Genomic DNA, 57,671 nt, shown 5'->3' with positions numbered 1-57,671 from the left:
AAAATCGGCTTCCATCTGTTGGCCAATTCTTTAAATGCTGTTTCTATCAATCCCGATGGTCTTTGCGGCCAAGGGTATAAAAATGGCCAAGCCAAAGCACCCGAAAATCCTACGTGAGAAGTTAAACCTAAGTTTTTCGAAGCTACCGCTGCATATTTCAGCTGTTGCTCTGCCCAAGCTCTACGGGCGGGTTCGTCTCCATGAACAGCCGCAGGAGCAAAAGCATCATACATCGTATTGTATGCAGGATGCGATGCAATCAACTGCCCTTGAAGGTGGGTCGAAAGTTCTGTTATTTCTAAACCTTTATCCGCCAATTTTCCTTTCAATTCATCACAATACGTTTTTGATTCAGCAGCTTTTTGCAAATCAATCACTCTTGGATCCCATGTTGGCAACTGAATACCTTTGTACTCCAAATCAGCCATGTAATCGGCTATGGTATCCAATGAATTAAATGGTGCTTCATCACCCATAAACTGGGCTAAAAATATCCCTGGTCCTTTTATTGTTTTCATTATTTTTTTGCTTTTGGCTCCTAGCTGATAGCCTTTTAAGTATTATAAATATCTAAAATCGAATTAATCGTAAATCAAATTAATCATTAATCGAATCAATCGTAAATCGAATCAATCGTAAATCAAACGGTAACCCACTTATCACTTCGGCTACTTTCTAGAATTCTCTCACAAATCAATAATTCTCTGTAACCATCCGCAAACGTTGGGAACTTCGGACTTTCAGGTTGTTTACCCTCAGCCACAGCTTGATAAACTTCCTTAAACAATTGCTTAGAAGTATCTCCAAAGCCTTCATTATGTCCTCCTGGATAGGTTATCAATGATCGAACTTCCTCATGAACCAATGACGGATCTCTCATCAAAACTGAATTGGCTCCATCGCGGCTACCAATCCAAACTTCATTTGGCGACTCTGAATTCCAAGCCAAAGTTTTTAATGAACCCGAAATTTCAACTTTCAATTGGTTTTTTCTACCAGCCGAAACTTGTGAAACTGTAACTGAACCCGTATTTCCATTGTCAAACCTCAAAAGTACATTGGCAGTATCTTCAGTATTAATTAGCACATCAGCATAATCTTCGGCTTGAAGCATCTTGCCTGAATAGGTCTCTATAGGCTTCAATGGCTTTTTACGATTTTTGTGAACAGTATTAAAATCTGCCATAACTTGAACAGTTTTCAAGCCAGTTACATATTCTATTAAATCTAAAAGGTGCGAACCTATATCAGCAATAGCTCTTGAATCTCCAGATTTGTCAGGCTCTAAACGCCAGTTATAATCCGTTGCATAAAAAAGCCAGTCTTGCAAATATGAACCTATGATTGAATAAATTTCGCCTAATTCACCTTTCTCTTTCATCATTTTCATTTGACGAACCAAAGGATAATATCTTAAATTGAAATGAACAGCATTTACCAAACCAGATTTTGCTGCTAATTCAACTAATTCCGCTGCTTCTTCAAGATTAGTAGCCAAAGGTTTTTCACAAACACAATGTTTTCCTGCTTCTAGAACAGCTTTTGACTGGTAATAATGCAAGAAATTTGGTGTACAAATGTGCACACATTCAATGTCTTCCATAGCCAAAAGTTGATCAAATGTACATGGTCTTTCTATGCCCAGTTGAGCAGCTTTTGCCGTTGCCAACTCTATATTCACCTCACACAATGCCACTACTTCTATGTTAGGAAGTCGTCTTAAAGCCTCAATATGAGCAGGTCCGATAAAACCAGTACCCACAACTCCAACTTTGATTTTACTCATTTTTAGTATTTATTATTTCAACAATTAAATTAGATTTCAAACTTGGTCCATTTCTCTTCTGAGGCATTTGACTTAACCACGGTATTTATGAAAGCCATACCTCTCAATCCATCATCAATTCCTGGAAAATCATGAATTTCAGGAATATATGCAGCGGCATCGTCTTGTGTGCCACCTAAATTCCCAGCTGCCACTGCCCTACTTTCAGAGCCCAGTCTTGCTCTCAATGCAAATGCAAAGTTTCTATAAATATTTGCAAATGTTTCCACATATCCTTCTGGATGACCTGCAGGCTGACGAGTATGTGCCTGAGCATGTTTTGAAAGGTTGCCCACGCCTGTTCTGATTATTCGAGAACCATTTTCTTGGTTGGTTAATTCCAAAGTGTTTGGTTCCATTTGACGCCATTTTAGCCCGCCAAATTCTCCATAAACTCTGATATTTAAATCATTCTCTTCACCATTACAAATCTGACTATTGTGCAGAACGCCCTTAGCTCCATTGTCAAAACGTAGTAAAATATTGGCATCATCGTCTAGCTGACGACCTTCTACAAAAATAGTCAAGTCAGCACACAATTCAGTAATTTTCAATCCTGTTATATACTCAGCAAGGTTTTCGGCATGCGTACCAATGTCCCCAACTCCACCCGCAGCACCACATCTTGCAGGATCAGTACGCCAAGCGGCTTGTTTTTGGCCAGTTGCCTCCACCAATTGTGATAACCAACCCTGAGGATATTCTACAATTACTTTTCGAACCTTTCCGATTGCTCCAGATTTTACAATTGCCCGAGCTTCTTTTACCATTGGATATGCGGTATAATTGTGCGTGAGAGCAAACAACAATCCAGAATTTTCAACAATTGGCTTTAAAGCTTTCGCTTCTCCCATATTTAATGTCAGAGGCTTATCTAAAACCACATGAAATCCATTTTCAATGGCAAATTTAGCTGCTTCAAAATGCACATGATTAGGTGTAACTATAGAAACAAAGTCCATCCTAACATCTTCTGGAAGATTTTTTTCAGTTAAAATCATTTCCTCAAAAGAACCATAAACTCTTTTCGGGTCTAAATAAAGAGCTTCACCTGTAGCTTTTGATTTTTCTGGATTTGAGCTGAACGCCCCACAAACCAATTCTATTTCTCCATCCAATGCGGCTCCTCTTCTATGCACTGCCCCAATGAATGCCTCAAGGCTACCGCCTATCATCCCCATCCTTATTTTTCTAGACATTTTTATTATTTAGGTTGAAAAAAAACATCTGCAATTTTATGAAAAATATGGCATTGGAAAAAATTAAATAAGAGAAAAAATGAATAAATATCATTAAGAGCAAATCAAATTCCACTCGAAAGAAAATATAATTTTAGACTTGCTCAAAATTGAGTTGAAACCACTTTGATATTAAAAAACCATTAAGAAGTATCCTTTTAATAAAGTTAAAATTCAAATTTCTAATTAATTGGAAAATTTACCCAAAAAATCCATAAGAAATTATGACAAAAAACAACGATAAAATATTGGCTACTAATATTATAAAATGATTTTTGGTATATTTTTTGAGATAGTATTCAAAAAAAACAAAAAAACATGACAGCAATAGATGCAATAAGTAAATTCTACGAAAAAGAAGAACTCGGTAATGATGGTGGTGCTGAAAAAAAAATTATTTGGTTCAAATTTGGCTTTATTTATATTCCTATGCCAAACCTGGCCTCAAGAAGTGAAAACTTATATCTCCATGACATATCCCATGTTGTAACTGGAAATGACATTTCCTGGAAAGGCGAAAGCTCCACAGGCAGTTGGGAAATTGGTGCAGGCGGCTGGATGAACCTTTGGTTTCCCATGATTTTGACGATTTGGTCCATGGGTGTAGGCGTAATGTTTTACACCAAAGAATCATATAAATGGTTTCAAAAAGGAAAAACCATGTACAATGCAGGAACGGTAGGAAAGCCACTAAATGAGTTATTGCCACTTTCTATTGAAGAATTGACAAAAACCCTCACAAGACCTGAAGGGCAAGAAAATAAAACAAGTTTCCTTTTTTGGGCGACAATAAGTGTGTTGTTTTGGATAGTTCCTTTGTATTTTATTGGCTATGGTATTTATTCTATTTTCGCTTAAAATCCATTAAGATCTTTAATTACACCGAACAGAAAAATATGTTCGGTGTTTTTTTTTGCCTTATTTTGAACATTTTAGGAAATCCACAAAAATATTGAAGTGTTTTTTCTACAATTATTTGTTTAGGAAAATCAAAAAAAAATGTAGATTTACGAAATTATAAATATCAACCCTTAAATTTTAAAGACATGGTAAACGACAAAAGGCTGTTTCTAGGCAGTTGCTTCGCATTAATTACGACCGCTTTTTCATTTAGTATTCGAGCAGGTATTCTTCCACAATTAGGAACAGAATTTAATCTCACAGCCGAACAATTAGGCTTTATTAACTCTATGTGGTTTGTTGGCTTTCCAGTTGCCATGATTATTGGCGGATTGGTTTACCATACTTTTGGACCAAAAAAAATTATGTTGATTGCTTTCGCATGTCATGCTGCTGGTATTTTATTAACTATTTACCCTCAAGTTTTAGGCGGATATACTGGATTATTGGTTTCTACTTTTCTAATAGGAATAGGTAATGGCTGTACAGAAGCGGCTTGTAATCCAATGATTGCTGATACTTATCAAGGAGCTACAATGAGCAAAATGCTTAACAGGTTCCACATGTGGTTTCCAGGAGGTATAGTAATTGGAAGCTTGGTTTCTAAATTCATGACAGATAGTGGCATGAGCTGGCAATCACAAATCTGGGTAATTTTGATACCTACATTGATTTATGCATATTTATTCTGGGGACAAGAATTCCCTAAGCCAAAAGTAGCGGGTGTAACCTCTATTGGAGAAAACTTAAAAGCAATGTTTACTCCTTTATTTATATTTATGTTCTGTTGTATGGCGATAACTGCAATTACCGAGTTTGGCCCACAACAATGGACTGGACTTATCATGAGTAAAAGTGGTGCTAGCCCTATGTTAATTTTAGCATTGGTTACTGGACTAATGGCGGTGATTAGGTTCTTTGCTGGGCCAATTGTTGCGAAGTTCGACCAAACTGGGGTTTTATTGGGTTCTGCTGTATTTGCTACAATAGGAATTTACTTATTTAGTACACAAACCGGAAGCATGGCTTACGTTGCAGCTATCTTTTTTGCTCTTGGTGTAGCTTTATTCTGGCCAAACATGGTTGGGTTTATAGCAGAAAAAGTGCCTTTAAGTGGTGCATTTGGCATGTCTGTAATTGGTGGAATTGGAATGTTTTCAACAGCAATATTTCAGCCAATTATAGGAAAATGGATTGATAACAATAATGCAACTAAAGCTGCTGAAGGTTTAACAGGCGACGCTTTAGAATTGGCCGCTGGTCAAGCCACCTTAGGTACAATGGTAACATTTCCGTTAGTTTTAATCGTAGCCTTTACTGTATTGTTCTTCTGGCAGAAAAAAGCAAAAGCTGCTTAAAAATAAATATTTTAATTAAATTGCAAAGCCGTTCTACTAAATAGAACGGCTTTATTTTTTTATGAATGCAAGTATAGATTTTGGAAATACAAGAATTAAAATTGGGCTTTTTGAAAATGACCAATTAGTAGAACTCATTCGTGTAATTTCTACCCAAGAAGTATTGGAAATTTTAAAAGCAAATAATGTTCAAAATATAATAATATCTTCAGTCACATTACCGAAAGAAGAAATACTCATGGCATTTTCTTCTTTTAAAAACACTGTTTTTCTTGACAAAAACACGCCTTTCCCAATTATAAACGGCTACGGCACCCCCGAAACCTTGGGATACGATAGAATGGCAGCCGCTGCTGGGGCAAAATTCTATTTTCCTGAAGACAATTGCCTAATAATAGATATCGGAACAGCCATAAAATACGATTTAGTTTTGGCAGATAATACCTTCAAAGGAGGAATCATTTCTCCAGGACGAGCTATGAGATTCAAAGCACTGCATACTTTTACTAAAAATTTACCGTTATTGGATTCGACTATTATTCCTGACCTTGTAGGAAACTCCACAAATAGCTGCATGGAAAGCGGTGTGATGAACGGAATAGTGGCCGAAATAAACGGAATCATTGAAGAATATATAAAAAAGCTTAAAATTACCATCTTAATTTGTGGAGGAGATGCCCCTTACTTTGAAAGTAAGATAAAATATCCGACCTTTGCAGCTCCAAATTTGGTCTTAGAAGGCTTAAACAGAATTTTACAATATAATGTCAATAAAATTTAGATACTTTTTACTAATAGTTTGCACAAGCTTTACTCATTTGGCATGGTCACAAGGCCAAGGAAACAGTCCCTATAATGGATTTGGAATAGGTGAAATAACCGAAGAATCAGCAGCAGCACAAGATATGATGGGCGGAACTGGAGTTTCGTTTGCCAATAGCTTCTATGTTAACCACATCAACCCCGCTATGTTGGTTAAAAACCGTACCATTGGTTTGAATAAATATGTAGCCTTCAATATTGGTTTGAAAGGCGGGTACAAAACGCTCAATCAAGGCAATAAAATTCAAGATGATTTCGGTTTAAACCTTAGCAATCTAACAATGGTTTTTCCCGTAAAACCAAAATGGGCGATGGGTGTAAGTATGAGACCTTACTCTGTAGCAGACCAATTAACGACTATAGAGAAGGATTTTGTTGGGTCAAATGAATCAAATATTGTTGAAAATAGAAGTATAGGAGGAATATCCCGAGTTGCTTTTACAAACTCGTTTATTTTAGCTAAGGGACTGTTTTGGGGTGTAGAAGGCCAAGCAAATTTTGGAAATATACAAAGGGATACTACCTCTTCAATAGCAGGCTCTTCAGAATATTTTAGAAACTCTGGAAGATTCAGCATGCATGGTTTAACTGCAAAAACTGGTTTAACTTATCAGATAAAGTTAAATAAAAAATGGAATTTGAATGTTGGTGGTGTTTATCAATTAGGCGGAACCTTAAAAGGTGATGCACTTCGCGTTTTCAGTGTTTTGGGTGAAGCAGGAAATGGTCCAGTTTATATTCAAAACCCTGACACATTGGCCAATTATAGCATTAGCACGCAACTACCTAGCAGTTATAAAGTTGGTGTAAGTTTAGAAAGTAATTATCATTGGGTTTTTGCGGCTGAATATGGCAGTACAAAGTGGTCAGGCACCACAAACTTTGACCCCTTAGCTAAAAGTGTTTTGGTAGACTCTAAAGTGATGAATTTTGGAATGGAATGGTTACCAAATGCCTCATCTAGTAAATACTTCAACCAAGTGTTTTATAGAATGGGATACAAACAAATAGACACACCATACTATATTAATAATACTAAAATCAAGGACAGAAGTTTTAGTTTAGGTTTATCAGTACCTATGGGTTTTGGAAATCCAAGTTATGTTGACGTTGCATTATCTTTTGGCCGTAGAGGATTAAACACCAACAATCTTATCCAAGAAAACTACACTAAAATATCTGTAAACTTCTCATTATTAAGCAGCTGGTTTAACAAACCACGTATTGACTAATTATGAAAAAGCTAGGCATTTTTTGTTTTTTGTTGATAATAGCATCTCCAGCATTATGGAGTTGTGAAGAAGAAAAAGACAAAAAAGAATTTATAGAATACATGGGGCCGATTCTTTCAACAGACAACCTTTCTATAACTTACAGTGACTCTGGTAGAGTAAAAGTAAAAATGTCTACTGCCAAGCAAATGAAGTTCAAAAACGAAAACGAGCTTTACCCCAAGGCTGTTTATGTGAATTTTCTTGATAAAAATGGGGTAGAATATTCGATGTTAAGAGGAGATTCGGGACAATACTCAAAAGAAAAGAATCTTTATATCATTCAAGGAAACGTGTTTTTCAACAACCGACTTTTACAGCAAAGCTTATCTACAGAGGAGTTATTTTGGAATCCTGTGACTAAAAAGATATTTACTGACAAAAAGGTAACTATAAAAACACCTAGAGAATCCATCACTGCATCTGGCGGCATGGAAGCCTCTGAAGATTTCTCAAAATACTCGCTCAGAAAGCCCAAAGGAACATTTATGGTAGATTCGCTAAGAACTATTGTGGATACTACTGGGCAAGATTGAGAATCACTCACAAACCACTTTCGCCACTTCTTCGGTATCTACAAGCTTTTTTGTTTGCCCCCATTTATCATTCATAAAGGTGATGATTTGAGCAATGTCTAGATTATAAAGATTTTTATTGGCAGGCATTTTTTGATTGTACATTTTACCATTTATCTCCATTGGGCCTGATAATCCGTTCTTGATAGAACATGTAACCAAGGAAACATTTTTCAAAAAATCTATTTGACGAATAGGCGGGTAAAGATTCCTTAGGCCTTCTCCTTCTTTACTGTGGCAATTGGAGCAGTGTGTTTGGTAAAGCTCGCCTCCACTTATTACATACTGCTCATATTTGACTTGTTCAGGACTTGCACAGGAAGCCAAACAAACACCTAAAAACAATAGGCTATTTCTTAAGTAATAATTCAATGTCTTTGATAAGTTTATTTACTTCTTTCTCTTTTGTACCATCATACACTCCTCTAATATTTCGGTTTTTATCAACCAAAACAAACGCCCCACTATGCACAAAACCACCATCATCTATAGCCTCTTTGTCTTCCATAGCAGATACCATATAAGACTTTTGGGCTATTTCATAAATCTTTTCTTGCTCACCAGTTACAAACTGCCACTGCTCTGAGTCTATTCCCAATCTTTTTTTATAAGATTTCAAAACCGAAACGGAATCATGACGAGGATCAATGGTATGAGATAAAATTGCCAAACCAGGGTTGTCCTTGAATTTTTCATAAACCCTAAGCATTTGGGTTTTCATTACTGGACAAATGGTGGGACAGGAAGTAAAAAAGAAATCAGTAATATAGATTTTATTTTTGAAAAATTCCTGAGTAATAGTATCCCCATCTTGGTTAATAAACTTAAAATCTGGAATAGAATGGTAGACGGTATCTCCTTTGGCATCAACTTCTCGCTCTCCTATATATGGTAATTTACGATCAGAATCTCCACAGGAGAAGATCACGAGAGCCATGAAACCAATAATACTAAACCCTAATAGCTTTCTCATATTATTTGTGTTCTTCAATGAACTTCTTGGCTGAAGCAATGGAATTTTCGGTATCTAATGTTAATTTTTTAACTTCTGTTTCTAGTTCACTATATAACTTCAACTTTTCATTTTTGTCTTTTACATCATTCATCGCAACACCAAAGTTTTTCATCCATTCATACATATCATCTTCCGCTTTTTGCAAATTTGTAGATATCTGTAAAGCAGATTCTTTATCAGTTTCAGTTCCTTTTGCTGCTGCTTCCATCAAATCTTTTTTAATATCAGCAATCGCCATCGTTTTAGGCATAACTTCATCATGGCCTTTCATCAAAACAGCATTCAATTCTTCAATTTGACCATCAGTTTTATTATCACAAGCCATCAAAAGGCTAAAAATAAACGCAAATAACAAACTCGAGTATTTCATATTTATAATTAATTATTGTTTTCTAACATTTCTATTGCACTTCTTATTGCACTTTCTGAAGGGTTCTGTCCGCCTATCATTTTAGCCACTTCTACTATCCTTTCATCTGCATTTAGTTTCTTCATCAAACTTACGGTTTTTACGTCGGAGTTGTCTTTATAAACATAAAAATGCGTTTGGCCTTTACCAGCTATTTGGTGCAAATGCGTTATAGCTATCACTTGCAATTTAGAAGACATTTCAGTCAACATTTTACCCACTTTAATGGCTACTTCACCAGAAATCCCAGTATCTATTTCGTCAAAAATTATAGTTGGCAAAGCCTTTTTCTCAGCCAAAACATATTTCAAACTCAACATTACTCTAGAAAACTCTCCACCAGAAGCTACCTCTTTTAATGGCTTAGGCGTAGATCCTTTGTTTGCCGAAAACTCAAACACTAAATCATCCATTCCGTCTATGGCCAAGGTTTTTTCTTTTATTTTTACTGAAAGTATAGCATCTGGCATGCCTAAATCTGCCAAAAGCCCTTGAATTTTATCTGCTAAAGGTTTCAAAACAGCTTGTCTACTGCTTGAAAGTAGTTTAGCTTGCTTTTGTGTTTCAGATAAAAGTTTATCTTTAGTTGAGCTCAAAACCAACAATTCTTCATCAAGATTTACAACCTTATCTACTTTTTCTTGTAAGTCATTCCTTATCCCAATTAACTCTTCAATGGATTTTACACTATGTTTTTGCTGAAGCCTATAAATTGCATTCAATTTATCTTTCAGGAAAATCACTTTTTCGTCATCAGTTTCTACTTTCGAGTTTTCAGACTCTATTTCATGAGAAACATCTTGAAGTTCAATTAAACTACTATTTATTCTTTCTTTAATCGCTGAATATTTTTCAGAAATATTGACAATACTTCCCAAAGCCACATTGGCGTCTTTTAACAATCCCAAAACAGAAAACTCAGAATTATTCAAATATTCAAAGGCAAACCCTAATTTTCTTTTGACCTCCTCGGCATTCTCTAAAATATTCAATTCTTCTTCTAACTCTGCCTGCTCCTCTCCTACTAAAGATGCAGCAATAAGTTCGTCCAAAAGGAATTTATTATAATCAAACTCTTTCTTTAGACTTTCGGCATTTAAAAGCAAAGCCTGATATGCTTTTTCTGATTTTTTAAATTTTTGAAAACTTTCAGTATAAGTATCGATTAAACTTTGATTGGATGCAAAAGCGTCTAAAAGTGCTAATTGATAAGCATTGGTATTTAAAAGCAAAGTATCGTGCTGCGAATGAATATCCATCAAAAACACGCCTAAGTTTTTCAGGACTTCCAATGTAACTGGCGTATCATTTACAAATGCTCGAGATTTTCCAGAAGTTGCTATTTCTCTACGAATCACGCAGTTTTGTTCAAAATCTAATTCGTTTTCTTCAAAAAAGCTTTGAAGATTTAAAGCTGAAATATTAAAAACTCCTTCAACAATACACTTTTCTGTTTCGTCAAACAATGCCTTTGTGTCCGCACGATTACCCATCAGCAAGCCCATAGCCCCTAGCATAATAGACTTTCCCGCTCCAGTTTCACCCGTAATAATGTTTAAACCAGGCTCTGGCTTGATTTCCAGATGTTTGATTAGAGCGTAGTTTTTGATTAAAAGGCTTGTTAGCATTTATTGAGAAATGATTTTAACAAAATTAAAGATAGAAAAGGTAGGAAGCAAAAAGCATCACAAAAAGAAATGGAATGATTATGAAATCATTCCATTTTTAAATATCTGTGTAAATTAAAGAATCAAAGAATCTCAATCAAAACCAATCATCAATTATTTGAGCCTCCAGGTTTTTGTGCCCCGCCTTCTGGACGTGGTCTTGCTCGCTGTGGTCTAGGTCCGTCGTGCGTTGGTTCTTTCATTTCGTTGTGGCAGGAAATGCACCCCATGGTTATTGGCTGTCTAAAACCTTTCATGTTTGCCAGAAGATCTTTATTTAGTGCATCATTCATTATTACCATTTCTCTGGTACGTAAATGATTACGGCTTTTTTCGGAAGCCCAATTGTTGACTTCATGACAAAACTTACATGATACACCTAATGCATGCCCCCAATTGTTCATAATGCTAAGCACCTGTTCCGTTGATTTTCCTTTTAAAGTTTGGATATTTTTAAAAACCGAATCGGCGGGCAAAGTTTCTTTCCCTTTGAGAGAATCTTTTAAAAATGTTAAATATTTTTCTCGGTCATTCATCAATGTATCTTTGATTATTGCCTCAGATTTTTCATAAGGCGAATTATTGTAGGAAATAAAAGAAGTGATTCCGATAAAAAGGAATAAGATGGGTACAAAGATTTTCATAGATTGAATAGTTTTAGGTAAGTTAGAAAGATGCAATTTAAAAAAAAATTGGGATTTTGATTATTTCAATTTCACCTAAAATGTACTTTATTTTTTTAATGAAAATTTCAATCTTTTATTAATCGTAAGATTCGACTAAAAAAGAATTCTTAGATTCAATAAATCAAAAAAAAAGCATCGCTCAATTTGTCGATGCTTTTCTATAATAAACCTTAACCTTAAACTATGAAAAATTAAACCTTGCGGTATTTCTTTTATTTTGAGTACTTCATTTTGAGTACTTATTTTTTATCTTTTTTGAAATTCATTTTTTAAAGTTTGGAAAAAAAAGCATCGCTCAAATCGTCGATGCTTTTCTATAATAAACCTTAACCTTAAACTATGAAAAAAAACTACCTTGCGGTATATCTTTAAAATCAGTACCGAGCTTAAAAACGCTAGTACTTTTATATTTCTTTTTAAGTTTTTTTTCGGAGATTAAAAAAAAGCATCACTCAATTCGGCAATGCTTTTCGCAATAAACCTTAACCCTAAACTATGAAAAAAAACTAAATCTTAATTCTATTCTCTAGCTCCCAAGTATTCCTTTACGGCCAATACTTTGAACTCTGTCCTTCTGTTTTGTTGGTGGTCGCTTTCTGAGCATTTTGTCTGATCATCACAATCATTTACAAGCTCTGTTTCACCGTATCCTTTGGCTACCAACCTATTTGGACTAATTCCTTTTTTCAACAAATAATCAACTACTGATTTTGCTCTTGCTTGTGATAATCGCATGTTGTATTCATCACTTGCTCTGCTATCTGTATGAGATCTAAGCTCGATAGAGATGTCAGGATATTTTTTCAAAATTGGCAAAACCTTGTTATCTATTTCCTTTTTAGCATCTGCTCTAATCTCTGATTTATCCAAATCATAATAGATATTTTCGATTCTAAATATATCACCTTCACCAATCATGCCAAAGTCTTGTTCGATGGCAAAATTTTTCTTAGAATTCTTAATTTTCCCTAAACTTTCGGTGTTTGTAGCATAATTATCTTTCACAGCCGTTACTGAATATCTACCGTCTCTGTCAGGTTGAAACGCATATCTACCATCTACTCCCGTTATAACCACTTCTGTACTTCCATCTCTCTCATTTTCAAGCGTTACTGTAGCTCCAGCAATCGGGCGTTGGTCTACTTCAGACACAATCCTACCACGAACAAGTGGTCTTTTAGAAGGCTCTAAATAGAGTTTCAATTGCTGCTGTTTTGATAGCGATTGAGACATTGTACCATAAGTAATTGTTGCTGCCTCATAACCTTCTTTTAAAGCCTTAAATTCGAAGTCTGACCCAGCTTCAATACATGCTGAGGTGTAGCCTGAGGAGTTAGTAATGTACCTTTGTTTGTTCACACCATTCTTAACCATTCTTAATTCCGTATCTGCTAAAGGTAGTCGCGTAACGGCATCATAAACCACTAAGTTGAGTTGATTACAACCTTTGGTAAACGAATAAATATCGTCATCAGAATATCCTTTTCTTCTGTTCGAACTAAAATATCCATGCGAACGCTCTCCGTCTGAAATATATCCAAAATCGTCTTTGGTAGAGTTGATAGGTGCACCTAAATTTTGAACTTCTCCATAAGGCGTTCCGTTTCTAAATTCCACATAGAACATATCTAAGCCGCCTAAACCTGCGTGACCGTCTGATGCGAAATAAAAATTTCCAACTTCGTCAACAAAAGGGAACATCTCATTGCCTTCCGTATTAACTTCTCTTCCCAAATTTACCGGAGCACCCCAATTGCCATCACGGTAGTCTACCATATAAATATCCGTACCACCAAATCCACCAGGCATATCAGACACAAAATACATTTTTCGGTTTTCAGGATCCAAAGCTGGATGACCTGTCGAGTAATCGTCCGAGTTAAAGGGCAATTCTTTTATATCGCCCCATTTGTTTCCCTTTTTGGTTGCAGAATAAAGTTTTAACATGTTTACTCCTTTGTCGCTTTTGCGAGCACGACCTTTGTAATAATTGTTTCTAGTAAATATTATCTTTTTATAATCTTTAAAAAACGTAACTGGACCTTCATGATATTTAGAATTAATAGTCTTGCTAAATTCGTCTATCTCAGGTTCTTCTATATTCTCAAAATTATTATTTGACTGATTTTTATTTGGCTTTAAAGATTTTCCACTTGAGCCTAAGCTCGCTTGAGCCAATTCTTTAACCTTTTTTGTCTCTTGTTTTAGCGAAGCCGTATCCGAAAACATAAACAGATCTAGAAAAGGCGTTTCATTTTGATTAAAAACTCTCTTTATGCCGTTTCCTTCGTTACGAGCCGAAACAAAAACAAGTCCGTTTTCATAATACATCGGGCTAAAATCCGAATATCTTGAGTTGATCGGATATAAAAAGTCAACGTTATATAAAGCAGAATCTTTGTAGAAAGCAGAGTTGTCCATGTAAGCCACAGTAAACTTTCTTCCTCTTAGATCCTCTTTTTGCTGCTCGCCATATCGGCTGTACATTTTTTGTGATTCACGGTACTTTCCGTTGGTGGCTAATGCCTGAGCGTAATATAAATATTGATCGCTGTCAAGAGTAGTTTCGTAGTTTTCGAAAAGTTCTTTGTAAGTCCTTTCGGCGTTTTTGGTGTCCTGCAGTTTTCTATAACAAAAAGCTAACTTCTCCATAGCTTCTTTTTTGTCTTCCGCTTTTCCGCTATTTCCTCTTAGAAAAGTTTCGTAATTTCGAACTGCTTGGGGATAAGACATTCTCTCAAATTCTGCATTGGCAGCTTTTAGTCTGCTCAACTGAGCTTTAGCAAAAAAGCTTGAAAAGGCAAATGCTAGGAATAAGACCTTTTGTATTTTTTTAATGGAACACATCTGACACGTTATTTAATTTTACTAGGAAACGCTTAAAAAACTTTACGTTTGTATAAGTAAATCAAATGCCGTGCCAAAATCCTGTCTTAAATAACTAAATAAAGAATAAAACACTGTATATAAATACATTAAATATCACAAAAACTTACCTTAAGGATGTTCTTAGTATCAGATTGGAGCTTTACTCTATCATCTATCCTTAATCCAACTAGCCAAAGCACACCTTCTTTATCGCTCAATACCTTTTGCGTTTTTTTAAGAGGAGCATCCATTTTTATGTCAATTAAAAAATCAGAAACCAGCTTTTTCCCTTTCATGCCATATGGCTGAAATCTGTCGCCTTGCTCCCAGTTCCTAAAACTTAATGGCCATCGAATTTTATCGAAATCTAAAAAAGCGTGCTCTGAATTCCGGATCTCCATGATGTTTGGAAAATCTTTCGTTTCTTCTATTTTTATTAATTTATCTCCAATCTCATAATTTCCTGGCTTATCGAAAGTCAAAATTTCATTTTTTGAGAAATTCGTTTTCTCTAAAAACCATTCATTTCTTCCAAATGAAAGCGTGTGGCTTGCCGAAATTACCTTTTTCCCGATATCCTCAATTTTTAAAAAATCATTAACATCCTGAAAATTAAATCCATAAGGTTTCAAAAACTCTTCTAAAATCAAAGAAAAACCAGCTGTACCTTTCCAATTCGCTGGATAAATTTTTATTATTTCACCAAATTCTATTTCTGCCTTAAACGCTTCCAACTTTTCTTCAAAAATTTCATTCAATGCATCAAACCTTCTGAAATTGACTTTGGCTGTTTCGCTTAGTCCTGGATTTATTTCTGATAAAACAGGAATAACTTGATGTCTAATTTTATTCCTTTGATAATCAACTGTTTGGTTTGAAGAATCCTCTCGCCATTTTATCTGTTTTGTTTCAATATATTCAAATATTTGACTAACATTGGCAAACATTAAAGGACGTATGATTTGATCATTTTTCAAAGGAATAGACTTCAATCCTTTAGGACCAGTACCTTTGGCTATATTCAATAGTAGTGTCTCAATTTTATCATTTAGGTTATGAGCAGTGGCTAAATAATTAAAGTTTTCACGATCAATCAACTCTCGAAACCATGTATAACGCAATTCCCTGGCGGCCATTTGTGTGGAAACGCCTAACTCTTTTGTTTTCTTTTTAGTATCTGTTTTTGTTGAAAAAAATGGAACTTTAAGTGTAGCACAAAAATCTCTCACAAATTCTTCGTCACCATCAGAAGCCGCTCCACGTAATCCGAAATTAAAGTGAGCAACCGAAATATTAAATTTTGCCTCGATAAATAAATGCAACAATGCCATGGAATCTTTGCCTCCACTCACGGCCACTAAAACCTTATCAGTAGCTTTGCAAAGCTGGTGGTTGTTAATAAACTTTAAAAAATCTTCAAGCATTAATATTCCGAATAATCATTAACAAAAATACGTTAATTTTGCCGAATGAATTGTAAAACCGCCTTTTCTTTGAAAAATAAGAGCCTAATTCTGTGTATAATCAGTTGGGGATTATTTTTTAATTTCACTGAAATACAAGCACAAAAACCACTCAATCCTATACAAGACAATGGATTAAAAAGCAGAATTGAATTGATTAGAGCTGATAGTTTGGTTGGTGAAAATAGCATTTCTCGAACCCAAACCTTCCTCGGAAACGTAATATTTTTACACAGAGGCGTAAAACTTGGCTGTGATAAAGCAATTCATAATCAGTCTTCCAATTTCATAGAAGCTTACGGTAAAATCATTATAAATCAAGGAGATACACTCACGATTGTCGGCGATACTTTACTTTATGACGGAAACACAAGGTTTGCCAGAGTATACGGAAAACAGGTAATTTTAAGAGATAAAAAAGTAACCTTACGAACTACTAAAATCTTCTATGATTTGAATCGTGACCAAGCCTACTATCCTGTGCCTGGGGCAATCCAACAGGATTCGAGTAAACTGAGCAGTAAAGAAGGTTATTACAATACCAAAACCAAGTATTTTAGATATATAGGAGATGTAGAAATCATCAATCCGAATTATGTTTTATGTACAGACTCTTTAGATTATGACACCTATTCTAAACAGGCAATATTTAAAACCTACACCACAATAAAAAGTAAAAACGGCGATTTGTCCGCTTACAAAGGAAAATACAATATCAAAACCAAAGTTTCGGCATTTGAAGGAAGGGCAAAAGTCAGCAATGTAGATTATTCGCTCGAAGGTGACACCCTAAATTTTGATAATATAAAAAGCTCAGGAACAGCAAAAGGAAATGTGGTTTTTGTTTCGTTTAAAGATAGCCTTATAGTAGTAGGAAATAAAGGAATAAGAACTGGAGAAATAGGACTAACAAAAATTATTGGAAATACAATAAGTCAAAGAGTAGCTAAAAACGATACGCTATTGATCGCATCTGACACACTTTGGGTTTTCGAAAAAAACAAAAACCAGAAACCAGATTCTATTGCCATTGATTCAACGATTAATATCTCAGTTGACAGTTTAAGTATTTCAAACCCAATAGATAGTTTGCAAAGTGAGGTAGATTTAAAGCAAAAAATTAATCCCAAACCTAATTCAAAAATTCCTGTCGGATTAAAAAACACAGTTGAAAAAGAAGGAAATGTTCAAAATATACCATCAAAAATTAAGAAAAGGCTGAAGGTACCAATTCCTGCAGATACACTAATTACTCCTCCAAAAACTGAAATACTAATTGCAAAATCGGATTCTTCACAGGCAAAGACAGACTCCTTAACTTCAGCCCCAAAACGGGCAGACATAGAAAAAATTATCGCCGACGGAAATGTTGAAGTTTTCCGAACAGATTTTCAAAGTTTGAGTGATTCTTTGGTTTATGATTTAAAAGATTCATTGATACATTTTTTTAGTAAGCCCATCATCTGGAACCAAGAAAACCAATTGGAAGCTGATACTATAATAATTACACTTAAAAACAATCGATTAAAACTAATGGAGCTCCTTCAGAATAGTTTTGTGATTGAAGTAGATACGGTAAAGAATTTCAACCAAATTAAAGGCAGAGTTATTTACGCTTTTTTTGATGAAAAATCAGAACTAAAAACCATTAAAGTAGAAGGTAACGGCGAATCAAAGTATTTTGCATTGGATGACCAAAACAAAATAATAGGCTTAAACACGGTGCAGTGCTCAAGCATGCAATTCTACTTTAATAAGAAAAAAATAAAATCTATAGTATTCAGGGGGAAACCAGAATCTACCCTTATCCCTCCAAAAGAGATCATTTTGGAGGACATGAAACTTGAAAGATTTGAATGGAAAGTTAATAAAAAACCTAGCAAAGAGAGCATCCTTTCAAAAACCTTGGGTGAACAATTAAAAAACGCCAAGTATTTTTAAGCCTGGCGTTGGTAATGTTTTCTGAAAAAATCAAGGACTTAATCGCTCAATTCTCCAATTTTCGTTTTCTAAACTATACAAAATCCGGTCGTGAAGTCGATTTGGTCTACCTTGCCAAAACTCTATGCTTTCTGGTTTTAAAACATATCCACCCCAATGCGGTGGCTTTGGAACGATATCTTCTGACTCAAATTTATGATTATAAAATTCCAATTTTTCGTCCAAAGTTTCTCTTCCCACAATAGTCTCGCTCTGATGACTCACCCACGCTCCTATTTGCGATGCTCTTGGCCTTGACCAAAAATATTCACATGAATCCTCCTCACTTAATTTACTTATTTCTCCTTCAACCCGAACTTGACGTTCTAACACATCCCAAAAGAATGTTAAAGCCGCAAAATTATTCCCCTCAAGTTCTGCCCCTTTATGGCTATTGTAATTGGTAAAAAAAACAAAACCATTTTCATCAAACCCTTTTAATAAAACCACTCTTGCTTTAGGTTTCCCATCACTTACAGTACTCAAAACCATCGCGTTGGCTTCTTTCATTTCAGCATTTATAGCATCATTAAACCATTCTGTAAACTGATTAATCGGATTTTGGGAAACATTATTTTCCAAAAGTTCGTTTAACATGTAGTTATTGCGGAGATTAGCTATTTTAGATTTATCCATGATTTATTAACCTTTTTTAATTTTTATCCGTATTATTATTAAATTTGCGTCTAATACAAGTATACAAAAGAATTTTGATGATTGAACCTAGTATCGAACCGACCAACAACATTGATGATATCAATGCCGAAAATTTAGTTTCGGAAACAACTGATTTACAACCAGAAAATACCGCCATGGAATCTCCCGAAGTAATAGAACCAACTGAGACCACTCAAAGTTCTGAAAATTTAACGGAAGAAAAAATGACCGAAATCAAAAAGGAAGAAATTAATCCTGAAAGTTCTGACATCGAAGAAATAGAGGAGATGGAAGATGAGGTAGCTATACCTCAATTTGATGAAGACTTCACTAATTATTCAAAGAAAGATTATGTTGATTTAGCTGACAAAATGCTAGATTCAATGGAGTCAAGAAGCTTGACGGTGTCTGATGTAAAAAACATTGATAATGTCCTAAAAGTAATTAGAACAGCTTTTGATGAAATATCGATTGAGGAAAAGTCAGTTGCAAAAAAAGAATACATAGAACAAAATGGTTCTGATGAAGGTTTTGAATTCAAAAACGATAGCAATTCTATTCGTTTTGAGGGAATTTTGATTAGAGTTCGGGAAAAAAGACATGAGTTTTTTCAGAAACTTGAAAGAGAAAAAGAAGACTATTTTGAAATAAAAACAAGATTACTTCAAACCCTTAGAGAAATAGTAGAAACAGAAGAAAAAGGAGAATCCAAAAATAATTGGGAGGCGTTTAAAAAACTGCAAACTGAATGGAAAAATGCAGGAAATGTAAATTCTCCTCACAACGGAACTCTTTGGTCTGCATACAATGCATTGATAGACAGATACTTTGACATTAGAAGTATCCAAAACGAACTTAAAGATTTAGACAGAAAGAAAAACCTTATACATAAAGAAGGCGTAGTAATAAAAATAGAAGCCATAGCAGAATCGCTTAAAGAAGATCAACTTACAAATATTGTTCTCAAAAAAGCTAACGAATTACTACTAGAATATAAACAAATTGGGCCTGGTCCTCGCGAAGAGCAAGAAGCACTTTGGTCACGTCTGAAATCAGCCTTTGATGTCATTTACGAAAAGAAAAGAGAATTAGCCAAAGAAAACTCGTCATTAAATGAGGAAATTTTCAATGCTAAAAATCAAATATTGTTAAATCTAAAGCCTTATTTGGAATTCCAAAGTGATAGTATCAACGAATGGAATGCAAAAACCAAAGAGGTGATGGAAATCCAAGACCAGTGGAATGCTATAAAAGGTGCAATGCCTCGTGATAAGGGTAAAGAATTAAGCAAAGACTTTTGGCATTCACTAAAACAGTTTTTCAAAAACAAAAGTGAGTTTTTTGCGAAACTAGAAGCCAAGAGAGAGTCCAACTATAAAGGGAAAGAAGAACTTTGTATAGCTGCTGATGAAATATTGGCTTCGGGAGACCATTCGGCTCCAAATACCAATAAAATAATTGAACTTCAGAAAAAGTGGAAGACTATTGGCCATGTACCTGAAAAATACAAAGACAGTCTTTACAACAGATTCAAAGCAGCTTGTGATCAATATTTTGACTTAAAACGTAGCGAAACGAAAACCCAAGATGCAGAATTTGAAGCAAATTTGGCCAAAAAGGTTGCCATTTGTGATGAACTTGAAAAACTAGCCAAAAGTGGTTCGTCAGAACTTAGTAAACTGTCTGATTATAAGAAAGACTTTGCGGCAATTGGATTTGTGCCTCGTAAAGATATGCAAAACATTCAGACAAGGTTTATAAAGGCTATAAATGACTTCGTAAAAACTTCTTCAGGACTTGACAAAACTGAGAAAGATAAACTAATGCTACAAAATGAAGCAGAAGTGGTCTTCAAATCTGGCGGTAACTCAAGAAATCTTGATAAACAAGAGAATGAAATCAGAAGAAAAATGAAGTCTCTAGAAGAGGAAATTACACTTACTAGAAACAACATGGAGTTTTTTGGGCATTCAAAGAATGCTGAAAAACTAAAAGAAGAGTACATGAAGAAAGTAGTAAAAGCAGAAAAAGAATTAAAAGACTTGCAAGATAAATTGCGTTTGATCAACGCTGCACATTGATATTTTAAAATCTAATCGTTGGGTTCAAAAACAAACATTTTGATAATCAAACGATTAGATTTTTTTTCAAAAAAAAGTAAAAAAATATTTGCGTAGTGTAATATTTCGCTTTAGTTTTGCACCACAATTAAGAAAGAGCAATCATTTAGAAAGCAAAACTTAATTAAAATATAGGCCTCTTTAGCTCAGCTGGTAGAGCAACTGATTTGTAATCAGTAGGTCATTGGTTCGATCCCGATAAGAGGCTCCAAGCCGGTTCAGAAATGAATCGGCTTTTTTGTTGGCAAATTTTTAATCAATAGGCCATTGAACTAGATCGATTCCGATAAGAGGCTCGAAGCCGGTTCAGAAATGAATCGGCTTTATTATTTTTCAATCAGTTTTCCTAATCTACATATACTGTTTTAGAAAATCTTGAATATTTAAAATCCCTATTCTATTTCACAATTTCCAGTAATTGGATTTCCCAATCAAAATAAAACTATCCCTTCCAATAGAATTGCTATCATAAAATTAAAATTACCTTAAAATTTCATTAAAGGCCAATTTAACCTTTCTAATGTGTGTTATCAATTAAAATAAAAAAACTACCCCAAATGCATCAGAAAGCATGTTTTTGAAAATAATACTATTCAACGGTGTAATTGCAAAGCCTAGAATTTCCTATTAAGTTTTTATTTAACGGTTCAGTTTGGCATGAAATGTGAATCTTTACAATCAACTCAATAAATATCTTTTCTTATCATAAAATTATAAAAAATAAAGTTTGGAGGTTTCAATTAACCAAAAGATAATAGGACTTGATTGATTGGATAAAATATTTAGCATAATTAACTCAGAATTTTCGTGTGATCCATACAATGGATTACTTTATTATCTCTGCAAGATTTGGCAAAATAAACAATTAGGGTAAAATTTAAAATTAGGCTGAGTGGACGTAAACGTTCGAGGAAAAGGAGAGCTTAAAAATCAATATCTCCAAATACTAAATGATGCCTTGTCAAAAAATGACACCTTTAAATAAAGATTCTGAATTTAAAATAAGGTTTTAGTTTTTAGAAAAGTACTTAAAAGAAAATTACAGATAGTGATTTGAAAAATTCCGAATCAGTTTGTGGATGTGTGAGATTGCTTCATAGAAAGCAAAACAAAGCTTTTTATTCTAATGAATAAATGAAAAAAAATAAGCTAAAATATTTTTAGCTCATTTTTAAAGAACTGGATAAATCCAGAAAACGTGAATGTTTCTAATACTTATTCTTAAAAGAATGTTTTTTACAAAAAATAACTATTTAAAAATAGCCATTTTATTTTTCTTAACCTATACCAAGGTATTCTCACAAAACCAATGGGAATTTTTAAGAGGATATTTAAATTACAGTCAAGCTACTAACAACTATTATACATCTCCTCATACTATAAATCCCTTAAACAAGCCAAGTTCAAGAGAACATTGTGGCTCTGGAATTTATAATAACAAAATCTGGATTTACGGTGGAGAAGGTAATGATTCCGGATTTGATATGTGGTATTATGACATCAAAGCTAAAGACTGGGTTTTTGTCGCAAACAAAGGCTACAATGCAGTATATGCAGACTTGGGTATAGAAAGCCAAACCTCTCATCCTGGACATCGCTCCAGAATGGCCTCCTCAATTGACAAAAATGGCAATTTTTATATTTTTGGAGGAGACACAAAAGACCTAGGTTTTCATACAGGAAGAAATGATCTTTGGAAATACAATACTAATACAGATAAATGGACTTGGTTAGGAGGAAGCAACACGCATTCATCAGCTGGTAGTTACAACAGTGGAACAGAGCCAGACTGGCCAAGAGCTAGATATAGAACAAGAGGATGGTTTGACGCGGATGGAAATTATTGGATATTTGGAGGTTTATATTATGATGGTGTAAATTCCCCATATCCTTTAAATGACATGTGGAAATTCGATGTTTCCTCCAATATTTGGACATGCGAAACTGGCGATTGCAATACTTTACATCAACCAAATACTCCAAGTGGTGTCTACCCAAATAACGTTGGTGAGACATCAACTGCTTACAGCCCAAGAGCCAGAGGCGATTTTGGATATTGGTTAGACAATGACGCAAACTTCTGGCTATATGCAGGTTTTAATGGAGAGGTACATGCAGGCGGACAATTATTGTGGGATACATGGATGTATAATACCAAAACACATGAATGGACGCTTAAAACCCTTGAAGGAGCTCCCTCTAACACTTCTCCTGGTTGGCAAGGAGAACCTATGTGCTGGCTAGGAAACGACGGATTGCCTTGGATGAAGTTGGTAAACCGCTCTATATGGAAATTCAACAATAATCATTGGGAAAACCAGAGGTTTGAAGCTGCTGATACATGGGCTCCTCCAATTTTAGTAAATAACGAACCTTTTGTAGCAAATTCAGAAAACCAGCCTGGCTCTCACTATACCACCTTTAACCATATCAAAACGGACAGTGCTGTATACTTATTCAACGGATATGGGCTTGGGTTTGACAACAATCCAAATTTCACGGGGGCGTTGTGGCAATATAATTTGGAAGTACTTCCTCCTCCAAACTTACAGTTTACTATTGCTAAAGATGACTTTGTACCAAGTGGAGCCTCTCCCTATACCTCGTCAACAAGAGAAATTTCTATCGAAAACCTAGGAACAGTAACAGCTAGAAATGTGGAAGTTACAATTGGCCTAAGTCCTCAAAATAACTATTCTGCAATGAATTTGAACAATATCGTTATTTCAGATAACAATAACCTTCCAATTCCCAATATTAGTACTACTTCTAGCCCATATACAAACCCTGATGCTTTAAATTCAGCGGCTTGTAATTATGACCCAACAATTTACAAATCAACCATAAAGGTCCTGATTCCAAAAATAGAGGCTGGAAAAACTATAAAAATTTCATCTTTAGTGGAACATTGTATGGCAAACTTTGATTTACCAACCAACTATCACTATTCTTGGAATTATTGGGGGTTCAGTGCCAATTATAAAGACGATGCCGGTAGGTCTTATACTAAAACACCTCAATATAACAATGCCGCTAAAACTTTGGATTCCTACAAATGGTCAGAATACAAAGCACCTATGCCTACATTAAGTAATAGTACCAGTTCTCAAGCCTTCACAATAGAACTTGGATCAGGTGTAGTAGGAAACCCAAGTAATAACCAAGACATCGGAATAAATTTCACCAATGCACAAGCCAGGTTAGATTTAACGCTTCCTCAAAATGTATTTTTAGAAAATGGAAACTTAATGGACATAGTAGGCGAATATGCTGTCAGTAGTGGCACCTCATTACAACTTTTCAATGTAAATGCCAGCTCTATAGATTTTGGTTTAACAAAATCAAATAATACTCAATCTTACATAATAAGATTTCCCGCAAGTCATTATTTACCGATTAGAAGAATTCGAGTAAAACTTAGGGCAAAATCCACACCTGTAGATTTTGCAAATATTAAAGCAGAAATCAGAACGACGTTTAATAACAATTATGCGGACTTTGACTACGGCTGGAAACCAGGATCGAAGTAAATAAGAAATTTAAGAAAATGTATTAAAAAAAAATCGATGAAAAAAATAGCAATAATTTTTATATTAACCGGCTTAAGCCTTAGCGGATTCTCGACAGACAAATTCACTCCAATTAAAAAAACCGAGATGCAATCGTTATATTCTAAAAATCTCAAAACTACAAATGGAGATTGCAAATTAATGGAAGAACAAGAAAATGGCGTAACTGAAATTATTTATCGCTACGATGCAATGAATAGACTTATTGAAAAAAAGTATGTAAAATTTGATTACAAAGAAACATATAAATATGACGATAACGGGTATTTGATTGAAATTGCTAATAACTCACCAAATCCTTTCATTATTGAATACAAATATGAAAATGGGCTTTTGATTTCAAAAAGTCAAAAATATAGACGTTTATCTACACCAAAAACCGTCACATATGAATACAATAATGTAAATGAATTAATAAGGATGTCAGAAGAATATATGTCAAATATAACTATCACAGAATTTATAAAAGGGATAGCCGTAAAAATATCAAATCCGCATATCCAATATGATTTAAACAAACATGGTTTGGTAATAAAGTCTATGTGTACTTCAGGGCCCGCAACAATAAATACTTATTCCTACGACAGTAATGATATGTTGCTATTGAATGAAATATATTCTGCACCAAATAAAAAAATAATGTACAAAGAATATGAAAGTTCTAAAATCAAAAAAACAAATTTAGGAGATGAATTTGTCGAGAATTATAAAGGATTTCCTGTTTATAAAGACCCATTTGGAGACAAAGGGTATTATTTAAGCAGGGTTTCTAATTATAATACCAATTCTAAAACTGGGCAAATAGAAAAATCTTACGAGAAAAAACTAAATCTATCAACTGACGGAACTGGTAAAATAATGGCACTTACACCCCAGACACCATCTGAACCATCAAGGGTATTTATTTACTCCGGTTGCTCTAAATAATAAGAAGAAAATATAATTTGATTTTAAGTCTTTAGGTTTCAAAAATATATAAAAGAAAGAGTTCTCAATGCAAATTGTGAACTCTTATTGTTTTTAAAAAGAATACTTCATCAGCCCATGCCTAAGAAATTATTATTCAAAGGTAAATTTCCATAAGAATTAAAATCTACTACTTTTTCTAATCTAGACAAAATATGCTCCAAAAGCTTATTTAAATGTTTTTCACAAGCCTTTTGACCATCTTCAATCGTAAAAAACTCTTCTTCTATAGATTCATTAAAGACTACTGATGTGTTAAAACTAACTTGAAATCTATGTCTAGTCGTATCCAGTTCAAGACCATTTCGCCAATGTGGTTGTACGGAATAACATACTACAGGTAAGCTAAGGATGGCATAATTACTCCCAACATGCCAAATCGTATTTAGGTCTTTTAATTTCATACGTCAAATCTAAGCTAAAATAGATAGCATTGATTGCTGAAAAAATGAGCAAAACAATAAAAATTTAAAGTTTTTAGACTAACGAAAGAAAATACCGAATAATAAATATGGCAAAAAAATAAGAAGCTTTATTTCTACTTTTTATAACTTTGAAAGTACAAAAAATCTATTTAATGAAAATTACTTTAAAAATCAGATTATCCTTTATAATTTTTTTTTGTTTTTTTAATCAATTAACCCTTGCCGCACAAAACAAAATTCTTGAAAGTGGAAGTATATGGAAGTTCTATGATTTAGGTAGTTTAGACAATTCAAACTGGAAAGAAAACACCTATAATACAAGCATCTGGCAAGAAGGCCCAAGCGAATTAGGTTATGGTGATGGTGACGAATCGACAACTTTAGGATATGGAGGAAATCCAAATAATAAATATATCACTACATATTTTAAAAATTCATTTTATTTAAGTTCTTCAAGACAACTCAATTGTCAAATAAAAATGGATGATGGAGCTGTGGTGTATTTAAATGGTGTAGAAGTATACAGGAATGGTCTTCCATCAGGCGAAATTTTGTCATCAACTTTGGCTGTTGGTTTTATTGACGAAAATAATTGGTATTCATTTTCTATTCCGGCAAATCTAGTTGAAGCCGGCACAAATGTTTTTGCTGTCGAAATACATCAAAATTCAATCTCTAGCTCAGACATTTCCTTTGACTTAACAGTTACTGCACAAGCCCCACCACCCGTTTCAGGTATTTATATAAATGAGATAATGGCTGACAATTCTGGTACAATCTCTGACAATTCTGGCTCTTTTTCTGATTGGTTTGAAATTTTCAATAATACTAACGCTCCTTTTGACCTTTCAAATTATTATATCACTGATAGCAAATCAAATCTGACAAAATACCAGTTCCCAAATAACCCATCTGCTTTAACAATTCCTCCTTTGGGCTATAAAATAATTTGGGCAAGTGGCGAAACTTTAAATGGTCCTGATCATGTCTCGTGGTCTTTGTCAAAAAATGGAGAATTTGTTGGTTTAATTAACCCAGACGGTATAACGGTTTTAGATAGTCTAAGTTTTCCTTCCATTAAGACTGACCTTTCTTTCGGTAGGCTAAAAGAAAACATTGATTCATTAGTATATTTTTCACCGGCTAGTCCTAATTTCGAAAACCAAAATTCTAATGCATATTCAGGGTTTATTCAAAATGCCAATTTTGATATGGAGTCTGGTTTCTATCAAACGCCTTTCTCAGTCAATATTCCTTATTCTGTTCCTCATTCCACCATTTATTACACTCTAGATTGTTCAGATCCAAATCCCAATAATATTACTCCAGTAACTTATTCTGTAAAAAACCGTTACCCTCAAGACTTTGGAGAGCCTTTGTATGAATTTGAAACCAAAAGTTATAAATCATTTCTATACACATCTGCTTTAGCTGTAAATAGCAAAATCAACACTCCAAATTACTTCTCAAACTTTTCTACTCGTAACTCAAGATATCCTTTTCAGCCTGAGCAAAACATACCTAAAGCAACAGTAATTAGATCCATTACCGTAAAACCTGGATTTCTTTCGAGCGATATCCAAACCAAAACTTATTTTATCAAAGATGAAAATGCTCCCAACAACAATGTATTTACTCTTCCTGTAATTTCTCTAAATACACAAGAAAACAACCTTTTTGGGTACAATAATGGAATAATGACTCCAGGAGCTCAATTCGACAATTATTATTTACAGTTTGGTTGGAATTTTAATGTAGGTAATTATATGTCATCAGGTAATGCATGGGAAAGGTCGGGTAATTTCGAATTTTTCAAAAATAACAACATAATATATAATGAAAAAATAGACATTCGGATCCATGGAAATAGCTCAAGAGCTTTTTCGAAAAAAGGTTTCAGAGTATATTTTAATAGTAATAAAAAACTATTCCCAAATGATCCTAACAAAGAATCGAAAACGATACTAATAAAAAACCCAAGTACTTTAGATGTACCTTGTCATGACTTGTCTATGAGAGTTTTTTCAAACTTAAACATCCAAATTCAGAAAACTTATCCAGCTATCTCTTTCGTGAATGGTGAATATTGGGGAATTTATAATGTGATGGATCATATAAATGACAACTATTTGGAAAACAAATATGACCTACCAAAAGAAAACTTCGATGTATACAAGGATGGTTATTTCGAATCTGGATCAGAAAATGCTAAAAATCAACTTATTACTTTTCTAAACAATTACAATTTCTCAAACCAATCTAATTATGATTCTTTGACCGCACTTGTAGACATGGAAAATTTCACAGAAATGATGATTTCGGAAATCTATTCTAATAATACTGATTGGCCAGTTAATAATACCTTTTTGTGGAGATATCAAAAAAATGTTAATCGACTAAGCACTAAAAGTGATTTAGATGGAAGATGGAGATGGATATTAATTGATTTTGACGCCACTTTATATAGTCAAAATGATAATGCTTTATTTAGAAACATGTACAATTCTTCTGCGTTAGAGTCTTTAATTTTAAGGAAAGCACTTGAGAATAATGATTATAAAAATTCATTTATCAATAGGTTTTCAGACCTTTTAAATACTCATTTTAAATACTCTAGAACTTCGGTTATTTTAAATACTTTTAAAAATGAATATTTACCAGAATTACAAAAAGATTATGATAGATGGGAAGGCCTAACACCTTCGGTATGGTTAAATAGGGTAAATAATTTAAGTGCCTTCTTCTTAAACAGAAACGACATACAAATAAACCAATTAAAGGATCACTTTAATTTAAGCAATACGTATGAATTAAATATTATCGTTCAAGATAGCACGCAAGGATTTGTAAAAGTAAATACTATTGATATAAATTCAACAACACCAGGGATAAATGAAAACTGGCCTAATTGGACAGGTACCTATTTCAGCGAAACGCCCGTAACGATAATTGCAAAACCTAAAATTGGCTACAAATTCCTCTATTGGATATTAAATGGTCAGAATATATCTGATTCTCTATTAACTATAAATTTAAATTCAAATATAAGTTATACAGCTATTTTCGAACAAATGATAATTTCGGAAAATCCATTTCCTGTTAGTTACACATTGGCTCAATGTCCATACAAATTTAGCGAATGGCTATCAACTTCCACCTTAGGAAGCTTTCCAAATAGTATGGCTTTTTGTTATTTTAACCAACAAGATCCAACTTTAGAATCAAAAATCGAAGGTTTTACAAATGGTCTATACAATCATGGGTCAAAATCTAGAATATCAGGTTTAAATGAACTTGGAGTATCATTTATAAATACTAATAGCAGCACAGAAAACGCTGGCTATCCCAATGGAAAATTGGGAGGAGCAATTTTGGCTTTAAATACCATTGGTCTTGACACAGTAAAACTAACCTGGAAAGCTCGGACAATAACTGTCGGCTCCCGAAAATATGCTTTAAGGTTGCAATACAGAGAAGGTGATTTATTACAATTCAAAGATTTTAATCCAGTTATAGAATATTTAAGTTCAAACTTTTCTGGAGATTCGTCTACTTTTAAGGATATATTATTACCAACTGAAATTCTAAACAAACCTTATATACAATTAATTTGGAAATATTATTATACAGGAATTGGAACTACAGGCTCAAGAGACCAACTTGCTATAGACGATATAGAAGTAAAAACTATAAAAACAATTTTCTCCGATACATCTAATTATTTTCCGATAATGGAAAATTACAGTAACTATTATACTAATTCAGAAATTGGAGGAATTTCAGAATTGAAATTTGTAAACTCTGCATTGTTATTACCTGGAACCGTAATAAATAATGGTGATGTAATTTTAATAGAACAAAGAGTATGTGAAGAATAAATATTTATTTGTGAGGCTTTATTTCTAATTATTAAGTAAAATTTCAGAGATTTACTTTTAAATGATATAATAAAATTAAACTCGAATTGATAATCTTAGAAGACTCAGACCTATTAATTGTCAATAAACCTAGCGGAATAGCCTCTCAATCCGACAATGATTTTGAGAATACACTCATTGGGAAATTAAGTACCGTAAATGAGCTTTTTATAATCAACAGGTTAGACCAAAGAGTCAGCGGTTTGGTGATTATTGCTAAAAACCCAAAAGCGGCCGAAATACTGAGCACAGTAATCTCTAGCCGAAAAATAACTAAAACTTACAGAGCAATTGTTGCTCAAAAACCTAAAAATGAAATAGGTACCCTTAAAAATTTCATTTTAAAAAAAGGGACAAAAGCATTTATCTCAGAAAAAAAAACAGAGATGAGCAAAGAAGCCGTTCTGCATTATAAAGTATTAAAATCTTCCGAAAAATATCATCTTCTAGAAATAAAATTAGAAACTGGGCGATTTCATCAGATAAGAGCTCAACTTTCGTCTATTGAATCACCAATATTAGGAGATTTAAAATATGGCTACAAGAGATCTAGCCCAGATGGAAGTATATTTTTGCAATGTTGTGGTTTGCGATTTTTACATCCTATTACAAAAGAGGAATTGAATTTCGAGATTGAAATGCCCGAAGTTTGGAAAAAATATGGCTTTTAGCGATTTGATATCTCCAAAAAATTAACATAAGCGAATATTCGCAAACATTTTTTGTTTCGCAAAATTCTTGATATATTTTTACAATTCAATTGCACTTCAGCAATACTAAAATACAAAAAAAATGAGTCGTTGAATTTAAAACTCCAACGACTCATTTTGATTTCAGAACTTATGCAATTGACATCCAACTTCCTGCATCATAAACTTCTTCTATGCCATTTTTTACCAATACTCTTTTAGCATTTGAGCTTCTCATGCCTGAAGCACAGCAAACCACAACTGGTTTTTTATAGTTTTTGATTTTATTGATATTGCTTTGAATTTTATCTAAAGGAATATTCACAGCACCTTTTACGTGTCCACCAGCAAACTCACCTGGAGTTCTCACATCTACTATCACAGCACCTTTTTCAATAATTTCAGCAACATTTACTTTATTTCCACCACCAAATAAACTACTAAAGAATCCCATATTTTTATTGTTTTTTTTTACAAAATTGACTCAATATTAATAGCTTTTTTGTGAGAAATATCACTTTTGTGAATTCAAAGTACAAAAAAGCAAAATTTTAAGAAAATACACTATTACGACTCCCTTAGATAAGTATGTAAAAAATCGAATACAAAGGCATGATATTTGAACAATTCATTATTTATGAAGCATTTAAGTCTTATATTCCTAATAATAACCTTTTTTGCCTGTAAAAAAGAAACAGCAAAACCAGAGGAGCTTGTAACCAACAATGATCCAAATATAGGTTGTACTGACAAATTTGCTCTAAACTTCAAAGAATCAGCTCAAACAGAAGATTGCAGCTGTCAGTATGACTTCCAAAGTACACTTTCGAATGTTGTACCTGAATCTTTCACCCAAAAAGTTTTAATTGAAGAACATTCAGGCACATGGTGTGGTTGGTGTCCACTCTCAAAAGAGACAATAGAAAAGCTTAGTCAAAACCCAAATATTGTGGGTGTAGAGATTCATTACAATGACAAACTAACCGTTTTAGATGAAATTTTCATTCCTTTAAAAAACGTATACGGTTACCCAGCTTGGCCGTCAGGCATGATAAATCGCAAAAAATCAGTTGTAGGAACTACTACAATAATTGGTGAGCCAGACTGGAAAACCAACGCAGATGCTCTTTTATCAAAAGCTAAAACAAGTATAGGAATAGCTGTGGATGCCAAATTGGTTGGAAATGAAGTGCAAGTTTTTACCAAAACAAAATTTTTAAATGCTGAAAATGAAGGGAAATTTGGGATAGGAATATACTTGGTTGAAGACCAAGTTGAGAATTTCCCTCAGCTCAATTATTTAAGTGGAATGTCTCAATTTAAATCTTATGCAGCATACTATTTACCTGGACAAATCAATGACATAAAGCATTATAATGTAGCAAGAGGGGCCATTTCGCCCATCATAGGTGGATTCGAAATTCCAGAAAAAGCTAAAAAAGACAAAGTCATTTTTCCGAAACTATTTAAATACAACCTACCGGCCTCAGTGATTAAACCCGAAAACTGCAAAATAGTAGCTTTTGTGATGAATGAAAAAAACGAAATCCTAAATGTAAATTATTGCAACATTGGAAAGCACTCAGAATGGAATTAAAAGCACCAAAATATTGGAAAATACGCTTTTTTTTTCTTTGTTTTGTAAAAAATTAAATCTTAAAAGTGAAAAAAGTAATTCTCATCATCGTACTATTAATTCTGGCCTTAATAGGCTGGTATATAAGCACTGGCTATTTTTCGTCAGGAAAAAGAGCTGGTACAATTTCAAAACTTAGTGAAAGAGGTTATGTATTTAAAACGACCGAAGGTGTGTTAAACGAAGGAGGGTACTCTGGCGAAACAGGTACACTTACACCTAGATATTGGGATTTTTCTGCAAAAGATGACTCTGTAGTCACAAAGTTAAACCAGGCACTTTCAACGGGTGAACGTATAACTTTAGTTTATCACGAAAAATTCGTAAAATTCCCATGGAATGGTGACACCAAATATTTCATAGTTGATGTTTTATTTCTCGGTAAAAAATTAGAACCTGCTCCTCAGCAAGTTTTACCTCCACCGACTCCAACACCAATAGACACAAATGAAGTAGTAGTAAGCACTACAGAAACGATATAATAAACTTAAAGAGGAGCCAAAAGCTCCTCTTTTTATTTATGAACTCCAGTTACACATTCAGTGCTAACTTCTTGGCCAGGAGCTGTGTAAAGTGTATTTATTTTATAATCTATACCTCTAAAAATCAGCCAGACGCCGAGCAAGACATAACTAAAAGATATGATTGTTTTGAACCTCGCTCCTACCCATTGGCGTAAATGATGTGCTCCCATACTCATTGGTAACATAAGCGGAATTGTTCCCAATCCAAAAAACATCATAGTTAGTGCTGCATCAGTCCAATTTGTAGCTAAAAACGCTCCCGCTAAAGCCGCATAAACCATTCCGCACGGCAATAATCCATTTACTACACCAAAAGCAAACTGAGCAAAGAAACGCCTGGTTTTAAATAATCTAGCAAAAGCATTTTTAAGAAGATTCGAAAATTTATAAAGAAAACTTGGCGAGTAGGTTTTCCCTTTAAAAACTAAAGGAAAAAAAACATAAGATATTACCAATACCCCAAAACCAATCGAAAGTGATTTTTGACTGATAAAAAAACTAGCTTTCTCACCAAAAAAACCAGCGGTAGCTCCTAATAATGAATAGGTTACGATTCTGCCGATATTATAACTAATCCTTCCTAAAGTATATTTTAAAGTTCCATTTGCATTATTGGGCAATAGCAAAGTGAGAGGCCCACACATGCCGATGCAATGTAAACTTCCCACTAAACCCAATAAAAATGCTGTCCAGAACATAGTATTACAATTGAATCTTCTCTTCTTTGTAAAACTCCTTCTCGCTATTTTTCCATTCGACTTTCACAGTCCACAAACCGCTGGCTAAGTTTCCAGTATATATCTTTTGTTGACCGTTATAGTCAAGATTTACGGGTATTTTATAGTCCATTTTTTGGCTAGAAGGACGATAAAAAACAACAGTTCCTGTTGACCCAATAGATGCTTTGGTAAGATCAAGCGAAACGCTATCAGATTTCTCTGACACATTTATTGCTACTTTATCAGTAAGTCCATTCGAATTTTTGATTTTTTGAATGCGTGTTTCATAAGCCAATTCGTCATTGTAGTAATCATCGCTGACCAAAAAAATGTCTTTTTGCTTGATACATAGCACCACTAAAGTAACCATAAATACCACAAAGGCAGCGTATGCTATTCCAATTTTATGTCCCCAGTTCATAATTTTAATATTTATATTTTACAATCAATTAGGTCCTTGAAAATTTGTCTTCACCTCGTCTATTTGCACTTTATTTTCATAAATCTGCACTTTTATCGGTGTTTTCCTTTTTGTTATTTTATCTTTTGGAAACTCTACAAAAAACACAACTTCGGTTTTTAAACCCGGTTTAATCTGAATATTTGTATTTGGCCCAACAATTTTAATTTCCGCATCTGGCTCATTTATCCCTAGTGTCAAAGTTTTTATTTCATTAGACTTGTTCACCATCTGTGCATTATACAAATTGGTGATTTTATCTCCTTTTTCTTGATACAATTGCCCAGGCACTCGCATCAAGGTAGTTTCAACAGAAGTTCTATTTAATAAAAGTACGCCAATTACAGAAATTAAAGCAACCAAAACCATAGAATAAGCAAATGTCCTAACAGTAAACTTAAATGGAATACCTTTTTTGATTGTCTCAACTGATGCGTATCGAATCAAACCTTTCGGTTTACCCACTTTTTCCATTACTTCATCACAAACATCAATACATGCCGTACAGTTTACACACTCGAGCTGTATTCCATTTCTGATATCAATACCAGTAGGACAAACTTGTACACAAAGTCCGCAATCTACACAATCACCTTTGGGAGTTTCGGTTGGCTCTGCCTTTTTAGAAATCCTTCCTCTTGGCTCGCCTCTTACATCGTCATAAATGATGGTCATTGTGTCTTTGGTAACTAAAACACCCTGCAAACGGCCATAAGGGCAAATAGCTATACAAACTTGCTCCCTGAGTTTTGCAAAAACAAAATAGAACAAACCAGTAAAAACGACCAAACCAATAAAACCAGAAAGGTTTTCAGATGGCGGTCTTGTTATTATTTCTTTTACTTTCTCCAATCCTACCAAATAGGCCATTGTAAAATGGGCAATTACAATAGAAAAGGTAATATAAATAATGTGTTTAACTGTTTTTCGCCATGCTTTATTGAAATTCATTGGCGATTCATCGAATTTCTTTTGTGTGCGACCTTCTCCTTCTAACCAAACTTCTATTGGCCTGAATATCATTTCCATAAATACAGTCTGAGGACAAAGCCAACCACACCATATTCTGCCATAAGTAACGGTAAACAAAATAATAAAAACCACGAAAGATATCATTCCTAAACCAAAAATGATAAAGTCTTGTGGTAAAAACAATTGACCAAAAATGACGAATTTTCGTTCAAAAACATTCATCATCAACAAGGGAAGACCGTTGATCTTGATAAATGGTCCAGAAAGAAATATGATTAAAAAAGCTATAGTTGCTAATACACGTTTGTTGAAGAACGGCCCTTTTGGCATTTTTGGATATAACCAAATCCTTTTCCCTTCTTTGTCAACAGTGGCTAAAGTATTTCTGTACTCATCTTCCTCACTATCAACATATTTGTAGATATCATCTAAATTTTCCATGTCTTATATTATAATTCCAATCTTTTTGAAATCGGCTTATTTCCTGAAAAATCAAGAAATAAGCCTTTTTCGTTTTGTTAAATCAAATCATTGAGCAGCAGTCGAATCTGCTGCTACTGCCATATCACTTACCTTTTGGCCTTGTGGAGCTTTTTGGTTTTCAGGATTTGTTCCTTTAAGCGTAACTATATAATTAGAAACCTCTTGAATTTGAGCAGGTTTCAATGTTGCTTTCCACGAAATCATTCCTTTTTCAGGTACACCGTTTTTGATTACGCCAAAAATATCATTTATTGTACCTCCATGAATCCAATACTCATCAGTTAAGTTAGGTCCAACCCCACCCTCGCCATTTGCACCATGACAAGCCACACATTTTTCAACGAAAATCGTTTTACCATTTTCTAATGTTTTCGCATCAGATACCAATTGTACAGATTTTTCGTCAATACTTTCGCCCAATTTAGCTTGATAAGCTTCTACTTCTTTTTTGCCTTCGTCCATAGCAATTGTATATTCTTCTTGTTGTGAAGGACTCCAATGCCAAACGTGATAATTTAAAAGATAAACTACTGCAAAAACAATAGAACCATACAATAAACCTAACCACCAAGGCGGCAAGTGGTTATCTAATTCCCTGATCCCGTCATAGTTATGATCGAGCATCACAGTATCTTCTTTTGCAATTGGCACTGCGTTGGTTAAGCTTTTCCAAAAGCTACCTTCGTTTAATGCTTCAGCCTCGGCAGTTGTTCCGTTAGCTCCTAATTTGAGTTTTTTCAGTAGCATGAAAATATTCATTACTACGATAAACAAAATCACCGTGAAACCCAAAAGAACAATCAGCAGTATAAACTGAAAGAGTTCTTCGCCTGTTTTAAATGATAAGTCCATAATTTTTTTTATTTACAATATTGTTAAACCATTTGTTTATTAGTCCTCTTGAAGAGGAAGTTCTTCCATGTGTTTGATGTATTTCTTGTCTGCTTTGAATACTAAATAGCCTAGCAAAACAAAAAAAGAAACAAAAATCACCAAGGAAATGATGGGATAAATAGCCACATCTGAAATCGAAGCACGGGAATTCCTAATCATAATATTTTTTATTTAACACCTACAAAACCAAGGCTTTGTAAGTGTATTAACTTCTTATTTTAATGCTGTTTGATCATTTTTAATATCAGTACCAACTCGCTGTAAATAAGATATCAAAGCAATTATCTCTTTGTCTTTTCCTACCTTGATTTTTGCTTCAGCCAAATTATTCGCAATTGACTCAGCTTGCTTTTCCATATCAGCTACTGCCTCATTTTCATACCCTTCTTCATAAGGTACACCAATTGTACGCATAGCATTTATTTTGGCAGGTATATCTGTTGTATTATAGCTATCATCAAATAACCAAGGGTACGAAGGCATGATAGAACCCGGTGACATAGAAGTTGGATCTAACATGTGATTGTAGTGCCAAGAGTCAGGATATTTACCACCTTCACGGTGCAAGTCTGGACCAGTACGTTTAGAACCCCACAAGAATGGGTGATCATATACAAACTCACCTGACTTTGAATATTCACCATAACGCTCTGTCTCTGACCTGAATGGCCTAATCATCTGAGAGTGACAGTTATTACAACCTTCTCTTATATAGATATCTCTACCTTCAAGCTCAAGTGGTGTGTAAGGTTTTACACTTGCAATAGTCGGAATGTTAGACTCTATTAACCAAGTCGGCAAGAACTCAACTGCACCACCTACAAACACTGCAATAAACGCTAAAACGGTAAATACAACAGGCTTACGCTCTAATAAAGAGTGGAAAGTTCCTGCTATTTTAAGTTTTTTGTTCAAAGCCGGAGCTTCGTCGTACTCATGTGCTAAGAATTCGCCAGAACCTGCGGTTTTTAAAAGGTTATACACCATAATCAAAGTACCTGTTAGATAAAGCGAGCCTCCAAAAGCTCTCGCCATATACATTGGCAAAATCTGAGTAACTGTTTCTAAGAAGTTTGGATAAGCCAAGAAACCATCTTTTGTGAATTCTTTCCACATCAAACTTTGTGTAAATCCTGCCCAGTATAAAGGAAGAGCATAAAATATAATACCCAAAGTACCCAACCAGAAATGCATATTTGCCAATTTAACAGAGTACAAATTAGTCCTCCACATTTTAGGCACCAAATAATAAAACATACCAAATGTCATGAATCCGTTCCAACCCAATCCGCCAATGTGTACGTGAGCGATAGTCCAGTCAGTATAGTGAGAAATAGCGTTTACGTTTTTCAATGAAAGCATTGGGCCTTCAAAAGTAGACATTCCGTATGCCGTAACAGCAACTACAAAGAATTTCAAAACTGGATTTTCTCTAACTCTATCCCACGCACCTCTCAATGTCAAAAGGCCGTTAAGCATACCTCCCCACGATGGAGCTATCAACATAATAGAGAAAACTGTACCTAAGCTTTGAGCCCAATCAGGCAAAGAAGTATAAAGCAAATGGTGAGGGCCAGCCCAGATATATAAGAATATCAATGACCAAAAGTGAATAATTGACAGTTTATAAGAATAAACAGGTCTGTTGGCCGCCTTAGGTAAGAAATAATACATTAAACCTAAAATTGGTGTCGTTAAGAAAAATGCTACTGCATTGTGACCATACCACCACTGAACCAAGGCATCCTGAACACCTGCATAAATTGAATAACTTTTAAAGAATGTTACAGGAATCTCTAAAGAGTTAACGATATGCAACATAGCTATGGTAACAATCGTAGCTATATAAAACCAAATAGCCACATACATGTGACGCTCCCTTCTTTTGATAAGCGTACCAATAAAGTTTATGGCAAAAACCACCCAAACCAAAGTAATCAGAATGTCAATTGGCCACTCTAACTCGGCATACTCTTTAGAAGTTGTAAATCCTAAAGGTAATGTAATAGCTGCCGAAAGAATAACAGTTTGCCAACCCCAAAAGTGAATCCAACTTAAAATTGGACTAAACATTGGTGCTTTTAGTAACCTCTGAGTAGAATAATAAACACCAGCAAACATGCCATTTCCAACAAAGGCAAAAATGATGGCATTGGTGTGTAAAGGCCTGATCCTTCCGAAAGTAGTATATGGAAGATCCATGTTTGCAGCAGGCCAAAATAACTGCAAAGCGGCCGTAAGGCCGGCAAGCATACCTACAACACCAAAAATTACGGTAACAATAATAAAGGCTTTTACTATTTTGTTGTCGTAGTAAAAACCTTCAAGTGCACCCGCTGAATCTGAGCTGTCAGAGCTTAATAAGGGTTTAGTAAATAATCGCATAGCTGATAGTTTGATTTGTAAACTTTTTAACGGTTCAAAACTAAAAGCATAAAATCCACTAAAACATGATGTATTTATACCTAAAACATGATTTAAGTCAGGATTTTTTTGATCCCCAATTTTCTATCCACCAAAATTTTAACTTTTTGTATTATTTCAAGAAAAACCTTGCCTTTTAAAACTTTCTCTGAGAATAAAACTTATTTCTATTAAAGCTAAAAAAAAGTAAATTCATAAAGAAAAAAATTCAAGTCTGATATTTATATTAAAAAGGCGGTTCTTTTTAATCAATTTTTCAATTTAATTATGCTTTTATTAAGTTAAATCTCATATTTTTATTTTAAAAAACTCTGGGCTTTCATAAACCTTAATTGTTTTTTTGCAAAATTTGTATTTCTATTTCTATCATATTTATCTAAAGGCAATTGAACATCTTACAGAAAGTCGAAGAGAAGTATATCTCTATTTTTAATAAATCTTCTGAAATACGGGTTAAGGCTCCTGGAAGAATCAATATTTTAGGCGAGCACACAGATTATAACAATGGCTATGTGATGCCTTCTGCAATAGACAAAGGCATTTATTATTCTATCGGAAAAAGAAATGACCAGAAGCTAGAAATTTATGCTATTGACCTAAACCAACATTTTGAGGCTGAGGATATTAATAATTTAGAAATAAAAGATAAAACTTGGTCAAATCACCTGACAGGTGTGCTTTTAGAAATTGCCAAACTTGGTTTAGTTTTCCCAAATGGTTTAAATATTTGTTTTGGAGGCGATATCCCAAATGGTGCTGGTTTGTCTTCTTCCGCAGCAGTGGAAGCTGGAATAGGTTTTGGAATAAATCAGATTTTTAATTTCCAAATCTCGCTTTTAACCTTGGCCAAAATTGCCCAAGCTACTGAACATAATTATGTAGGTGTAAAATGCGGTATAATGGACATGTACGCCTCACTATTTTCAAAAAAAGGACATGTTATCAAACTAGATTGTCAAAGTCTTGAACACGAATACATCCCTGCGGACTTTGAAGATTATACTTTTGTTTTAGTAAATAGTGATGTTAAACACAACCTCGCAGACTCCGAATACAATATTCGCCGTGCCCAATGTCAAGAAGGGGTAAATGTTTTGAATCAAAAATTTGGAGGAATTAACACCTTAAGGGATGTGACTTTTGAACAATTGAAAAGCGTAAAAACTACACTTGACCCTATTGTTTTCAATAGATGTCAGTATATTTTAGAAGAAAAAGAAAGAGTAGAACAAGCATCAGATGCTCTTATTCAACAGGATTTTAAAAAACTTGGGGAAATAATGAACAAAACCCATGAAGGATTAAGTCATATGTATGAAGTGAGTTGTGAAGAGCTTGATTTTTTACAAAAAGAAGCTTGCAAAATTGAAGGCGTATTGGGTAGTAGAATGATGGGTGGAGGTTTTGGTGGATGTACACTCAATCTCCTAAAAAATTCTGAAGCTGATAATTTTAAAGAAAAAATCAGTGCGTCTTATTTTGATAAATTTAATATTACACCCGAAGTTTATACCGTACATTTGAGTCAGGGAGTACAAATAATAGCGTAAATGAATAGACAAGAAAACCTTGAACGCCTTAAATCGGAAGCTTTTGATGTATGTATAATAGGTGCTGGAGCAAGTGGCTCTGGCTTAGCTCTTGATGCCACACTACGAGGGCTAAAAGTTGCATTGATAGATAGAGGTGATTATAGTGGAGAAACTTCTTCAAAATCTACCAAACTTATACACGGTGGTGTTAGATATCTTGAACAAGCCTTCAAAAATCTAGATTTTGGCCAACTAAAACAAGTACGTCATGGTCTGGCTGAACGAAAATTTTTACTTTCAAATGGTGCTCATCTATCCAAGCCTTTGGGTATTCTTACGCCAGTTTTCAGCTATTGGGAAGGCTTATATTATACTATTGGATTGAAAATGTACGGCTGGTTTGCAAAAAACGATAAACTTCCAGCTGCTCGCTGGCTTTCAAGAAAAGAGATGTTTTTGGTTTCGCCAGACATTCATCCAAGTGCACACAGTGCGGTTATGTATTTTGATGGGCAATTGGACGATGCTCGTTACGCACTAACTTTAGCACAAACAGCACACCAGCAAGGTGTAGCAACCGCCAATTATGTTGAATTAACGGATTTCAAAAAAGACGCAGACGGTAAAATTTCAGGTGCTTTTTTGAAAAACACAATAGAAGGTGAAACATTTGAAATAAAAAGTAAGCTATTTATAAACTGTACCGGTCCATTTTCTGACCATCTTCGAATATTAGCTAATCCAGAAGATGAGAATCGAATAAAACCTTCAAAAGGAGTACATATAGTTATTCCAAAAAAATATTTTGGTGGGGAAAAAGCACTTTTGATTCCTAAAACCAAAGATGGAAGGCTAATTTTTGTAATTCCTTTCAAGTCACATATATTGATAGGCACAACTGATACGCCGTATGACAACTTGAAAGAAGAGCCAATGCTTACCAAATTCGAGATAGAATATCTATTGGAGACTGCAAATCGATACTTAAAAGCAATCCCAAAGCCTGAAGAGATTACAGCTGGATATGGCGGCATAAGACCTTTAATATCAGCCAAAAGAAAAAGTCCGAAAGACACAAAAACACTACTCCGTGACCATGAAGTTGAGATAGATGAAAAGTCGGGATTGATTAGTCTTTTAGGTGGAAAATGGACAACCTACAGATTGATGGCACAAGATACTTGTGACGCTATTTGCAGAATATTGAACAATGACAATCCTTGCAAAACGACTGATTTTAAACTGATTGGATGTCAAACAGAGTTTTCAATAAAAAAACCGGAAGACTTAAAACTAGAATCATTCAAGCATTTAAAAGGAAATTATGGTGACCAAACTGCCGTTATTTTGAAAATAATTGAAAAAGAGCCTGAATTGAAAGAGAAAATTCATATTGATTTTCCTTTTATAAAAGCTGAGGTAAAATATGTTTGTGAATACGAAATGGCCGAAAGTCTTAGAGATTTCTTTGCGAGACGCACACGTTGGGAAATCCTCAATTGGGATGCATGCTTGGCTTCACTTGATACTGTTGCGAATATAATGTCAGATACACTTGATTGGTCAGATGAGCGAAAAAACAAAGAAATAAGCGATTATAGAGCCATTTTAGAGAAATTCAAAAAATCTACTACCCAAAATTAAAATTTACAAATTCGAAAAAACATCATGCTTTTCTTTACTGAAAATATAAATACACGTGCAAAAATTCTCCTTACCGACAGCAGATTTCTATCAGATCCTGCTTCGAGTTTATTTTTTGCCATAAAGGGAGAAAGGCATAATGGGCATCAATTTATAAAGCAACTATTTGACAAAGGCATAAAAGAATTTGTTGTCGAAAAGGCTGTGTTAGACGTGGATATCGATCTCAAAAACTTCCTTTCTGACAGTGACTTAAGTGCGTATGTTGTACAAAACAGCATAAAAACCCTTCAAAATTTAGCTGCCGAAAAAAGAAGTCATTTTGATTATCCAATCATCGGAATTACGGGAAGCAACGGCAAAACTATAGTGAAGGAATGGTTGAGCTTTTTGTTGGAAAACGAATACAATATAGTAAAAAGCCCTCGAAGTTATAATTCTCAAATTGGTGTGGCACTTTCTGTTTGGGAAATGACCGAAAAGAGCGATTTAGGAATATTTGAAGCGGGTATTTCCTTGCAAAACGAAATGCAAAACCTGGAAAATATCATTCGACCTGATATCGGCATTTTTACAAATATTGGTCCTGCTCATAACGAAGGATTTAGAAGTTTAAAACAAAAAATAACAGAAAAGCTACGTCTATTTAAAAAATCAAAGGTTTTAATTTATTGCCAAGATTATAAGGAAGTTAATGAAGAATTAGTGATTTTATTAAAAGCTGTAAACCCAGAAATAAAACTAATAGGATGGTCGAGAAATAATATTGGGGAAAATTGGGTAGAAACATCGGCTGAAGAAAACGCTACTAATATTGAAATCAATTACGAAGGTGATAGTTACGATTTCGAAATTCCGTTTACAGACCATGCTTCTATTGAAAACGCCATTCATTGTGCGTATACTGGGTTGTATTTAAGATCAGAGAAAAATCTTGATTTGAAATTGTTTTTTGAGAAATTCAAATCCTTGAGACCTGTGGCTATGAGACTCGAACTCAAGCAAGGAACCAACGACAATTATATCATTGACGACACCTATAACAATGACTTTGGAGGTTTAAAAATGGCTCTTAATTTTATGAGTCAACACCACACAAAAAGAAAAAAAGTACTGATAGTCAGCGACATACTCCAATCTGGACTACAAGAAAATGATTTATTACAAAATCTTGAATTATTAATAAAATCGCAAAATATCGACTTTTTGATTGGAATTGGTCCAAAGTTTTTTGCCAACCAAAAACTTTTCTCAGAATGTTCAAAAGAGACACCATTTTTTTTCGAAAGCACCCAAGACTTTCTTACCATTTTCAATTTTGAGCATCTTCAAAACTCTCTAATTTTGGTAAAAGGTGCAAGGCCATTTGCTTTCGAAAAAATAGTAAACAAACTCGTGATGAAGGTTCACGGCACTGTTTTCGAGATAAATCTTGATGCTATTACGCACAACCTCAATTTCTATAGAGGAAAAATTGGCTCTAACACAAAAATAATGGTCATGGTAAAAGCTTTTGCCTATGGTAGTGGAAGTATGGAAGTGGCCAGTTGGTTACAATACCACAGGGTTGATTATCTCTCAGTTGCCTATACCGACGAAGGTGTAGTACTTAGGCAAAACGGTATAAAATTACCAATCATGGTTTTAAACTCTGACCCAGATGCCTATCATAAGCTTTTTGAATTCGACCTCGAGCCCGAAATTTTTAGTTTAAAAACACTTAATGAATTTTTGAATTTCAAAAACAATAATTACCCAGAAACCGAGGTAAAAATTCACTTGAAAATAGATACAGGAATGAACCGTTTAGGTTTTATTGAAAGTGATTTAGAAGAATTATTAAATATCTTAAAAACAGAAAAGAAGATAAAAATCGCATCTATTTTCAGTCATTTGGTAGGTGCCGACGAAGCAGAACACATAAGTTTTTCGAAAACACAAATTGCAAAATTTGAAAACCTTTCAAATCAAATTCTGTCTAAAATAGATGATAAGCCACTTAGACATATCTGTAATTCAGCCGGAATAGTGCGATTTCCAGAGGCCAAATATGATATGGTGAGACTTGGCATAGGCCTTTATGGCATTGAATCAGCCGGTCTAGAGCAAAATGCTTTGGAAACAGTTGGAACGCTGAAAACCACAATATCACAGATTAAAACTTTAAAAGTCGGAGATACTGTTGGATACGGAAGAAAAGGTGTAATAGAAAAAGAGTCTAAAATTGCGACTTTGGCCATTGGATATGCAGACGGCTACGACCGTGGGTTTAGTAGAGGAATTGGAAAAGTATCCGTAAACGGGATTTTGTGCCCGACTGTCGGAAATGTTTGCATGGATATGACAATGATAGATGTGACAGAAGCAAACTGTAAAGAAGGTGATCAAGTGATAGTTTTTGGTAAAAATCCTAACATCAACGAATTAGCCAAAGAAATTGGAACAATTCCTTATGAAATTTTGACCGGTGTTAGCGAAAGAGTAAAACGGGTTTTTTATCATGAATAGGGCTCTATTTATTTTTTAATCGTTTATAAAGTTTGAAAAGTTTCACTAAATTTGAATAAAAAACAACAAAATGGATTTACAAACTTCTAAAATTGAGCTAGTAAAGATAATTCTGGAAATTGAAAACCAAGACTTGATTAAAAGCCTAACATCGATTTTAATTAACAAAGAAAAAGATTTCTGGTCTGAATTAACTGAAGATGAAAAAACAGAAATCAAGCATGGAATCAATCAACTTGATTCAGGATTAAGAATTCCTTTTGAAGATTTTATTAGAAAAGTCTCCTAATGAAAGTTTTTATTTCTGAAATAGCAGAACATAAAATTCTTGATTTACTAGCTTATTTAGAAGAAATTTGAAGTCGCAAAGTAAAAGAAGATTTCTTAAAAAAACTATTTGGCAAAATAAATCAAATTTCAGAATTACCATATAGTTGTCCACAATCAAAAGAATTCAAAGGACTATTTAAATGTATAGTTACTAAACAAACCTCGTTATATTATTGAGTAAACTTCGAAATAGATGAATTGGAAATCATCACTCTTTTTGATAACCGTCAAATAAAGGGGAAATTCAAAAAGTAGGTCACTTCAACTTAAAACTACTCAAATAGGGATCAATAATAGGAAGATAATATTCGTACTTATCAGTTTCACAAGCAAAAGTCACAATGTACACTTTGGCGTTTTTTGTATAATAAAACTGTCTCCAAGTTTGTGCAAAGCCACTCTTCTCACCTTTATAGGTCAATAAATAAGCATTCGAACGCAGTTTCTTTTTTTCAATAACTTTAAAATTTTTCACAACTGATGGTAAATAAGTTATTGAATATTGAGCGTATTTATCGACAGTATAGCTCGGGCTAGGCAGTTTATTTACAGTAAAATTTATATTTTCGGTAAATCTATCATAAGAACCAAGCGTATCTCTGGGAGAAAGCAGGCTACATAAATCATTGGTACAATTGTCCTGAATCTTCCAACCATCAGGAATAGTTATTGAATAGGCTTTTTGATTAAGAATAATAGGTTCTTTAACTACTACACTGTCCTTTATGTTTTCTACCTCTTGAGCAAACAAAGTTTTCGAAAAAACAAACAACAGAACTATCAAGGCCTTTTTCATATTCATTATCAATTAATTCATTTCCTCCAAAACCACTATTTTCGCTAAATCTTCCCAATAACTCGGATAAGATTTTGCAACTACACCCGGTTCTTCAATTATTACATCTTTCAGCATTGCCAAAGGAGCAAATGCCATAGCCATTCGGTGATCGTCGTAAGTGTCAATAGTTGGCGTTGAAGTCCATTCTCCTGTTACATTTACTTCATAACGGGTATTGGCCTCCACTTCAACCAAACTCCCTCCTATTTTAGCCAATTCGTTTTGAAGAGCTTTAATCCTATCCGTTTCTTTGATTTTTAAGCTTTCTACACCCGTAAATACACCTGGAATATTTTTTGCGACTAAAACTACAGCTACAGTTTGAGCTAAATCAGGGCAATTTGTAAAATCCCATTCTAAATTTTCTTTTGCTGGTATCTTTTTTAGTAACACTCCCTCTTTCGTAAAAGTACTTTCCACGCCCAACTGATCCATGATATCCACAATTACACTATCACCTTGCAAAGAATTTTCTTTCAATCCTAAAAGTTCGATTTCCACTTTTGGATTTTCCGCCATTGCAACAATCGAATACCAATAAGATGCTCCCGACCAGTCAGATTCTATTTGATAGTTTACAGCCTTATACTTCTGATTTTTGACACTGAGACGTTTATTTTCCCAATCTTCGTCCACATTTACACCAAATGCCTCCATTTGTCTGATGGTCATTTTAATGTAAGGTATTGAGCCTATTTCGCCTGTCAAATTTATCACTAAACCATTTTCAAGCATAGGAGCTATCATCAAAAGAGCCGAAATATATTGACTACTAACATCTCCCTTTATAAAAATCTCGTTGACCAATTGATTTTTAAATCCTTTGATATTTAAGGGCGGATAGCCATCTTTGTCCTGATATTCAATCTCTGCACCTAATGTTTTTAATGCATCTACCAAAATCCCAATCGGCCTTTCACACATTCTTGCTGTGCCGGTCATGGTTTTATTTTGATTGGTTACAGCAAAATATGCCGTCAGAAATCGCATGGTTGTTCCTGCATCTAAAACATCGGCAATTTTGTCTTCTGACTTTAAAAGCCTTATCATCGTTTGGGTATCTCTGGCCGAAGAAAGATTTTCTAAAGAACCCGAAAACCCAGCTAAGGCATTAATTATCAAGGCTCTGTTACTTTCACTTTTTGAGGAGGCTAGGCTGATTCTTTCTTTAAATAAACCCGATTGTTTTTTTACTAAAATACGATGCATTAAAATACCTTTTGTTTTCTGAACCGCAAAGATAAATTAACATTTTAAAGATATTGCTTAATATTTGGTTAAAACTATGCAATTTTATGGGAACAAACTAAAAATCTAAAATCTTCGAAATGGAAATAATATCAATTTTTGATATGTTAAAGATTGGCATTGGCCCTTCAAGTTCACATACACTAGGCCCTTGGAAAGCTGCCAACAGATTTATTGAAGAATCGGAAGGTATTATAACAAGTATTATAATAGAGTTATATGGCTCTTTATCCTTAACAGGAATTGGACATGCCACAGATGTAGCTTTGGCTTTAGGATTAAGTGGTGAAATACCTGAAGAGATAAATCCTGATAGGATACCTGAGATATTAGAAGAAATCAAAAATTCGAAAACTATTTATATAGGCAAAAAGCATCATGTTCCTTTTAGCCTTGAAAAAAACATTCTTTTCTTGAAGAAAACGCTCCCTTTTCATTCAAACGGAATGAAATTTATTGCAAAAATTAATGGAGTTGAAGTTAATGAAGTATTTTATTCCATCGGAGGTGGATTTGTAATCAAAGAAAACGAAGAAGCCCAAAATATACTGGTTAAAAGCATTCCATTTCCTATTCAAAATGGTGCTGAATTATTAAACTATTGCAAAGAAAAGCAGCTCGCCATTTCGGAAATAGTATTACAAAACGAACTTTCACTTCATTCTTCTGAATTTATAGAAATTCAATTAGAAAAAATTTGGGACACAATGGCTCAATGCTTATTCAATGGATGCATGACGAGCGGTGTATTGCCAGGTGGTTTGAATGTTAAAAGAAGAGCAAATGATTTTTATTTAAGTTTAAATGGTCCGCAGAATTGCAAAAATACACTTGAATGGCTTAAGAAATTAAGAAAAACCAAAGTCCAATTCAGGCAGATTCTCAAGTGGGTAAGTTGTTTTGCTATTGGTGTAAATGAGGTAAATGCCTCACTAGGAAAAGTGGTAACCGCTCCCACCAATGGCAGTTCTGGAGTTATTCCTGCAGTTCTAATGTATTATTTAATGATCGAAAATCACAATGCAGGATTTCCCGAGATTAAAAAATTTTTGATGGTTGCGGGTGAAATTGGGAGTATATTTAAAAAAGGTTCAACAATTTCGGCTGCCATGGGCGGTTGTCAGGCTGAAATAGGTGTATCTTCAGCAATGGCGGCAGCGGCACTTTGTGAATTATTAGGAGGAAGCCCTGAGCAGGTTTTGGTAGCTGCCGAAATAGCGATGGAGCATCATTTAGGCTTAACTTGTGACCCAATAAATGGCCTAGTTCAAATTCCTTGTATCGAGAGAAATTCAATGGGAGCCATAAAGGCCATAACAGCCGCTGAGATTGCTTTAGGCACTGATCCAAAAGACACTAAAGTTCCTTTGGACAAAGTAATAGCTACTATGTGGCAAACAGCCAAAGACATGAATACAAAATACAAGGAAACATCAAAAGGGGGATTGGCTATTGCAGTAAATTCTATTGATTGTTAAAATTTATAAACTCTTAAAAATCTTTAATTGCTTATTATCATTCAATTTAATGCCATTAAAAAACTTGGAACGGTTATTTAACAAAATTACGCCTGCTTGGATAGCAGGAATCATTATGAGTGCTTGTGTATTCTGCCAAGGTAATTTATTAAAATATATCCAATCATACCCAAGAGGTAGCAATGCGGCTAAACTCCCTACCCCCAATCCCCAGCGAATGCCCTTATAAACTTCCCTTCGGTAAACTTTCGAAATGTTTTTAATAGGAATAATATGCGTTTCAAGCTTTCTTTCAATGGTATTGTAAAATAAAACCGTTATGGTACTATCTCCAATTTCGTTTATTTCTTCTTGAAAAAACTGCCCTTCTTTGGTCTTGAAAGCCAACAATTGCCCTTCATAATATCTTCTCCTTTTGCCACTCCGATAATTATTCAAAACCAAATAATTAGATTTCCTGCGGATACTTCTAAATTGCTCAGGGTTATTTTTTTCTAACAATTCTTCAATTTCTAAAGCTTGTTTTTGATGTGGTTCCTGGGCAAAAACAGAAAATGTTAATGCTAAAAAGAAAAATGTAATAATTGTTTTCATTGCTGTGTATCTGATATAGAAACGCCTCCAGAAACGATGATTTTCATCACTTCTGCACTCGAAATATTTAAAATTTGAACTTGTTCTTTAGGCACAATAAACATTTCACCAGAAAAAGCATAACTGTGTGGGCAATATACTGAAACCATGTCTGGCAAATTAAAAACATTTAACTCTTCCTGCGTCAAAAAGCCTAACTTTTTAATATTTGATTCCTTATTTATAGTCACTAAAACCCCAGTTGTAAATTTCTTTTTATCTCCAACAAAAGCCGAAATCAAGTCTTTAAAAGCAGTATAAAAAATCTTAACTATTGGCAAATGTTTTATGCCATTTTCAAGCCAATTTTGAATGGTTTGTGGTAAAAGTCTCGTAAAAACAAAACCTATAAGTGCCGTACCAAAAAGAACTATCAAAAAGCCTAAACCAGGGATAAATATTTTTTGGTTGGGCTGATCCCAAGTGAAATTAATTCTCACCAATCCATCTACAAAATCAAATGCACTATACAGAATCAAAATAGTAAATCCCAACGGAGCCACAAATAACAAACCTCGGATAAAATAACCGAAGAATTTGTTAATAAGTCTACCTAATCTATCTTCCATTTTACAAATTATTTATCCTTTTATCTTTTGGATATTTAACAGTATATTTCATTAATACTTCTTTGTTTTGAGCAGGTGCCAAATCAAACTCCCATGTAACTTTTCCAGTATTTTGTTCAATCAAACCTCCTTGAATATCATCTATAGAAACCTCAATATCAGAATCTTGAGAAACAGGAATTTGGTCTTCTAAAACTATTTTTACACTTTCTGATTTGGTATTTCTCACAGAAAGTTGATATCCAAAACTTTCTTTAATATTAGAACCAAAGGTTTTTCTTGCTTTAAAGTCCGCCAATTCCTCTCTTTTGCCTATTATTCTAAGATCTTTTCCTATACTCAATTTAAGTTTATTATCTACACTCTGCTCATTGATATAGGTTTTCCCAATGAATTTATTTTCAAAATACACATTGGCTTCTCCAGATAGTAAGTGCAATTTTTCCCAATCTTTAAGTTCAGCTACCAAAAAAGCATTTAAATCAAGTTTGGGAGCAATTACACTTTTATAATCAGCCTCCACTTGTAGGTTTTGTATCTCCACTATCTCAGGTTGTCTGCCCGTAGGGATTGTATAGGTAGCACTTATGTCGAAATTTACAGAAAGCGAAGTTTGAACAACTGAAACCATATTTGCAGAGCTAGTCATTTCGGCCATTGGAGCAGCCATTGACATAACATCATCCATTTTTGCCATTTTCACATTACGTTCGTAAGGTACGGGAGGCACATAAAAACTTAGATATTGCGGATATAATTCTGATTTTTGACCAGAAACAGAAGGATTTGAAGTAGATAAAGACAGTTTTACATTGTTCCAATCTACTCCAGTATTTTGAAAAACATTAGCTTTATAGGCAATGCTTACTGGACTTTTTAAATCTTTAACTCTTAAATCATAATTTGGAGACCAACCTGCATTATAAGCGACGTAAGTTATTTTCAAATTTGCGGCAGTTGGTTTTAATGCGGAAATAGTAAGTTCTATCTCCCCCAATGGTAAACTTATATTTCTAATTTCTGCCAACTGTTTCTCTAGCCTTGTTTTTTTGTCTTTCAGAGGTTGAATTTGCCTCAATATCTGTAATCGCCTCGCTCCTACTTCAGTAAGTTTTAACCTAAAAAAATCAATCATTTCTTTCAAATCCTCAGGTAAAAGTCCATCTTTTTCACTTTTAACATTGGCATTGGCCATAATCATTTTTTCTTCATTCTCTGCCACTTTGAGGAGCATTTCTAAGTTTTCAATATCAGCCTGTAGTCGCTGTATTGAATCCTGGTAAGCGTACAATTTATTATTTAGGTGATTTGGGCTGTATTTCACACCCAAAAGTGTAAAATCTCCTTTCCCCTCAACTTGAATACTATTTATGTCAATAGAATTTGCAATTTCTTCTACAATTATTTTAGAAGATCCTGCAGGAATGGTGGTATTTACTGAGTTTTCTATTTGGGCTTGCTGAAGAAAAACGGTAACTTTTTCAATTTTCGCATCAACTTTTTTAATATTTTGAGCAAAAACCGTTGAAAACAAACCTATTAATAAAAGTGTAGTTTTTAATTTTTTCATACTTGTGATTATTTACTTCAAATAACGATATTTTGACCGAAAAACTTCATTTTTTGTGATTTCTTTTTTTCCAAATTCAAATTCCTATTTTAAATTTAATAATTTCGCATCTCGAAAATCAATAGCGATGTATTCTTCAGAAAGAGTAAGAAAATTTACAGAAAAAATATTTAAAAGCATAGGTTGCTCTCCAAAAGATGCCAAATTAGCCGCAGACGTGCTCATAAATGCCGATTTAAATGGTGTAGACTCACATGGCGTGGCTCGTTTAGCAGGTTATGTTAGACTTTTTGATCATGGCAGATTAAACCCAAATCCAAACATAAAAATAGTGCATGAAACACCCAGCACCGCAACAGTTGACGGAGACCGTGGATTGGGTTTGGTTGTTGCACCTTTTGCAATGAAACTCGCCATAAAAAAAGCCAAAAAAGCTGGAAGTGGCTGGATATCAGTACAAAACTCAAATCATTTTGGTATTGCAGGTTACCATGCCTCACATGCCATAGAGCATGACATGATAGGTTGGGCAATGACAAATTCTGCACCTTTAGTTGTCCCGACATTCTCGAAAGAAAAGCTTTTAGGTACAAATCCTATCGCCGTGGCTATCCCAGCAAGAAACCAGCCAGCTTTTCTTGCAGATTTTGCCACAACTGCGGTTGCTTATGGCAAAATGGAGATTCTACAAAGAAAAGGCTTAAACGCCCCTTTGGGTTGGGTCCAAGACGAAAACGGAGACGTAACAGACAATGCGAATGCAGTAAAAGAAGGTGGCGGACTTTTGCCATTGGGAGGCGATAGAGAGCACGGAAGCCATAAAGGGTATGGATTGGCGGCTGTTGTAGATATTTTTTCAGGCGTACTTTCTGGTGCAAATTTCGGCCCATGGGTTCCTCCTTTTGCTACGGCTGGTTTTCATGGAGTAGCTGCCGAACAAGTTGGAAAAGGCACGGGACATTTTTTAGGAGCAATGCGGATAGACGGTTTTAGACCCAAGGAAGAATTTAAAAAAGATATGGACAAATGGATAGAAAGATTTCGCTCTGCTAAACATATTGAGGGCAATCCTGTGCAAATACCAGGCGACCAAGAGCGAAATTTCAGAACTGAAAGGTTAGTTTCTGGACTTCCTTTGATAGATAAAGTGGTAGAAAGTCTAGAAGAATTGGGGGAAAGATTTGGCGTGAAATTTTAATCTAAAAATATTAATTTTGTCTATAATTCATTAGATTTGTTCTATTAAAATTTGATTTATGACAACTACAATAAATGGTATTTATGAAAATGGTCAAATCATTTTAAATGAATTGCCTAAAAATATTAAAAAAGCTCAAGTTAAAGTTATTTTTGAAGAAGAAGAGGTTAACGAAAATTCTGGAAAAAGAAAAATGGGTATTTTTAGAGGTCAATTTGAAGTTTCGGACGATTTTGACGAGCCTTTGACTGAACTTGAGGAGTTTTGGACATGACATATTTAATAGACACACATGCTTTGATTTGGTTTTTCAATGACCCTCTTCGTTTATCAGAAGTTGCTTATAATTTAATCGAAAATCGAAACACTCCTTGTTCAATTTCCAAAACCTCTTTATTCGAAATTGCTATTAAATCAAATATTGGGAAATTGAATTTCAATTTATCCATCGAAAAAATTGAAAATACTCTTATTATCTTAGGAATAAATGTACTTCAATTAGAAAGCAAGTATTTAGATTATCTAATTAAGCTTCCGCAATTTTCCGACCATAAAGACCCATTTGACAGATTAATAATTTCAACTGCAGCGGTTGATAACCTCAAAATAATTACAAAAGACGAAAAATTCAATTTATACCAAAATATAGTAGAAACAGTTTGGTAATTTATTAAAAAATGAAAAACGTAAACATAGGACTTATTCAAATGTCATGCACTGATAATGTGCAAGATAATATATCTAAAACCATCATAAAAATCAGAGAAGCGGCAGCTAAAGGTGCTCAAATCATCTGTTTACAGGAGTTGTTTTCTTCGCTTTATTTTTGTGATGTAGAAGACCACGAAAACTTCAAATTAGGAGAAGCTATCCCTGGACCAACCACAGAAACTATGCAAACTGTAGCCAAAGAATTAGGTGTGGTTTTAGTAGTTTCGCTTTTCGAAAAACGTGCTCAAGGACTTTATCATAACACTGCGGCTATAATCGACGCAGACGGAACTTACCTCGGGAAATACCGTAAAATGCACATTCCTGATGATCCAGGCTATTACGAAAAATTTTATTTTACGCCAGGAGATCTAGGTTATAAAGTTTGGGAAACTAAATTTGGTAAGATCGGTGTACTAATATGCTGGGACCAGTGGTATCCTGAAGCTGCCAGAATTACATCTTTGATGGGTGCTGACATTTTATTCTACCCTACCGCTATTGGCTGGGACATGGACGAAAAAGACCCTGTCATCAACCAAGAGCAATATGATGCTTGGCAAACTATACAACGCTCCCATGCAGTAGCAAACGGACTTTATGTTGTTTCTGTAAATAGAATAGGAATAGAAGCCAACCAAAAATTCTGGGGAGGGTCTTTCGTTGCTAACCCTCATGGCAGACTATTGTATTTAGCCTCTCACGACCAAGAAGAAACCCATGTAGAAACACTTGATTTAGAAAAAACAGAATACTACAGAACGACTTGGCCTTACCTAAGAGACAGAAGAATAGATAGTTATGATGGAATTTTGAAAAGGTTTATTGATTAAGTACCTAAGATTCGATTAAATGCTACAGTCTTTAAGAATTTAAATCATTTAAAGTTCAAAATCTTTAAGGCATCCACTTCAGTTTCACTCAGATCAGGAAAAAAATCAATGTTTGTATATTTCTCTAATTCTTGGAGACTGATTCTACTTTTTTCTAAATCGAAATTATAAATAGGAATATTCGGTAAACTAAATGCAATATAACTCTGCGGTTTATAGGTATTTTTATTAAATAAAACCAACAACTTAAAAAAATCTGTTGGTACTGCCACATCATTTTGCCCCCCAATAGACCTTAGATTATTTCTAAAAATTGGTCCAGTGAATACGTAAACTTTGCCAAACCTTCTCGCTGTTGATCTTACTTTTATCTCTAAATCTGCCCAAGCATGCCTATTTAATACAGAGTCAAAAGGTGCTATATTGCTCATACTGAAGGTTTCCGCAAGAGAATCCTGACAACAAATAAAATCTCCTGCTGGCACCAAGTGTCCTCTATCATAACCTGACCCTGAAAAATCTGAATAGCCTGCTGTTCCGCTACCAATAAGCTCAGGTTCTGAAAACCTTATACCATATCTGTTGGCATTTCCTCTTGTAAATTTCCCATCCAGTTGATGTATAGTTAATCTGGCTTGCATAATAGAATTATCATAAAAAAGCACATAATTCTCTTTTTCAACCCATTGCCCTCTAAAACCAACATGGGGGATAAGTTTTGGGGGATACCCATTAAAAGATATATTGTTTACTTTAGGAACAATCTTTTCTCCTAAAACCGCTGACTTTATTCTTGGAAAATTTACAATAAAACCATAAACCAATACCAAAACCGCAAGAAATACGAACGATAGTAATACCTTTCTTGACTGATAATTCAAGAGTGTCTTTTTTTGCATATTCTTTAAAATAAAAAATGGTCATTATGACTTTTTTAATCATAATAACCATTCTGAAAAATAAATATTTTTACACAGCCTCCACAATCAATTTAATTCCGTCTATCTTCTTTATCAACACTTTAGAATGCAAGGCTATGGATTTACCTTCTTTTTGATAAGCTATCCAATCAGAGCCTCTGTAGAATACTTTCCCCTCGCCTTCGGCCGGAATTTCAACTGAGACCTTTGCAAATTCATCTACTATTTCCTTAAATTCTTTACTGTTTTTTGTAAATAATTCTAGTATGCGTTTTCTGAAAAACAGAAGACTTACCATTGAGCTTAAAGCAAAGATTACAATTTGAGATGTTAAATCCTCAGCCACGCCTAAATAAACCAAAAAGGCAGTAACTAACGCTCCAATTCCAAAAAATATTGAATAAAAAGATGTCGTAAAAATCTCTAAAATTAGCAGTCCTACGCCTAAGACTACCCACATAGTCATTGGTTCCATATTATTTAGCATTTTCTTGTTTGATTACACTCATAGCTGTGGCAATAATACCCGAAACATCCGCAAGGTTTGAAGGCAAAATCATGGTATTTGAAGCCTTGGCCATTTTGCCAAATTGCTCAATATAGTTCTCAGCCACTTTAAGTTGAACCGCTTGCATTCCACCTTTTGACTGGATAGAATCTGCAACTAGTCTAATAGAATCAGCAGTTGCCTCGGCTACCGCTCTTATGGCGTTAGCTTCACCTTCAGCTTTATTTATTTGTTGCAATTTCTGAGCCTCTGACTCCAAAACTACACGCTCTCTTTCACCTTGGGCCACGTTGATGGCAAATTGTTTTTTACCTTCAGATTCCAAAATCACCGAACGTTTCTCTCTCTCCGCCTGCATTTGTTTCTCCATTGCTTGCAATACTGTTGTTGGAGGTGTAATGTTCTTAATTTCGTATCTCAAAACCTTTACACCCCAGCCAATGGCAGCTTCGTCAATAGCTGCCACCACAGCCAAATTGATAACCATTCTTTCTACAAATGTCTTATCAAGATCTATTTTACCAATTTCGCTACGCATAGTAGTTTGGGCCAATTGAGTCACAGCAAATACGTAATCATTGATACCGTAAGATGCCTTTTGAGGATCAACTACCTGAAGAAATATTACACCATCTACACGCACCTGCACATTGTCACGCGTAATACATATTTGCTCGTGTATGTCATACGCTTGTTCTTTCAGTCCATGTTTGTAGGCTATTCTATCTACAAAAGGAGCCACAAAGTTTATTCCAGGCTGAAGCACGCCGTTAAACTTTCCTAATCGCTCCACTATGTAGGCTTTTTGTTGTGGTACAACTTTCACAACCATAGTTATCGTAATAACTATCAATAAAGTAATGGCAATAACTGAATACATTTTTTTAAGTGTTTATTTGATTTAATTTCTAAAAATAACTTAACAAATCTACAAAGCAACAGATATCTGCAAATAAAATTCGGACAAAGCAAGGCGTTTGATTTAAGACTGGGTGTCTGGATTGACAAACGGCAAAATGTCCAAATTCAAGATATAATATAATTAAACCTTTCTAAACAATACTATATCAGAGGTTTAGATTACATTTGTGCAAATTTACAGTAGTGATATTGCATAAAATGAGAAAAAGAACAACAGAAACTCGCGGTAGCGAGAACAATTCGAGCAGAAACTCGACAAACAAGCCTGATTTCAAAAGAAAAGAAGGCGGATTTAACCCTGATAAAAGGACATTCAGCAAGCCTTTTGCTAGTAAAGACGGTTATAAAAAGCAAGAAGGCGGGGCATCTTCAAGCAAATTCCCTTCTAGAGTTTCAAAGCCAGGCAATTATTCAAGATCTGAAAGTCAAGGAAATAATAGATTTCCTAAAAAAGATTTTAACCCAAGTACAAATTCTAGAGCTGATGGTAGCTCCGATAACCGATTTGTAAAAAAAGACTTCAAAGCCTTAGGTTTGGAAAGGAGTTCGGAGAGATTTCCAAAAAGAGAGTATAATTCTGGTGGAAATAGTAGACCTGAAGCCAATGCGGGAAGGTTTGCAAAAAAAGATTCTGACTTTAGAAACGATAGATTTCCGAGAAAAGACGAAAGAGCCGACAACAGAAATGAGAGTTTTCCTAAAAAAGATTTTGGTAGATCCTCAGAAGGATACAAAGGATCAAATCCTTTCAAATCAAAGGAAGGTGGATATGACAAAAAAGGACCTTTCGAAAAAAGAAGTTTTGACAAACCACGCTCAGATGAGAGACGTGAATTTAGCAAACCTGTAAAACCAGAAATCACTAAATCTAATTACGGTAGAACAAAAAATTCAAAAGCTGCCATCAGACCTAATTATGACGAGGATGCTTTAAAAAGCAAACTACCTCCTAAAGTAAAACAAAAAGTAGAAAGTGTTTCTACACATGCTTATACCATTAGACTTAACAGGTATCTGGCAAATGCCGGACTTTGCTCAAGAAGAGAGGCTGACGAGTTTATAGCCAGTGGCCAAATTACCGTAAATGGCAAAGAGATAACCGAAATGGGTTATCAAGTAAAGCCAACGGATGTGGTAAAATACGGAAGAAAGATATTGAACCGCGAAAAATTAGTATATCTACTTCTAAATAAACCAAAAGATTTTTTAACAACTACAGATGATCCGGAAGGCAGAAAAACTGTGATGGATTTATTGAAAAATGCTTGCACTGAGCGTATTTATCCCGTTGGAAGATTAGATAGAGCTACGACAGGACTATTATTAGTTACCAATGATGGAGAACTTGCAGACAAACTTTCTCATCCATCTAATAATATGAGAAAAGTATATCAGGTAGAAATCGACAAGCCGATCGTACAGGAAGATTTTGACAAAATCCTAGAAGGAATAGAACTTGAAGATGGTATTATAAAAGCTGATGATTTATCAATTATAACTCCTGATAAACAAGTAGTTGGTATTGAAATCCATAGCGGTAAAAACCGAATAGTAAGAAGGATTTTTGAATCTCTTGGATATGAAGTTACTAAACTTGACAGAACGACCTATGCAGGTTTAACTAAAAAAGACCTACCAAGAGGTAACTGGCGTTTTTTATCTGAAAAAGAGGTCATTAGATTGAAATATTTAATTTGA

50 protein-coding genes and 1 tRNA gene (1 of these 51 only partly in view) are annotated in these 57,671 nt (G+C 34.4%); 24 read left to right on the top strand and 27 right to left on the bottom strand.

Features of this window, described 5'->3' with window-relative positions:
- The 3 genes from EGI22_RS02905 to EGI22_RS02895 form a co-directional block, all read right to left on the bottom strand.
- Window positions 1–518 carry the 5' end (the start) of a sugar phosphate isomerase/epimerase gene (locus EGI22_RS02905; RefSeq protein ID WP_255066255.1) on the bottom strand. 535 nt of this gene lie to the left of the window's left edge, so only the first 518 of its 1,053 coding nucleotides appear in the window; the start codon lies at window positions 516–518; the stop codon falls past the left edge of the window.
- A 122-nt stretch (window positions 519–640) separates the two neighbouring features.
- Window positions 641–1,786, bottom strand: coding sequence for a Gfo/Idh/MocA family protein (locus EGI22_RS02900; protein ID WP_255066253.1), 1,146 nt, complete (start codon window positions 1,784–1,786; stop codon window positions 641–643).
- 29 nt (window positions 1,787–1,815) lie between these two features.
- The gene (locus EGI22_RS02895) at window positions 1,816–3,006 is read right to left on the bottom strand and encodes a Gfo/Idh/MocA family protein (protein ID WP_369010863.1); all 1,191 of its coding nucleotides are present in this window, start codon (window positions 3,004–3,006) and stop codon (window positions 1,816–1,818) included.
- Window positions 3,007–3,381: 375 nt separating this feature from the next.
- Here EGI22_RS02895 and EGI22_RS02890 point away from each other — a divergent pair, with 375 nt between their 5' ends.
- From EGI22_RS02890 to lptC, 5 genes are all read left to right on the top strand, one after another.
- On the top strand, window positions 3,382–3,921 hold the full coding sequence (locus EGI22_RS02890) for a hypothetical protein (protein WP_255066250.1): 540 nt from the start codon (window positions 3,382–3,384) through the stop codon (window positions 3,919–3,921).
- Window positions 3,922–4,109: 188 nt separating this feature from the next.
- Window positions 4,110–5,321: a sugar MFS transporter gene (locus tag EGI22_RS02885; RefSeq protein ID WP_255066248.1), complete on the top strand. Its 1,212-nt coding sequence runs from the start codon at window positions 4,110–4,112 to the stop codon at window positions 5,319–5,321.
- Between the two features lie 61 nt (window positions 5,322–5,382).
- Window positions 5,383–6,102, top strand: coding sequence for a type III pantothenate kinase (locus EGI22_RS02880; RefSeq protein WP_255066247.1), 720 nt, complete (start codon window positions 5,383–5,385; stop codon window positions 6,100–6,102).
- Complete coding sequence (locus EGI22_RS02875) at window positions 6,086–7,375, top strand: hypothetical protein (protein ID WP_255066244.1); 1,290 nt, start codon at window positions 6,086–6,088, stop codon at window positions 7,373–7,375. Before EGI22_RS02880 ends, EGI22_RS02875 begins: the two co-directional genes overlap by 17 nt.
- A 2-nt stretch (window positions 7,376–7,377) precedes the next feature.
- Window positions 7,378–7,950, top strand: a complete 573-nt coding sequence (gene lptC, locus EGI22_RS02870; protein WP_255066243.1) for an LPS export ABC transporter periplasmic protein LptC — start codon at window positions 7,378–7,380, stop codon at window positions 7,948–7,950.
- Between the two features lie 3 nt (window positions 7,951–7,953).
- Here the strand turns inward: lptC and EGI22_RS02865 are convergent, their stop codons facing one another.
- From EGI22_RS02865 to tilS, 7 genes are all read right to left on the bottom strand, one after another.
- Window positions 7,954–8,361 (bottom strand): cytochrome c, encoded by a 408-nt coding sequence (locus EGI22_RS02865; protein ID WP_255066242.1) that lies wholly within the window; start codon window positions 8,359–8,361, stop codon window positions 7,954–7,956.
- Complete coding sequence (locus EGI22_RS02860; protein WP_255066240.1) at window positions 8,339–8,962, bottom strand: SCO family protein; 624 nt, start codon at window positions 8,960–8,962, stop codon at window positions 8,339–8,341. Before EGI22_RS02860 ends, EGI22_RS02865 begins: the two co-directional genes overlap by 23 nt.
- A gap of 1 nt (window position 8,963) precedes the next feature.
- On the bottom strand, window positions 8,964–9,374 hold the full coding sequence (locus EGI22_RS02855; protein ID WP_255066238.1) for a hypothetical protein: 411 nt from the start codon (window positions 9,372–9,374) through the stop codon (window positions 8,964–8,966).
- Between the two features lie 8 nt (window positions 9,375–9,382).
- Window positions 9,383–11,041, bottom strand: coding sequence for a DNA repair protein RecN (recN, locus tag EGI22_RS02850; RefSeq protein ID WP_255066237.1), 1,659 nt, complete (start codon window positions 11,039–11,041; stop codon window positions 9,383–9,385).
- Between the two features lie 149 nt (window positions 11,042–11,190).
- Complete coding sequence (locus EGI22_RS02845) at window positions 11,191–11,724, bottom strand: photosynthetic reaction center cytochrome c subunit family protein (protein WP_255066236.1); 534 nt, start codon at window positions 11,722–11,724, stop codon at window positions 11,191–11,193.
- Between the two features lie 561 nt (window positions 11,725–12,285).
- Window positions 12,286–14,613, bottom strand: a complete 2,328-nt coding sequence (locus tag EGI22_RS02840; RefSeq protein WP_255066235.1) for an OmpA family protein — start codon at window positions 14,611–14,613, stop codon at window positions 12,286–12,288.
- A gap of 128 nt (window positions 14,614–14,741) precedes the next feature.
- Window positions 14,742–16,058 carry a tRNA lysidine(34) synthetase TilS gene (gene tilS / locus EGI22_RS02835; RefSeq protein ID WP_255066233.1) on the bottom strand — a complete coding sequence of 439 codons (1,317 nt, stop codon included), beginning with the start codon at window positions 16,056–16,058 and terminating at the stop codon, window positions 14,742–14,744.
- 69 nt (window positions 16,059–16,127) lie between these two features.
- Between tilS and EGI22_RS02830 the strand changes: the two genes are divergently transcribed.
- Window positions 16,128–18,038, top strand: a complete 1,911-nt coding sequence (locus EGI22_RS02830) for an OstA-like protein (RefSeq protein WP_255066226.1) — start codon at window positions 16,128–16,130, stop codon at window positions 18,036–18,038.
- A gap of 30 nt (window positions 18,039–18,068) precedes the next feature.
- On the opposite strand, the gene pdxH is transcribed toward EGI22_RS02830, so the two are convergent.
- Window positions 18,069–18,713: a pyridoxamine 5'-phosphate oxidase gene (pdxH, locus tag EGI22_RS02825; protein ID WP_255066225.1), complete on the bottom strand. Its 645-nt coding sequence runs from the start codon at window positions 18,711–18,713 to the stop codon at window positions 18,069–18,071.
- A 77-nt stretch (window positions 18,714–18,790) separates the two neighbouring features.
- Between pdxH and EGI22_RS02820 the strand changes: the two genes are divergently transcribed.
- From EGI22_RS02820 to EGI22_RS02805, 4 genes are all read left to right on the top strand, one after another.
- A complete protein-coding gene (locus EGI22_RS02820) occupies window positions 18,791–20,815 on the top strand; it encodes a DUF349 domain-containing protein (RefSeq protein WP_255066224.1) in 2,025 nt (674 codons plus the stop codon).
- Between the two features lie 174 nt (window positions 20,816–20,989).
- A tRNA-Thr gene (locus EGI22_RS02815) sits at window positions 20,990–21,065 on the top strand.
- 1,018 nt (window positions 21,066–22,083) lie between these two features.
- Window positions 22,084–24,384, top strand: coding sequence for a kelch repeat-containing protein (locus EGI22_RS02810; protein ID WP_255066223.1), 2,301 nt, complete (start codon window positions 22,084–22,086; stop codon window positions 24,382–24,384).
- Window positions 24,385–24,420: 36 nt separating this feature from the next.
- Window positions 24,421–25,350, top strand: coding sequence for a hypothetical protein (locus EGI22_RS02805; protein ID WP_255066222.1), 930 nt, complete (start codon window positions 24,421–24,423; stop codon window positions 25,348–25,350).
- Between the two features lie 110 nt (window positions 25,351–25,460).
- Here the strand turns inward: EGI22_RS02805 and EGI22_RS02800 are convergent, their stop codons facing one another.
- On the bottom strand, window positions 25,461–25,793 hold the full coding sequence (locus EGI22_RS02800; RefSeq protein WP_255066221.1) for a hypothetical protein: 333 nt from the start codon (window positions 25,791–25,793) through the stop codon (window positions 25,461–25,463).
- Window positions 25,794–25,966: 173 nt separating this feature from the next.
- On the opposite strand from EGI22_RS02800, the gene EGI22_RS02795 reads away from it, so the two are divergent.
- On the top strand, window positions 25,967–29,692 hold the full coding sequence (locus EGI22_RS02795; RefSeq protein WP_255066219.1) for a CotH kinase family protein: 3,726 nt from the start codon (window positions 25,967–25,969) through the stop codon (window positions 29,690–29,692).
- 86 nt (window positions 29,693–29,778) lie between these two features.
- Window positions 29,779–30,402, top strand: a complete 624-nt coding sequence (locus tag EGI22_RS02790; protein WP_255066214.1) for an RluA family pseudouridine synthase — start codon at window positions 29,779–29,781, stop codon at window positions 30,400–30,402.
- Between the two features lie 169 nt (window positions 30,403–30,571).
- Here the strand turns inward: EGI22_RS02790 and EGI22_RS02785 are convergent, their stop codons facing one another.
- Window positions 30,572–30,874, bottom strand: coding sequence for a rhodanese-like domain-containing protein (locus EGI22_RS02785; RefSeq protein WP_255066213.1), 303 nt, complete (start codon window positions 30,872–30,874; stop codon window positions 30,572–30,574).
- Between the two features lie 183 nt (window positions 30,875–31,057).
- Between EGI22_RS02785 and EGI22_RS02780 the strand changes: the two genes are divergently transcribed.
- Together EGI22_RS02780 and EGI22_RS02775 are read left to right on the top strand one after the other, a co-directional pair.
- A complete protein-coding gene (locus EGI22_RS02780) occupies window positions 31,058–32,017 on the top strand; it encodes an Omp28-related outer membrane protein (protein ID WP_255066211.1) in 960 nt (319 codons plus the stop codon).
- Between the two features lie 65 nt (window positions 32,018–32,082).
- Entirely contained in the window at window positions 32,083–32,538 is a 456-nt protein-coding gene (locus tag EGI22_RS02775) for a hypothetical protein (protein ID WP_255066207.1), read from the top strand.
- A gap of 32 nt (window positions 32,539–32,570) precedes the next feature.
- Here EGI22_RS02775 and EGI22_RS02770 read toward each other — a convergent pair whose 3' ends face one another.
- The 6 genes from EGI22_RS02770 to ccoN all read right to left on the bottom strand — a co-directional run bounded on the left by EGI22_RS02770 (window position 32,571) and on the right by ccoN (window position 38,493).
- Window positions 32,571–33,278 carry a sulfite exporter TauE/SafE family protein gene (locus EGI22_RS02770; protein WP_255066206.1) on the bottom strand — a complete coding sequence of 236 codons (708 nt, stop codon included), beginning with the start codon at window positions 33,276–33,278 and terminating at the stop codon, window positions 32,571–32,573.
- 4 nt (window positions 33,279–33,282) lie between these two features.
- Complete coding sequence (locus EGI22_RS02765) at window positions 33,283–33,720, bottom strand: FixH family protein (RefSeq protein ID WP_255066204.1); 438 nt, start codon at window positions 33,718–33,720, stop codon at window positions 33,283–33,285.
- A 24-nt stretch (window positions 33,721–33,744) separates the two neighbouring features.
- Window positions 33,745–35,172, bottom strand: coding sequence for a cytochrome c oxidase accessory protein CcoG (gene ccoG / locus EGI22_RS02760; RefSeq protein WP_255066202.1), 1,428 nt, complete (start codon window positions 35,170–35,172; stop codon window positions 33,745–33,747).
- Window positions 35,173–35,259: 87 nt separating this feature from the next.
- The gene (locus tag EGI22_RS02755; protein ID WP_255066200.1) at window positions 35,260–36,066 is read right to left on the bottom strand and encodes a cbb3-type cytochrome c oxidase N-terminal domain-containing protein; all 807 of its coding nucleotides are present in this window, start codon (window positions 36,064–36,066) and stop codon (window positions 35,260–35,262) included.
- Window positions 36,067–36,105: 39 nt separating this feature from the next.
- A complete protein-coding gene (locus tag EGI22_RS02750) occupies window positions 36,106–36,267 on the bottom strand; it encodes a CcoQ/FixQ family Cbb3-type cytochrome c oxidase assembly chaperone (protein ID WP_255066198.1) in 162 nt (53 codons plus the stop codon).
- Window positions 36,268–36,321: 54 nt separating this feature from the next.
- A complete protein-coding gene (gene ccoN, locus EGI22_RS02745) occupies window positions 36,322–38,493 on the bottom strand; it encodes a cytochrome-c oxidase, cbb3-type subunit I (protein ID WP_255066197.1) in 2,172 nt (723 codons plus the stop codon).
- Between the two features lie 425 nt (window positions 38,494–38,918).
- Here ccoN and galK point away from each other — a divergent pair, with 425 nt between their 5' ends.
- The 4 genes from galK to EGI22_RS02725 all read left to right on the top strand — a co-directional run bounded on the left by galK (window position 38,919) and on the right by EGI22_RS02725 (window position 44,505).
- Entirely contained in the window at window positions 38,919–40,082 is a 1,164-nt protein-coding gene (galK, locus tag EGI22_RS02740) for a galactokinase (protein WP_255066196.1), read from the top strand.
- The gene (locus tag EGI22_RS02735) at window positions 40,083–41,708 is read left to right on the top strand and encodes a glycerol-3-phosphate dehydrogenase/oxidase (protein WP_255066195.1); all 1,626 of its coding nucleotides are present in this window, start codon (window positions 40,083–40,085) and stop codon (window positions 41,706–41,708) included. It begins immediately after the preceding gene.
- A gap of 24 nt (window positions 41,709–41,732) precedes the next feature.
- A complete protein-coding gene (locus EGI22_RS02730) occupies window positions 41,733–44,216 on the top strand; it encodes a bifunctional UDP-N-acetylmuramoyl-tripeptide:D-alanyl-D-alanine ligase/alanine racemase (RefSeq protein ID WP_255066194.1) in 2,484 nt (827 codons plus the stop codon).
- Window positions 44,217–44,286: 70 nt separating this feature from the next.
- On the top strand, window positions 44,287–44,505 hold the full coding sequence (locus EGI22_RS02725) for a hypothetical protein (protein WP_255066190.1): 219 nt from the start codon (window positions 44,287–44,289) through the stop codon (window positions 44,503–44,505).
- Between the two features lie 297 nt (window positions 44,506–44,802).
- Here EGI22_RS02725 and EGI22_RS02720 read toward each other — a convergent pair whose 3' ends face one another.
- Together EGI22_RS02720 and EGI22_RS02715 are read right to left on the bottom strand one after the other, a co-directional pair.
- On the bottom strand, window positions 44,803–45,342 hold the full coding sequence (locus EGI22_RS02720) for a hypothetical protein (RefSeq protein WP_255066188.1): 540 nt from the start codon (window positions 45,340–45,342) through the stop codon (window positions 44,803–44,805).
- A 12-nt stretch (window positions 45,343–45,354) separates the two neighbouring features.
- Window positions 45,355–46,593 carry a 3-phosphoshikimate 1-carboxyvinyltransferase gene (locus EGI22_RS02715; RefSeq protein ID WP_255066187.1) on the bottom strand — a complete coding sequence of 413 codons (1,239 nt, stop codon included), beginning with the start codon at window positions 46,591–46,593 and terminating at the stop codon, window positions 45,355–45,357.
- A gap of 119 nt (window positions 46,594–46,712) precedes the next feature.
- Here EGI22_RS02715 and EGI22_RS02710 point away from each other — a divergent pair, with 119 nt between their 5' ends.
- Window positions 46,713–48,110 (top strand): L-serine ammonia-lyase, encoded by a 1,398-nt coding sequence (locus tag EGI22_RS02710; protein ID WP_255066186.1) that lies wholly within the window; start codon window positions 46,713–46,715, stop codon window positions 48,108–48,110.
- Window positions 48,111–48,113: 3 nt separating this feature from the next.
- Here the strand turns inward: EGI22_RS02710 and EGI22_RS02705 are convergent, their stop codons facing one another.
- Genes EGI22_RS02705 through EGI22_RS02695 form a run of 3 tightly spaced genes read right to left on the bottom strand, consistent with a single transcriptional unit; the run spans window position 48,114 to window position 50,882 of the window.
- On the bottom strand, window positions 48,114–48,704 hold the full coding sequence (locus tag EGI22_RS02705) for a hypothetical protein (protein WP_255066175.1): 591 nt from the start codon (window positions 48,702–48,704) through the stop codon (window positions 48,114–48,116).
- Window positions 48,701–49,312 (bottom strand): DUF502 domain-containing protein, encoded by a 612-nt coding sequence (locus tag EGI22_RS02700; RefSeq protein WP_255066174.1) that lies wholly within the window; start codon window positions 49,310–49,312, stop codon window positions 48,701–48,703. Before EGI22_RS02700 ends, EGI22_RS02705 begins: the two co-directional genes overlap by 4 nt.
- Before the next feature lies 1 nt (window position 49,313).
- Window positions 49,314–50,882, bottom strand: a complete 1,569-nt coding sequence (locus EGI22_RS02695; protein ID WP_255066171.1) for a mucoidy inhibitor MuiA family protein — start codon at window positions 50,880–50,882, stop codon at window positions 49,314–49,316.
- 127 nt (window positions 50,883–51,009) lie between these two features.
- Here EGI22_RS02695 and EGI22_RS02690 point away from each other — a divergent pair, with 127 nt between their 5' ends.
- From EGI22_RS02690 to EGI22_RS02675, 4 genes are read left to right on the top strand one after another with little or no spacing between them, the layout of a single operon-like run.
- Window positions 51,010–52,080, top strand: a complete 1,071-nt coding sequence (locus EGI22_RS02690) for an Ldh family oxidoreductase (protein ID WP_255066170.1) — start codon at window positions 51,010–51,012, stop codon at window positions 52,078–52,080.
- 58 nt (window positions 52,081–52,138) lie between these two features.
- Window positions 52,139–52,354 (top strand): hypothetical protein, encoded by a 216-nt coding sequence (locus EGI22_RS02685; protein ID WP_255066169.1) that lies wholly within the window; start codon window positions 52,139–52,141, stop codon window positions 52,352–52,354.
- Complete coding sequence (locus EGI22_RS02680) at window positions 52,351–52,746, top strand: type II toxin-antitoxin system VapC family toxin (RefSeq protein WP_255066166.1); 396 nt, start codon at window positions 52,351–52,353, stop codon at window positions 52,744–52,746. Before EGI22_RS02685 ends, EGI22_RS02680 begins: the two co-directional genes overlap by 4 nt.
- A gap of 11 nt (window positions 52,747–52,757) precedes the next feature.
- A complete protein-coding gene (locus tag EGI22_RS02675) occupies window positions 52,758–53,624 on the top strand; it encodes a carbon-nitrogen hydrolase (protein ID WP_255066165.1) in 867 nt (288 codons plus the stop codon).
- Window positions 53,625–53,668: 44 nt separating this feature from the next.
- Here the strand turns inward: EGI22_RS02675 and EGI22_RS02670 are convergent, their stop codons facing one another.
- The 3 genes from EGI22_RS02670 to EGI22_RS02660 form a co-directional block, all read right to left on the bottom strand.
- On the bottom strand, window positions 53,669–54,523 hold the full coding sequence (locus tag EGI22_RS02670; RefSeq protein WP_255066163.1) for a DNA/RNA non-specific endonuclease: 855 nt from the start codon (window positions 54,521–54,523) through the stop codon (window positions 53,669–53,671).
- Between the two features lie 70 nt (window positions 54,524–54,593).
- The gene (locus tag EGI22_RS02665; protein ID WP_255066162.1) at window positions 54,594–55,019 is read right to left on the bottom strand and encodes an NfeD family protein; all 426 of its coding nucleotides are present in this window, start codon (window positions 55,017–55,019) and stop codon (window positions 54,594–54,596) included.
- A 1-nt stretch (window position 55,020) separates the two neighbouring features.
- A complete protein-coding gene (locus EGI22_RS02660) occupies window positions 55,021–55,932 on the bottom strand; it encodes an SPFH domain-containing protein (RefSeq protein WP_255066160.1) in 912 nt (303 codons plus the stop codon).
- A gap of 239 nt (window positions 55,933–56,171) precedes the next feature.
- On the opposite strand from EGI22_RS02660, the gene EGI22_RS02655 reads away from it, so the two are divergent.
- Window positions 56,172–57,671 carry a pseudouridine synthase gene (locus EGI22_RS02655; RefSeq protein ID WP_255066158.1) on the top strand — a complete coding sequence of 500 codons (1,500 nt, stop codon included), beginning with the start codon at window positions 56,172–56,174 and terminating at the stop codon, window positions 57,669–57,671.

Origin of the sequence: Lacihabitans sp. LS3-19, assembly GCF_024343575.1 — a bacterium.
GTDB lineage: Bacteria > Bacteroidota > Bacteroidia > Cytophagales > Spirosomataceae > Leadbetterella.
The sequence above is the reverse complement of the archived record's forward strand: the minus strand, read 5'-3'. Positions and strand labels throughout refer to the sequence as shown.

Excerpts from the sequence above, each read along its gene's own strand:
- EGI22_RS02900 (WP_255066253.1), bottom strand. The coding sequence starts at position 1,786 with ATGAGTAAAATCAAAGTTGGAGTTGTGGGTACTGGTTTTATCGGACCT.
- EGI22_RS02895 (WP_369010863.1), bottom strand. The coding sequence starts at position 3,006 with ATGGGGATGATAGGCGGTAGCCTTGAGGCATTCATTGGGGCAGTGCAT.
- EGI22_RS02890 (WP_255066250.1), top strand. The coding sequence starts at position 3,382 with ATGACAGCAATAGATGCAATAAGTAAATTCTACGAAAAAGAAGAACTC.
- EGI22_RS02885 (WP_255066248.1), top strand. The coding sequence starts at position 4,110 with ATGGTAAACGACAAAAGGCTGTTTCTAGGCAGTTGCTTCGCATTAATT.
- EGI22_RS02880 (WP_255066247.1), top strand. The coding sequence starts at position 5,383 with ATGAATGCAAGTATAGATTTTGGAAATACAAGAATTAAAATTGGGCTT.
- EGI22_RS02875 (WP_255066244.1), top strand. The coding sequence starts at position 6,086 with ATGTCAATAAAATTTAGATACTTTTTACTAATAGTTTGCACAAGCTTT.
- lptC (WP_255066243.1), top strand. The coding sequence starts at position 7,378 with ATGAAAAAGCTAGGCATTTTTTGTTTTTTGTTGATAATAGCATCTCCA.
- EGI22_RS02860 (WP_255066240.1), bottom strand. The coding sequence starts at position 8,962 with ATGAGAAAGCTATTAGGGTTTAGTATTATTGGTTTCATGGCTCTCGTG.
- EGI22_RS02855 (WP_255066238.1), bottom strand. The coding sequence starts at position 9,374 with ATGAAATACTCGAGTTTGTTATTTGCGTTTATTTTTAGCCTTTTGATG.
- recN (WP_255066237.1), bottom strand. The coding sequence starts at position 11,041 with ATGCTAACAAGCCTTTTAATCAAAAACTACGCTCTAATCAAACATCTG.
- EGI22_RS02845 (WP_255066236.1), bottom strand. The coding sequence starts at position 11,724 with ATGAAAATCTTTGTACCCATCTTATTCCTTTTTATCGGAATCACTTCT.
- EGI22_RS02840 (WP_255066235.1), bottom strand. The coding sequence starts at position 14,613 with ATGTGTTCCATTAAAAAAATACAAAAGGTCTTATTCCTAGCATTTGCC.
- tilS (WP_255066233.1), bottom strand. The coding sequence starts at position 16,058 with ATGCTTGAAGATTTTTTAAAGTTTATTAACAACCACCAGCTTTGCAAA.
- pdxH (WP_255066225.1), bottom strand. The coding sequence starts at position 18,713 with ATGGATAAATCTAAAATAGCTAATCTCCGCAATAACTACATGTTAAAC.
- EGI22_RS02820 (WP_255066224.1), top strand. The coding sequence starts at position 18,791 with ATGATTGAACCTAGTATCGAACCGACCAACAACATTGATGATATCAAT.
- EGI22_RS02810 (WP_255066223.1), top strand. The coding sequence starts at position 22,084 with ATGTTTTTTACAAAAAATAACTATTTAAAAATAGCCATTTTATTTTTC.
- EGI22_RS02805 (WP_255066222.1), top strand. The coding sequence starts at position 24,421 with ATGAAAAAAATAGCAATAATTTTTATATTAACCGGCTTAAGCCTTAGC.
- EGI22_RS02800 (WP_255066221.1), bottom strand. The coding sequence starts at position 25,793 with ATGAAATTAAAAGACCTAAATACGATTTGGCATGTTGGGAGTAATTAT.
- EGI22_RS02795 (WP_255066219.1), top strand. The coding sequence starts at position 25,967 with ATGAAAATTACTTTAAAAATCAGATTATCCTTTATAATTTTTTTTTGT.
- EGI22_RS02785 (WP_255066213.1), bottom strand. The coding sequence starts at position 30,874 with ATGGGATTCTTTAGTAGTTTATTTGGTGGTGGAAATAAAGTAAATGTT.
- EGI22_RS02780 (WP_255066211.1), top strand. The coding sequence starts at position 31,058 with ATGAAGCATTTAAGTCTTATATTCCTAATAATAACCTTTTTTGCCTGT.
- EGI22_RS02770 (WP_255066206.1), bottom strand. The coding sequence starts at position 33,278 with ATGTTCTGGACAGCATTTTTATTGGGTTTAGTGGGAAGTTTACATTGC.
- EGI22_RS02765 (WP_255066204.1), bottom strand. The coding sequence starts at position 33,720 with ATGAACTGGGGACATAAAATTGGAATAGCATACGCTGCCTTTGTGGTA.
- ccoG (WP_255066202.1), bottom strand. The coding sequence starts at position 35,172 with ATGGAAAATTTAGATGATATCTACAAATATGTTGATAGTGAGGAAGAT.
- EGI22_RS02755 (WP_255066200.1), bottom strand. The coding sequence starts at position 36,066 with ATGGACTTATCATTTAAAACAGGCGAAGAACTCTTTCAGTTTATACTG.
- EGI22_RS02750 (WP_255066198.1), bottom strand. The coding sequence starts at position 36,267 with ATGATTAGGAATTCCCGTGCTTCGATTTCAGATGTGGCTATTTATCCC.
- ccoN (WP_255066197.1), bottom strand. The coding sequence starts at position 38,493 with ATGCGATTATTTACTAAACCCTTATTAAGCTCTGACAGCTCAGATTCA.
- EGI22_RS02735 (WP_255066195.1), top strand. The coding sequence starts at position 40,083 with ATGAATAGACAAGAAAACCTTGAACGCCTTAAATCGGAAGCTTTTGAT.
- EGI22_RS02730 (WP_255066194.1), top strand. The coding sequence starts at position 41,733 with ATGCTTTTCTTTACTGAAAATATAAATACACGTGCAAAAATTCTCCTT.
- EGI22_RS02725 (WP_255066190.1), top strand. The coding sequence starts at position 44,287 with ATGGATTTACAAACTTCTAAAATTGAGCTAGTAAAGATAATTCTGGAA.
- EGI22_RS02720 (WP_255066188.1), bottom strand. The coding sequence starts at position 45,342 with ATGAAAAAGGCCTTGATAGTTCTGTTGTTTGTTTTTTCGAAAACTTTG.
- EGI22_RS02715 (WP_255066187.1), bottom strand. The coding sequence starts at position 46,593 with ATGCATCGTATTTTAGTAAAAAAACAATCGGGTTTATTTAAAGAAAGA.
- EGI22_RS02710 (WP_255066186.1), top strand. The coding sequence starts at position 46,713 with ATGGAAATAATATCAATTTTTGATATGTTAAAGATTGGCATTGGCCCT.
- EGI22_RS02705 (WP_255066175.1), bottom strand. The coding sequence starts at position 48,704 with ATGAAAACAATTATTACATTTTTCTTTTTAGCATTAACATTTTCTGTT.
- EGI22_RS02700 (WP_255066174.1), bottom strand. The coding sequence starts at position 49,312 with ATGGAAGATAGATTAGGTAGACTTATTAACAAATTCTTCGGTTATTTT.
- EGI22_RS02695 (WP_255066171.1), bottom strand. The coding sequence starts at position 50,882 with ATGAAAAAATTAAAAACTACACTTTTATTAATAGGTTTGTTTTCAACG.
- EGI22_RS02690 (WP_255066170.1), top strand. The coding sequence starts at position 51,010 with ATGTATTCTTCAGAAAGAGTAAGAAAATTTACAGAAAAAATATTTAAA.
- EGI22_RS02685 (WP_255066169.1), top strand. The coding sequence starts at position 52,139 with ATGACAACTACAATAAATGGTATTTATGAAAATGGTCAAATCATTTTA.
- EGI22_RS02680 (WP_255066166.1), top strand. The coding sequence starts at position 52,351 with ATGACATATTTAATAGACACACATGCTTTGATTTGGTTTTTCAATGAC.
- EGI22_RS02675 (WP_255066165.1), top strand. The coding sequence starts at position 52,758 with ATGAAAAACGTAAACATAGGACTTATTCAAATGTCATGCACTGATAAT.
- EGI22_RS02670 (WP_255066163.1), bottom strand. The coding sequence starts at position 54,523 with ATGCAAAAAAAGACACTCTTGAATTATCAGTCAAGAAAGGTATTACTA.
- EGI22_RS02665 (WP_255066162.1), bottom strand. The coding sequence starts at position 55,019 with ATGGAACCAATGACTATGTGGGTAGTCTTAGGCGTAGGACTGCTAATT.
- EGI22_RS02660 (WP_255066160.1), bottom strand. The coding sequence starts at position 55,932 with ATGTATTCAGTTATTGCCATTACTTTATTGATAGTTATTACGATAACT.
- EGI22_RS02655 (WP_255066158.1), top strand. The coding sequence starts at position 56,172 with ATGAGAAAAAGAACAACAGAAACTCGCGGTAGCGAGAACAATTCGAGC.